The sequence below is a fragment of the Sphaerochaeta sp. PS genome, assembly GCF_032144095.1.
Classification (GTDB): Bacteria; Spirochaetota; Spirochaetia; order Sphaerochaetales; family Sphaerochaetaceae; genus Sphaerochaeta.
Genome location: NZ_JAVSNJ010000002.1, coordinates 288,358 through 346,028, shown reverse-complemented (window position 1 = coordinate 346,028; position 57,671 = coordinate 288,358). Strand labels below are relative to the sequence as shown.

Here is a 57,671-nt window from a genome sequence, read left to right as displayed (position 1 = left end):
CAAAAACAGAAAAGACCGCCTTGTACCTTTTAGCGAAAACAACCCGTCTGTATTTCCCGCTAGGTAATCCAAGATCCTCCTCCAGTTGGAATTGGAAGGGAGTATCCTTTAACAAACCAAGAACAGAAAGGTAGATGCTCATTTCAATTATTATTCCAAAAGCTCCTCACCCTTGATCACTCACCAATAATCTTGATCAAAGCTCGTTTCTCCCTCTTCCCATCCAGTTCATAGTAGAAGATCTGCTCCCAAGGGCCGAAGTCGAGCTTGCCATCCGTTATGGCACAGACAACCTCTCTGCCCATGATGGTTCTCTTGAGGTGTGCATCAGCATTGTCCTCGTACCCATTGTGCTTGTATTGGCCATAGGGCTTCTCTGGTGCGAGCTTCTCAAGCCATGTTTCATAATCCTGGTGAAGGCCCGCCTCATCATCGTTGATGAAGACGCTTGCAGTAATATGCATGGCATTGACCAGGACCAGACCCTCCTGCACCTTGCTCTCTGAAATTGCTTGGGCTACATCTTGGGTAATGTTTACCAAACCCCTCCGTTTGGGGATGTTGAAGAAGAGCTCTTTTCTGTAGGTTTTCATAGGTTCTCCTTTTCCAAGAAGATACGGAAAGCTGAGGGTTTTGTCAAATCCAAGGTCTTTTTGTGTTCCTGTCCAATTGCCTGATGCTAGTTAATATTCTTGTAGTCACAACAAAGAGAGCTTAAAACCTAAAGTCTTAACAAGAAAGAAAAAAATAATTGCATTGTTAGACATAACCCCGTACTATGTAGTAGACCAGCCTTACAAAAAGAAGAACAACCCTGTCCAAACAACAGCTAGAGATATCGGGTTTTAGTCTATTCGTTTTTTAAAGGAGGTCTCGTATGCATGATCTCTATGATTCAGTCATAGCGACCTACAAAGGCAAGCCAGGCGCACTTCTCTCGGTTCTTGAGGAAGTGCAACGCAAAACTGATCACACCTACCTCAATGAGCAAGCACTGCTCTACATAGCACAACAGATGGAGGTCCCTCTCTCCCAAGTCTACTCTGTGGTGTCATTCTTCTCCTTCTTCAACCTCAAGCCCCAAGGGGAGCACACCATAACCGTCTGCCGGGGGACTGCCTGCCATACTCGAGGATCGAAGCCTCTGCTTGATGATGTAATGGCGATGCTGGACCTGCATGAAGGGGGGGAGGAATCCTATTTTACCACCTCCGATATGCGCTTTACCGTTCGCACGGTTGCCTGCTTTGGCCAGTGTGCCCTTGCCCCTGTCATTGCTGTCGATGAGGTCATCTACAGCAGGATGACCAGCGACAAGCTTGCCTCGCTACTCAAACAGCTGATGGCAAAGAGGGAAAAAGCATGAAAAATCATATAGAAGAACTGAGGGCCAAAGGGGAGCTTCTGCTCAACCCAGGTTGTGTTGACATTGCAGTAGGTGTTGGTACCTGTGGCCTGGGCAATGGGGCAGGGGAGTTGTTGAAGGCCATCAAGGAAGAGGTCGCTTCCAAACAGCTGCCTATCCAGGTCCGCAGTGTCGGATGCTTCGGCTTCTGTGCCAATGAACCTTTGGTCAATATCCACATCCCGGGCAAACCCTTGCTCATTCTGGACAAGGTCCAGATCGAGGACCTCCCTTGGATTTTTGCCTCACTAGAGAACGGCTTGTTTCCCAAGGACCGTGTGCTCTGCAAAATATCGGAATGGGACTACCTAGGAGCATCTGCAACCTTCGGAAGCGGTTTTGAGGAGATCCCCGAGTGGAATGCCATCTCCTATTTCCGTCCCCAGAAGAAGATTGTCCTGCGCCACGCCGGCCTCATCGACCCAACCTCCATCGAGGAGTACCTTGCAGTCGGCGGCTACTCGGCCTTCTTCAAGGCCGTGTGGGAGATGGACAGGGATGAAGTCCTCCAGGAGGTGAAGAACTCCAAGCTCCGTGGCCGCGGTGGGGCAGGCTTTCCCACCGGCCTGAAATGGGAGCTGATGAACAAGAACGAAGCTGAGAGGAAGTTCATCATCTGCAACGCTGATGAAGGGGACCCCGGGGCCTACATGAACCGCAACGAGATGGAAAGCGACCCCCATATGCTCATAGAGGGGATGCTTATAGGAGCCTATGCCATGCATACCTCCGAAGGCATCGTCTACGTACGGGCCGAATATCCCCTGGCGGTAGAGCGGCTGAAGCTTGCCGTCAAGCAAGCAAGGGCCATCGGGTTGCTGGGTAAGCAGATACCCAATACCCTCTTTCAGTTTGACATTGAAATCGTGGAAGGGGCCGGAGCCTTTGTATGCGGGGAGGAGACAGCCCTCATCGCCTCGATGGAAGGCAAGGCAGGAAGACCCACCATGAAACCCCCATTCCCCGCCCAGAAGGGGTACCTTGGCTATCCTACAACCATCAACAACCTGGAGACCTGGTGCAATGTCCCTGCCATCATCGCCATGGGAAGCTCCTGGTTCCGCCAGAGTGGCACAGTAGGCAGCCCAGGGACGAAAGTGTTCTCCCTGGTCGGCAAGGTAAAGAATACCGGCCTTGTGGAACTGCCTCTGGGGGAGAGCCTCTCCACCCTCATCTACGAGGTGGGTGGAGGATCGTCATCGCCCAACAAGAAGATCAAGGCGGTTCAGTCGGGAGGCCCTTCCGGGGGATGCATCCCCGCCTCGAAATTCGATACCCCCATCGACTACGAATCCCTGCAAAGCCTGGGAGCCATCATGGGTTCGGGGGGCATGGTCGTCATGGACCAGGACAACTGTATGGTCGATGTCGCCCGTTACTTCATCGAGTTTACCCACAAGGAGTCCTGCGGCAAGTGTGTTCCCTGTAGGGAGGGCCTTGCCCAGGAACTGGCCCTGCTCAATGGCATCGTCCAAGGCAGGGGAAAGGAGAGCGACCTCACCAAGATGGAGGAACTGGGACTGAATATCTGCGACACCGCAGTTTGCGGCCTTGGTCAGTCAGCACCAAACCCGGTCCTGACTACCCTCAGGTACTTCAAGGACGAGTACGAGGACCACATCCAACGCAACCACTGCGCCAGTGGAACCTGTGAAGAGCTTATCACAGCCCTCTGTTCGAACTCCTGTCCGATGCATATGGACATACCTGCATACCTGCAGCTTTTGAAGGAGAACCGGCTGGAAGAGGCCTTTGCCTCTACCATCCAGGACAACCCACTGCCGGGTACCATCGGAAGGATCTGTCACTTCCACTGCCAGATGCGTTGCCGTCGTGACTCCATCGACGAGCCAGTCCACCAGGGGGAGATCCACCGCTACCTGGCCGATACCATGTATACGATCGGGCGGGAGAGCGCCATCTACCAGAAGCTCGTCGATACCATGCTTTTAGCAACCGGCAACTCGATCGCCATCGTTGGAGCCGGCCCGGCAGGATTGGCAGCTGCCTTTTACCTGGTAAGGCTGGGCCATCAGGTGACGGTGTATGACTCCAATGAGAAGGCTGGGGGAGTCCTTCGCTATGGCATCCCTTCCTACCGCCTGCCCAAGGAGGTCCTGGACAAGGAGCTGGAACTCTTCGATGAACTTGGGGTGAAGTTCGTGTTCAATAGGGAGTTGGGAAAAACCCTCAGCCTGAAAGAGTTGCAGAGGGAGAACTCTGCGGTAATCCTGGCCATTGGGGCATACCGACATATGGAGCTGGACATCCCTGGCATCGAGCTGGAAGGGGTGTTGCAGGGAACCGATCTGCTGGAAAGGCTGGAGAAGGAGCAACCCGTGGCCATTGGCAAGAGGGTTGTCATCGTTGGCGGCGGGAACGTAGCCATCGATGCTGCCCGTACCCTCTGGAGACGGGGTTGTGAAGTAACCGTAGCCTACCGTAGGGCCAAGGAAGACATGCCTGCGAACAAGAGCGAGATCGATGAGGCCATCAAGGAAGGGGTAGTGTTCTCCTTCATGAGCGCCCCCATCCAGGTGATAGGTGATGAAGGGCATGCAGTCCAGGCCTTTGAGGTCATGGAGATGCGAGCGGGTTCCTATGACCTTTCCGGCAGGCGTAGGCCCCAGGAAAGTGGCAATACCAGGCGCATCCCCTGTGATACGGTAATCGTGGCGATAGGGGAGCAGGTCGATACGGGTCTGCTTGTCCGTGAAGGCATTGCCACCGATTCGCATGAAAATGCCTGTATCGAGCGCTACTCCTACAAGACCAACCTTGAGAAGGTCTATGCAATAGGTGATCTGGTAACAGGACCGTCAACAGCAGCAGAGGCGATGGGGTATGCAAAGGATGCCTCCCAGGTCATTGACTTCGACCTGACAGGCAAGAGGAGGTTCTCCTCCCTGTTTGCCAGCTTCTCCTACAGCAATGAACCTCCGCTAGAGACACCGGCAGGCAGGAGCATCGCACCCAGACATCTGAAAATCACCGAGAGGAAAGGTAACTTTGCCGAGGTGAACCGTGGGTATTTGGGGGAACAGGCACGTCTGGAGGCTTCCCGGTGTCTGCGTTGTGATATCCGCTACACGGAGACCAAGGAGGTAGCACATGGCTAAGGAGATGATACAGCTCACTATTGATGGACAGAGTGTGAGCGTCGAAAGAGGGACAACCATCCTTGATGCTTGCCTCCAGGTGGGCATCAAGGTTCCCACCCTCTGCCATCTGGATGGAGTCTCTTCCCATGGTTCGTGTGGTATCTGTGCTGTGGAGGTGAAGAACTCCAAGCGCCTGGTACGCTCCTGTATGTCCCAGGCCCTTGCAGGGATGGAGGTACAGACCAACAGTGAGAGGATTAGGGCATCGAGAAAACTGAACCTCGAGCTGATCTTGGCAAACCACCCTTTGGAATGCCTTACCTGTGAAAGGAACCTCAACTGTGAGCTGCAGAGCCTCGCCCAACAGCTTGGGGTGAGGGAAAGCAGGTTCCAGCGTACAAGAGCGCGACTGATTCCCCTGGACTGGTCCTCTTCATCGCTAGTGAGGGACCCGAACAAGTGTATCCTCTGTAACCGTTGTGTGGAGGTCTGCTCACAAACGCAGAGTGTCCATGCCATTGATATTGTCGGCAGGGGGTTGGGCAGCAAGGTTGCAACCTTCCTGGACAGGGGGCTAGGCAGTTCGGTCTGTACGAACTGTGGCCAGTGTTCACTGGTATGCCCTACCGGAGCCATAACTGAACGGTCGAACATCGAGGAGGTCTTCAGGGCCCTCTCCGACCCGAATCTTACCACCATCGTCCAGACCGCCCCTGCCATAAGAGTAGGCATAGGGGAGGCGATGGGCATGCCTTGGGGTGCCTTGGTAACCGGGCAGATGGTAGCAGGGCTCAGACGGCTTGGATTTGACAAGGTGTTCGACACCCAGTTTGCTGCTGACCTTACCATCATGGAGGAGGGTCATGAACTTATCAGGCGGATCGTGGAGGGTGGGACGCTTCCCATGATAACCTCCTGTTCCCCGGGGTGGATCAAGTTCATCGAGCATTTCTATCCTGAACAGCTGGATAACCTCTCAACCTGCAAGTCGCCCCAACAGATGTTTGGTGCGATAGCCAAGACCTACTATGCAAAGCAGGCCGGCCTCGATCCCAGGAACATCCGGGTTGTCTCCATCATGCCTTGTACGGCAAAGAAGTATGAGGCAGGCAGGAGCGAGATGGACGGTGCCTTCGATTACTGGAAAGAAGAGATGCACCTTGAGGAAAGGGATCGGTTCGCCGATGTCGACTACGCCCTCACCACACGGGAGCTTGCTTCCATGTTCCGCCGTGTAGGCATCCAGTTTGCCTCACTTCCTGATGAGGCGTTCGACAACCCTCTGGGCATCTCCACTGGGGCTGCTGTCATCTTTGGGGCAACCGGAGGGGTGATGGAGGCTGCCTTGCGTACAGCCTATGAGGTGCTGACGAAAGAGACCCTTCCTTCGGTGGAGTTTGCACAGGTCAGGGGGATGGATGGCATCAAGGAGGCAACGGTCATGATCAACGACATGCCCCTGAAGGTTGCCGTAGCCCACACCCTAGGAAATGCACGTATCCTTATGGACCAGATCTCTCGCAAGGAGTCCCCCTACGCCTTCATTGAGGTAATGAGCTGCCCTGGAGGTTGCCTGGGTGGTGGAGGCCAACCCATCCCCACCAATGCCGAGATCCGCAAGAAGAGAGCTGAGTCCATCTACCTTGAGGACAGGAATCTTGAAGTGCGCAAATCCCATGAGAACAGTGAGGTACTTGCCCTCTACAAGAATTTCCTCATCGAGCCGTTGGGTGAGAAGAGCCACCATCTTCTACACACCACCTATACCAAGAGGGGGCAGTACAAGGTGTTTGAGCATTAAAAGGGAATGGGGTAGGGTGGGGAAAAGGATTCGACCAATGGTGTATGCGTCTGGTCAAATTTTTCCACCAGTAGTCAGGCAAGTTTCTTTCACGACATCGCCAATTGATTATGATATGATCCCTTCCTGGTTTACACCTTTAAGAGGAACAGTAGCCATTTATGAGACACTTTCTCAGTATCTCAGTCTCCTTATGGAGACACATCATGGCGGGATAAATGGCGGGATAAGTGGCGGGGTAAATGAACTTTCTGAGAGTGCAATACTTGTCTTGAAAGCAATTGAAGGCAATGAAAAACTGACTCAGCAATACATTTACAGTGATATGGTGAATCCCGTTAGAACTTTACAGGGTTCCTTCATAATATTTCCTGTATTGCCCTATAGCTCTCCCTACCTTATCTGCAATGAAATACGGTCCCTATACCTTATCAGGATCCTGTAGATCCTCTCTGGCCAAGCCAGGGATAGCCTTGCATCGGTAATGGGGATCTCTTCTATGGTGATGTCCAGGGGATTTGAGTTTGCCCCTATCTGTATGGTTCCCAGCTCTCCCAGGAAGATGGTGTTGTCTTCGACAGAAGGAAGCTCGACACTCATGAGGGTGAGGGTAGGCAACGAGGTGGACTCGACAGTGTCGGTGACCTCGATGCATACATGCTTCCTATGGATAACCTTGCGGGTATAGGTGTGAATCTTGGCTTCTCGTGGATATGCACCCTTCAGTTCCATCCTAATTGAAGGGTTCCTTTCCATCTGGACATCTGTCTCTGTTGCACAGAACTCTTCTCCTGCACCCTGCATGTAGGGAGGGAAATTGGTTACGTTATGATAGGCCGATTGCATGGTCCAGATCTCATACCGCTCAGGGGAGAAGGTCTTCCTTGCATAGCTTTCCACCCCCACATCGATGAGCAACGGTTTGCCATCCTTGTACACGGTGATGCTTCCGGTATCGTTGTGGTTGTGGCTTTCCCCGTTGCCCCCTGCCTTGACAGCCACTACGTAGGTGGTGTCCCGGCTGACCAACAGGCCTGTACTGGGAAAGTAGCAATCCCCCTCTTTGGGAGGTTCTGGTTGGGACTCTTCCATCTCTATTTCCAGGAACAATGAGAGCAGGCGGTAGGCCAGGTTTATTTCCTGTGGGAGGTCCCGCTTTTCAGCTTCCTCCAGATGGTACTGGCAGAGGGCAAAGTTCTGGAAAGACTTGTCGGCGATCCGTTTGGCAAAGAGGTATTCCCTTGCAGTGCAAAGCCCGGCCAATGGGGAGCAGTCGCCAAAATTGAGGGAGTAGGGACCCTGGGCATGGACCTTCATGATAAAGGTAGCCATATTGCGGATCTTGCTCTCCTGGTAGAGTTGCACAAAAGCATTGTCGGTAACCGTGTTCAGTATTTCCAGCGACCCAAACAGACAGAGGGCAGCATGGCGATAGTACTGGGCACCTTCATTGCAACTCCCATCCTCACCGTAATCCTTCAGAAAACAGTCAAGGCTGTAGGCCGCCTGTGCTATCCCCTGCTTCCTTATGGATTGGTCGGTGGGCAGGCAGAGTAGGGCGATCAGGACATTCTGGGTACACCAGGGTGTCCAGTTGCACATCGGCTCATCCCCATTCCCCATCCACCAGAAGTGTGAGGTAAGGTAGGGTGTGATGATCCTCTGCCCTATGCTCTCGTCGATCCTTTGGACTATCAAGGGGGAAATACCATCCAGCTCGGCTTTCAACAACGTTCTGAGCGTAGCAAGCAGGGCCCCAGTCTCGCAGGCGAACAGGTCGAGAACCGGCCTTGTGGGGTCAGGGAGCAACTCTTGGGGAGTGTCCCGGACATAGCTGTTGTGTGCAGGAAGCTGCCACCCACTCTCTTCACAGATCGAATAGATTCCATCGATGATCTCGCCTAGGCGACTGCCGTCGCCTGTAATGCACTCTGCCAATACCGCGGCATTGAGTTTCCTCCGCTTCTCAAAATACAGGGCCTCGAACTGGGTCCTGTTCCCACTTTTCGAGAACTCCATATATGCCGATGCCGAAAGGAAGGGGTAGCTCTGGTTGGCACTCCGCCCAGCGGTTGCCAGGATCCTCTGTCTTGCTCTTTCCGACAAGGCTTGCCACCGTTGCCTCTGCGATGCAGCAGGGAAGGGAGAGAAAGACCCGATGCGGTCGGGGAGGTTGGATAGTAGTTCCTCTATCATCGCTTCTCCCTTTTCTGAGGCTGTCGTTGCATGTACTCCCGGGGCGAACACCCTACGGCCTTCTTGAACACCTTGCTAAAGTAGAACGAGCTTTCAAAGCCGAGCTTTTCAGATATCTCATAGATCTTGTAGTCGCCTGAGGCGATCATCTCTTTTGCCATGTTGATCTTTGCATTGGTGGTGTATTTGACGAAACTACACCCACCATACCGGGAAAACAGGCTGCTCAAGTAGTTTTGGCTAAATCCAAACACCGATGATACCTCGCTGAGCTGGAGTTTCCTGTCGAGGTTTGCCAGGATGAACTGCTGTACCTTGGCAATTACCTTTGCACGGTAGTCCTGCTGTTGGGCCAACAGCAGTTCATGGAGCCCATTGCCAAGCTTCCTGACCCATACGGCACATTGGGTGGTTGTATTCATCTTGTAGATGCTTCGGTATCCCTGCACCTCATCGGAGAAGATCTGCTCAACCAGGAGTTGCCCGTCCGGGATCAGCGAGATTGCCATGTAGAGGATGTTGCTTGCCGCATCTATTGCCTGGATGCGGGTAGTAGTCTGTTGGTCGAGGGCCTGTGCGATTTCGTTGATCACCAGGCTCAGGGAAGGACCATCGAGTTCTTCAAAGGCCCGGGTAAGCTGTTCCTTGTACCTGTCCAAATTGAACGCCTGGTTTGCCTCCCGTTTGTCTTTCAGCCTGTCATAGAGGATGACCGGCTGTGCTTTGGTTGCAGTTGCCAACAACTGCCGGGCAGTGAAAAACGAGTTGCTCAGGTCGAAGGCATCGAGGACAAGCTTTCCCACACAGCAGAACAGGTGCACGGAAAAATAGTCGTAGATGACCTTTACCAGTCTCTCGAGGGCCAGGGAGATGATGGAAAGGTAGTGGGGTTCCTGTTCCTTGGAAAGGCAGAAGGTTATGGCAAGGTGGTGCATGTCCAGGCTGACCGTATGGCAGGTCAGATATCTTCCCACCGTCTCCCTGATCATCTGGGTGGTGCTGAAATAGAGGTTGACCTGCTGCTCCTGGGTCAGTTGCTCCTGAATGCCCTCGATCTGGCAATACCCGACAGCGTAGGCAGGGAAGGAAAGGTCGAGCGAAAGGTCCCTCTTTTGCATCTCGAAAGCTTCAGGGGTCTCTATCAGGCCATTGAAAAGCCTGACGAAGAACTTGTCCTGAAATGGCAGCATGCCGCTTCGTTCGCTGCTGAACAGGTTCTTGCTCTGGGCCTCCTGTATCTCGGCTATCATGACAAGGGCCTTGTTGACGGAGACGAGCAGGCTCTGTTGGGTCAGTTCCAGCTTGACCAGATAGTCGACAGCCTGAAACTTGATCGCTTGCTTTACAAAGGAGAATTCCTCGAAACTGGTGAGGATGATGAAGAGAGGCAACTTTCCATAGAGGGTCCTGCACTCCTCAAGGACCTCCAGGCCAGTCTTGATCGGCATCTTGATGTCAGAGATGACCAAGTCCGGCTTGAAGCGGGCTATGGCCTCCTCCAACTGTTGTCCGTTGCGGACCACAGAGCAGATCTCGATATCGAGGTCTGCCCACTTGAGCATAGACTGGAGCCCTATCAGAACAAGGGGCTCGTCATCCGCGATTATCAGTTTTGTCATGATGGCTTTCCTCCTTTTCCCTGTTGGGCAAGAGCAGGGTGGCCCGGGTATAGCTGCCTTCCTTGCTCTCGATGCTCAGCCCGTACTCCTTTCCAAACGTATACTGTATCCGTTTGTGTACATTCCTGATCCCGATCTCCTTGAACATCCCGCTGGAAGGCCCCTGGTCTGCAGAGAAGATCTGCTCTATCTGGGAAGCGTTCATGCCGACCCCATCATCGAGGATGGATATCTCAATGACATCCTCATCCCGCCTCCTTGCCGAAACCGTTACGGTGCCGCTGCCCCCCTTTGGCTCAATCCCATGAAAGATGGCATTTTCCACCAAAGGTTGCAACGAGAAACGGGGGATGCCGATAGCGTGGAACTCCTCGGGAATAGCCTGTTGGAGCACTAGGGTTCCTCCATACCGGTATTTCTGGATGACAAAGTAATCGTTCAGCAAGGCCAGCTCATCCCCCAGTGAGATGATCATCCCTGTTGCCTTGCTGATGTTTTTCATCAGGCGCGAAAGGGAGGTGGTCATCTCCGCTATCCCTGTTGCATTCTGGATGGTAGCCATCCATTTGATCGAATTGAGGGTATTAAACAGGAAATGGGGGTTGATCTGGCTTTGGAGCATCCGATATTCCAGCTCCTGCTTGTTCTTCTCGTCGGCTATCCGCTTCTCAAGCAGCGAGGAGATCTGTGCAGAAAGCTTGTTTATCCCCTTGCCAATGTCACCCATCTCATCATCCCATTCGATGCTCGGGTCGTTGGAGAAGTCGCTCTGGGAGATTGCCTCCACCCGTTTCTTGATTTTTGCAACCGGCTTGTTGATCATACGGTTCAACAGGAGGAGCAAGCCCAGGCCGAAACAGATGACCGCAATGCATATCGTCCCGATGAGGGAGAAGTAGAGGGAGTCCTTGAAGGGGATTTTTCCCGTAGGGAGGCTTTGGGAGAGCGTCAGGTCCTGGTATCCGAGGGGGCAGCTGACAAGCAACTGTGGCACATGCCCATCAAGTTTGGCCTTGAAGATTTGAGTCTCCTCCCCAATGGTCTCATAGTGTTCCTCTGTCATGGACGGCCGTTCGATGCGAAGGAACTTGTCATCCGCTATCTGGTAGAAATCGGTTCCTATACCCAGATAGAGGGCACTTCCTGGCAAGATCCTATAGTCAGAGAGAAGGTCGGTGAGTATCCTGGAGGAGATGGTCATGTACAACTGACCGGTCACCTCGGTGGAGGAGGACCTGGTCAAAACCCGCCTGATGGGAAGGGCCTGGGCTGAGGCTTTGCTCATGAACGGGTCGATCCCGATGTGGTTCCAGCCATTGTCCTTCATGAATGTTTCAGAGAGTACCTTGTCGACATTGGAGCTGGTCACCGGCTTGCTTTCGCTCATCGTTGAACCCATGTGCAGCAGCTTGGTGTGATGGATGTCCGTTATGATAAGACGGTCGACATAGGCATTTGCCCTGTTGTTGTTCATCTCCTCCTTGACCCGTTCATAGGTGGAAAGGGCGATCTGGTTGCCCCCCTGTTCCAGATAGAGGGAGACCTGGCCGTTGGTCGTGCACCACCTGATCAGCGAATCGATGGCTATGATGTTTTCCCTGGCCTTCGAACCGATGAACTGGAGGTTGAACTCAGTGGATTGTATCAGGCTTTGGAGGGAAAAGGTCCTGAATACGAAAAAGCTGAAGGTAGCAACCAGGACAGTTATGATGAGGGTGAACGTTACGGTTATGATGGTAATCCGCGCTTTAATGTTTCTGAACAACAACGTTTTTCCTCCCCCAAGCAAAGTATGTGTTTTACCCCATCCCTTTTGTCAACTATAATGTAGGTTCTCTTGATGGAACGATGAAGAAAGTACAGGTTTGCGGAAAATACTACAGGATTATTTGGGTATGCTGGTATCGGGGATAGAAAAAGCGATATTCTCGAAAGTAAAATGCATGTCGTTACCCACTATCCTGGCCTATCCTTACCATGATGATACACAGATTGTCTGGTATTCATCTTTTCGAATTCTTAAGGAGGAAACGAATGCGTACTACAAAGAAAGGTATTGTATTGATGCTCATTCTCGCTTTGGTTACAGGCTTTCTGTTTGCCAACGGCGTAAGTGAGACAGCCACACCTGCTGCTAGCAGCACGACCACCCTGAAATGGGCCCTGTGGGATATCTCTTCCACAACCTACTATGAACCCCTGATCAAAGCCTATGAACAGGCCCATCCAAATGTCAAGATCGAGATGCTTGACCTTGGTTCGGCAGATTTCATGACGATGCTACAGACCCAGCTTTCGGGAGGGGACTCCTCGATCGACATTGTGACCATTAAGGACATTCCTGGCTACAACAACCTGGTCAAGAAGAACCTGCTGATGAACCTCAACGCCAAGATCGCCAGCGAAAATGTCGATACCTCCCTCTACGGTGGTACCACCGACCAGATCTCCGTAGGCGGAAACCTCTATGGCATCCCGTTCCGCAGTGATTTCTGGATCCTCTACTACAACAAGGCCCTCTTCGACAAGGCTGGGGTTGCCTATCCTTCCAACGACATGACCCTTGCCCAGTACGATGCCCTTGCCCGTAGGATGACCAGCGGAGTAGGAGCCAACAAGGTATATGGCGCCCACTACCATACCTGGCGGTCCGATGTCCAGCTCTTCGGTATCCTCGATGGGAAACACACCATTGTCGATGGTGAGTACTCCTTCCTCAAGCCCTATTACGAAATGATCCTCAACGAACAGAAAGATGGCATCTGCCAGAACTATGCTACCCTGAAGACCTCTTCCACCCACTATAGCGGTGTATTCTACAACAACAGCGTCGCCACGATGAACATGGGCTCATGGTTCATCGCCACCCTGATCGACAAGATCGAAAAGGGCGAGGCCGATTGCAAGGATTGGGGCATCGTAAAGTACCCCCATCCAGAAGGGACAGCCAGTGGGACCACGTTGGGTACCATCACCAGTTTGGGAGTCAGCAATGCTTCCAAGAAGAAGGATGCAGCCTTTGATTTCGTCAAGTTTGTGACAGGACCCGCCGGTGCTGAGATCATCGCAAAGACCGGTACCATCCCAGCCATCAAGAATGACAAGGTCATCAGCATCATCTCCTCCAAGAAGGGATTCCCGACTGACAAGGCCAGTGCCGAAGCCTTGAAGGTTACCAAGACCTATCTTGAGATGCCCTTGCACGAGAAGGCTGCAGAGATCGAGGTTGTCCTCAACCAGGTACATGACGAGATCATGACCAACAACATCTCCATCGATGCAGGTCTTGAGAAGATGTCCACCCAGGTCCAGAAGATCCTGAACAAGTAGTATCTCCTGTTCACGTTACCAATGGGGGCGGGATTCTGCCCCCATTGCCATCTCTTTTGCAACAAACAGATATCCCAAGGATGGAAAGATGCCATCAAGAAAAGCACAGATACAAAAACAACTGGTAGCATACAGCTTCATAGCCCCGAATTTCCTCGGCTTCGCCATCTTTACCCTGGTACCGATCCTCTTCGCATTTGCCCTGGCCTTCCTCAACTGGGATGGTTCCAATCCCATTACCTGGGCAGGGCTCTCCAACTTCAAGGACCTGCTTGACGACGACCAGTTCAAGGCTGCCCTGCGCAATACCATCGTCTATGCAGCAGGAACTGTTCCCCTCACCCTGGTATGTTCCCTCTTCCTTGCCGTCATCCTGAACCAGGGTGTCAGGGGGAAGGGCTTTTTCCGTACGGTCAGCTTCTTTCCGTACATAGCCTCCCTGGTAGCCGTTGCCGCTGTCTGGAATATGATTTTCAACCCGGAAAAAGGCCCGGTGAACATGGGCCTCTTCAAGCTTGGCTTCGAGAAGGTCCCAGGCTGGGCAGCTGACAAGAACTGGGCGATGGTGACCATCATCCTCTTCAGTGTCTGGAAGTACATGGGCTACTATATGATCATCTACCTAGCCGGCTTGCAAGGCATCAACGCTGAGCTGTACGAGGCTGCGAACCTCGACGGTACCAATGCCTGGCAACGGTTCCGCTATGTGACGGTCCCCCAGCTCAGGCCCACCACCTTCTTTGTCCTGGTCATGCTGACCATCCAGTGTTTCAAGGTCTATGACATTGTCTACATGCTTACCCAGGCAGGACCGGGGACAGCGACGCTGGTCCTGGTCTATGACATCTACAACAAGGCATTCATCAGTTGGAACCTTGGTTCCGCCAGCGCCGTAGCTATGGTGCTGTTCATCCTCGTCCTTGCCGTGACACTCTTGCAGTTTCAGGGCGAGAAGAAGATGCAGTAGGGGAGAAGACGAATGCAAATCCAATCAAAAGGTACACGGGCTGCCACGACCCTCCTCTATGTCTTTCTGATACTCTGTTCACTATTGATGCTCATCCCCTTCTTGTGGATGCTCAGTGCCTCGCTGAAATATGACAAGGATGTCTTTGTCTTCCCGATCAGATGGATACCCTCTGACCCGAAATGGAAGAACTACAGGGAGATCTGGACGAAGATTCCCCTAGGGACCTTCATCAAGAACTCTGCCAAGCTGACGGTCATCGTCACCTTCCTTCAGCTGTTGACCTCCTCCTTTGCCGCCTACGCCTTTGCCAAGCTCCGGTTCAAAGGCAGGAATCTCTTGTTCCTCGGATACATAGCCACCATTGCCATGCCCTGGCAGGTCTACATGGTTCCCCAATTCATCATGATGAGAGCTTTCCATCTGAACAATACCCACCTCGCCATCATCTTCCTGCAGGCCTTCAGTGCCTTCGGGGTATTCTTGATGCGGCAGTTCTATGAAGGGGTGCCCGACGAGCTGTGTGAGGCTGCCCGTATAGACGGGATGAGTGAATATCGGATCTGGGCACAGATCATGCTGCCCCTCTCCGCCCCGGCCCTCTCCTCGTTGACCATCATCACCTTCGTCAACACCTGGAATGATTTTCTGGGACCTTTGCTCTACCTGACCCGAACCGAATTGAAGACGGTACAGATCGGGCTAAGGATGTTCATAGGACAGTACTCCTCCGACTATGGGCTCATCATGGCGGCCAGTGTGGTGGCTTTGGTTCCTGTCATCGTGGTATTTCTCTCCCTGCAGAAGTTCTTTGTCCAGGGAGTCGCCAACACAGGTTTGAAGGGTTGATATGCAAAGAGAAGAAATTTCCCCCAGTGAGGTTCTCCAGGCCCTTGAAATGGCTTGCAGGCAGGTTGTGAGAAACCTCCCCGATTTTACCTACCGGTGCCAGAACCACTCTTCTGTCAACAACTTCTACCCACCGTGTGACAACAACCAGTGGACCTGTGGCTTCTGGCCCGGGGAGATCTGTCTGGCCTATGAGCACACCCACAACGAGGTGCTCATCCATGCAGCACAGATCCATATGGAGAGCTTTCTCCATAGGATAGAGAACCACATAGAGGTGGACCACCACGACATGGGGTTCCTCTACAGCCTTTCCTCTGTCTCCGTCTACAAGCTGACCGGCAACCCTCGTGCCAGAGAGGCGGCCCTTCTTGCTGCAGACCAGCTTATTTCCCGGTTCCAGGGGGTAGGGTTCTTTATCCAGGCCTGGGGCAGGATGGGTGCGAGGGAAAACTACCGGTTCATCATCGATTGCCTGCTCAACCTCCCCTTGCTCTACTGGGCAAGTGAGGAGACCCAGGATGGAACCTATCGTGCTGTAGCGATGAAACACACCCAGACCTGCCTGGCACACTCCTTCAGATCTGATGGATCGACCTTCCACACCTTTTTCATGGATCCTGAAAGCGGGGAGCCTGTCAGGGGGGAGACCTGCCAGGGGTACCGTTTCGACTCCTCCTGGGCTCGTGGCCAGGCCTGGGGCATCTACGGCCTGGCACTCAGCTACCGCTACACCAAAGACGAGCGGTGCATCGACCTGTTTCGCAAGGCAGCGGACTACTACCTGTCCCGTCTTCCCCAGGACATGGTTCCCTACTGGGACCTGATCTTTACCAGTGGGGACGAAGAGCGGGACTCCTCCAGCGCCTCGATCGTTGCCTGTGGCTTCCTGGAGATGGCAAAGTTCCTCCAAAAGGAGGAAGCCGACAAGTATGGCTCCCTGGCCCGCCAGATGCTCAAGAGCATCTACGACTCCTATCGGGTAGTCGATCCTGGCCAGTCCAATGGCCTGGTACTGCACGGCACCTATTCGAAAAAATCCCCCTATAACAGCTGCACCCCCGAGGGTGTCGATGAGTGTGTCTCCTGGGGGGACTACTTCTTTATGGAAGCACTGACACGTCTGAGAGGTCCTTGGGATCTCTATTGGTAGGAGGAGCGGAAATGAAACCAGAACAGTTCTTCGATCAGGGCAAGGAATTTTTCTTGGATGACAGGCAAGCGATTGCAGACTATGTACGGGCCTACGAGAAAGAGGAGGCCGATCTTGTCATTGCCCTCGCCGACGAGGTGGTGGACCAGTCGTTCCGCTTTGTCCTCAGGTGGGATATGGAACGTACCACTGTCCCTGTCCATTTCGAGGGGGATATCGACTGGATCCACCAGCCTGGGGACGATAGTGAATGGATTTTCGCATTCAACCGGATGCACTTCTGGCTCACCTTGGGACAAGCCTATGCCCTTACCGGTGATGAAAGATATGCCAAGGCGTTTGCCTCCCAGCTCTGCCATTGGGTAAGGACCGTTAGGAGAGAGGACCCACGCTACGCCAAAGCCTGGCGTTCGATCGAGGCAGGGATGCGCATGGAGTATTGGACCAAGGCGATGCTCTATTTTGCACACAGTCCCTCCATTACCGAAGAGGTGGTCGATACCTTCATAGCCTCGGTGACCGAGCATGCAGAGTTCCTCATGGGCGTCTGGGGCAGCTACCACCTGATGAGCAACTGGGGGGTGTTGGAAAACCATGGCCTGTTCATTGCATCGATGATCCTCCCTTCTTCCGAAAGGACAGCCCAGTACCAGAAGGAGGCCATCAGGCGCCTTGCCCTCGAGATCGAGATACAGGTCTATGACGACGGCGTCCAGTGGGAACAGTCTCCGATGTACCACAACCATGTGGCCCACGATTTTCTGGATGTCCTCATCCTGGCCAGGCGAAATGCCATTGCTCTGCCACCTATCATAGCCACAAAGACCCGCTCGATGTGCCACGCTTCCTTTGTCTGGCAAAAACCCAACGGGAACAGTCCATGCATGGGTGACAGTGACGATATCGACCAGCGTGATATTGTGACCAAAGGTGCCTATCTCTTTGCAGACCCCCTTCTCAAGAGCAGGGCATCTCTCCGTTTTGACTTCGATACCGTTTGGGACCTGGGCCTTGGTGCCCTAAAGGAGTATGAACTTCTGCCAATACAGGAGAGTACCTCCCCCCTGGAGGTTCTCAAGGAGAGCGGCAATGCCTATGTACGGCGGGGCCAATCCTATCTACATTTCCACTGTGGCACGATGGGGGCAGGGCATGGGCACAGCGACCAGATGCACATCGGCCTGTTCTCCCATGGGGAGGACGTCCTGGTGGACTCCGGACGGTTTACCTATGTTGCAAAGGCTGAACGGTATGAGTTCAAGGATTGCACTGCCCACAACACCACCACAGTCGACGGCGAGAACTTTACCGTGTGCAAGGACAGCTGGGAGTGTTCGACCCTTACCTGTCCGATCAACTTTGATGCTTGCCAGAAGGGAGGCTATCAGTTTATGCAGGGTGGGCACCTGGGCTACCAGGGCAAGGGTGTCTTTGTGAACAGGAAACTTGTCCTCCTGCAGGACGACCTTATGCTGGTGTGTGATGAGTTCTATGCCAAGGGCGCTCACACCTACCAGCACTACCTGCATTTCAATAATGCTGGAGTTGTATCCCAGGAAGGCCATTCTTTCCGGTACCGATCGAGCCTCAATGATGTGGGGGTCAGTTTCCTTGGCCCTGAGAGGACAAGTGCCATCATCCCTACCAGGATCTCCCGGCACTACAATGAGGCAGAGGCCAACCAGACCCTCAGGACAGAGATTGCAGGTGAGGGCTTTACCTCCCTTTTTACGGTAATCTCGCTAGACAAGGCTGGTGAGTTTACCCCCCCAACGGCCGTGAAGGTCCCTGTGTTCTCAAATTTCAAGGGGATTGAATTTCCCTCTTCCCTGATCGAGGCTGTGACCCTTACCAAGGGGGAGGCCAGCTATACGGTGGTCATAGCCCACCAGGAATGGGCAAGCCCCACGGACACCTTCAACGCCGATGGCTGTACTGGGTTTGGGCGTCTGGTGGTGTTTGACAGGAAGGGAGGGGGCGGTGGGGCAGCTGTCCGTCTGCACTCCTAGAAGATGAGCTGTACATGCAAAAAGAGAGACCGTCCAAACACCTTGGGCGGTCTCTCTCTTGTTCTAGTTCTAGTTTCAGCTCCAGTTCTACGACTGGTTAGGCCTTGTAGGCACCGGGCTTGATCTCGTCGCCGAATTTTGCCTTCGCCTCTTCAATCTTCTTGATCTGCTTATCCCAACGGTCGAAGATGAATTGCGGGGTGTTGTGGTCCATCTTCTTGAAATAGAGCTTGGACCTCTCCAGTTTTTCGATCCATTTGGTAGAGCGGAAGGTAAACTGGTAGGTATACTCTGCTTCGGTGTAGTTGTAGTTGAGATGCTTCTTGAAAAGGGCCTTCAGGTCCTTGAAGAGGGGGATTTTTCCAGTCGGGGTATCGTAGGCCTCATACTCGTTGTGAATCCGTCCTTCAGCCCAGTGCAACCACACCTTCTTTGCAAGCTTGTCATTGCAGAACTTGCCTTTCTCATCCCTGAGGAAGTAGTTGGTGGAGAACACCTTGGGAACGCTCTTCATGCCCTTTACGAAATCGATGTTGTTCTTGGTATACTCGCCCAGTGGGTAGGAGACAAAGTCCATGTTTGCCATGGGACTGGGATTTCGTACTCCCTCCTTGCCCAAGGTTGCACTGGTGGTCTCGCTTTCCAGGGTACAGGCCTTGATGAGGATCCCTTCCTCCCACGATGCTGACTCTTCAACAGGCACGCAGGTGTCGCTGTCCCTTCCCCCGTAGAGAATACCTTCAACTACAACGCCTTGCTTGGCATCGAAGCCTTTCTTGTCGAAGTTCTCAAGGTAGTCAAGGCGCATGGTATACCGGGCATTGCCGTGTGCTACAGGGATCTCATTGCCCTTGGCATCCTTCTTGCCTGCAAACCAGTCCTTTCCACTGTGGTTTTCCCCTTCGTTGGGGGTATCGAGGCCCGAACCCAGCCAGTAGGGGTTGTTGTCAGGTCCCCTGAGGACGTCGGAGAAGATCAACTCCTGCTCGATCATCAGGTTCTCAAAGATAACCGGGTCATCCTCAGCATTTACATCCTTGATGATGCCGAATATTCCCTGCTCGACGTTGACACCACGGAACTGCCCGTTGATGTTCCTAAAGTATGCGATGTCGTCTCCGACAATCTCTTCGCCTGGGATCATGGCAGTGGATGTCTTGCCGCAGGCGGAGGGGTAGGCACCGGCGAAGTAGGTCCTTCGGTTCTTCTCCCTGTTCATGGCGGCCATGAGGAACATGTGCTCACACAGCCATCCCTCCTTGCCGCTCTTGTTGATGGCCAGGCGCATCGAGTGCTTTTTCAGCCCAATGGAGTTCCCTGCATACTGGTTGTTCATCGAGTAGACGATGTTGTTCTGGGTATCCATGTAGATGCGGCGTTTTTCGGTGTTCTTGGAGGTGTTCCTCTCGTCAAGCTCCCCTGCAGAGTGGATGAACCTGAAGAAGTCATCCTTGTCCTTCATCTCCTTGAAATGCTCGTAGGCCGGACGATAGAGGATTGCCTCGGAGTGTGCGACATACCAGGAATCGGTAAACTGGACACAGGGGATGGTAAATTCAGAGAAGGCAGGACCTTCACAGAAGAATTTCACCACGGTATCCTTTCCCTCCATGATGTTTTTGGCAATGTCCATGATCTCAGCTTTTCCAGCCTCATACTCTACCGAGTTGAGGCTCTTCATGCTCTCAAGATTCTCTTTGTAGACCATATACCTGGTGTTTGCCTTATCCCTGGCCTGGTCCCCATAGCCGTCCCAGTGGATGGTCTGGCCCTTTTTTGCCAGCTGGAACTCTTCGCCAATTTCCAGGGCCTTTGCCTTGATGTATGCTTCGTCCTCTTTGCTGTCATCACAAATGTAGATGCTTTTGGGATTGCAGTGTTTTGCAAAGGTCCCCAAAAAATCATTGACTTTGGTGTTCTCCAGTTTCATGAGTTTGGCAAAGCTTTCCTCGCTCATCTTCTCTTTCAGTAACGATAGGTAGTGAGAATCCATGTGGTTGCTCCTTTGGATTTGCTTATGGCAGGTCCTTTTTCATAGTACTGCCCAGATGGCGATAAATCAAGGCAAGGAAAATAACTAACTCTTTATAATACATTATAATACTGTGTCTTATTGCCTATAATTGTGACCCATCTACTTGGGGTACATGACTGAGGGTCATTTAAGTATTCTCTCGGTCCTCATATACTACTGATAAAAGTAAGTGTTTTACTTGGGATTGTTTTTTGAAAAATCTTACCTATTCCTACGGAATTGCATGGGGCAAGCAAGCCCTTGCTGAACGGTTGGGATTTCTGCCCCTTCAGGGAAGATTCTGTGAACCGAAGGCGAACAGGGGAAGGAAGAGGGAATGCCCTAGGTATATTGACAGATATCTATATGAATACTACTGTTTACCTAGGATATGAAGCAGAAGTGGCCCCTTTCCTATCCAAGGAGGAGTGTTATGAAGGACAAGAGTGATACATCCAAGGCGATGGGATTTTTTGAACGGTATCTGACCCTCTGGGTCCTTCTCTGCATGGCCCTCGGTGTCATGGTCGGGGTGTATCTGCCCCAGGTACCCCAATTCCTTGCACGATTCGAGTATGCGAACGTATCTATCCCTGTGGCGATCCTCATCTGGCTGATGATCTACCCGATGATGCTCAAAATTGACTTTGCAAGCATCAAGGCTATCGGGCAGAACCCCAAGGGCCTGGTGATCACCTGGGTGACCAACTGGCTTATCAAGCCCTTTAGCATGTATGCGATTGCCCTGTTCTTCTTTGCCGTAGTCTACAGGAACCTTATTCCGGAACCCCTGGGCAAGGAGTACCTTGCAGGAGCTGTCCTGCTTGGTGCAGCCCCCTGTACTGCCATGGTATTTGTCTGGAGCCACCTTACCAAAGGCAATCCTGCCTACACCCTGGTGCAGGTTGCGACCAATGACCTGATCATCCTCGTGGCCTTTGTCCCCATAGTAGGACTTCTGCTTGGCATCAGCGGCATAGCCATTCCCTGGGCAACCCTGTTTTTCTCGGTTGTTTTGTTTGTGGTCATCCCCCTTGGAGCCGGTTGGGCATCCAGGAAGCTCATCACCAAAAGACGAGGTTTGGACTATTTTGAGAAGCGCTTCATCCCCAAATTCAGCAATGTCACCATCATCGGGTTGCTGCTTACCCTGTTGATCCTCTTCTCGTTCCAAGGCAGGACCATCGTGGAGAATCCGCTTAACATCCTCCTGATAGCCATCCCACTCACCATCCAGACCTTCTTTATCTTCTTTGTGGCATACCTCTGGGCAAAGGCCTGGCATCTTCCCCATGAAATTGCGGCCCCAGCGGGGATGATCGGGGCCTCCAACTTCTTTGAGCTCGCTGTTGCCGTGGCGATCTCACTCTTTGGCCTGCGTTCAGGAGCAGCGGTGGCAACGGTAGTGGGAGTCCTCGTTGAGGTTCCTGTCATGCTTGCCCTGGTCAGGATAGCCAACAAGACCAGAACCTGGTTCCCTGCAGGAAAAACCCATTAATTAGAGCACCTAAAGCATATCATTCAGGCTTCTCCTGGTTCTGTTTGTCAGGGAACCTGGAGAGGACTGCCTTCATGAGAGTGCCCATGAGCACCAGTGCAAGAAGGGTGAGGACAAACCGCAGGGCCGCAAAGCCCCAGCCCAGGAACTTGACCTCAACCATCAGTTGGGGGATCTTCAAGGCGGCCCATGAGCCAAGGAAGAGTACCACATTAGCCACGCTTGCCCCCTTCTTCAGCAGGGAGGCCGCGATAGGGAAGGCCACATAGACAGGCCCTGTGGGCAAGGTCCCTAGTGCCACCGACAAAATGCTGCCCCTGAGGCCGGAGTCGTTGCCCAACCAGGATTGGATCTTGTCCTTGGGAAGCCATACTTCCATCAAACCCATAAGGAGAAAGACCGGAGGAAGGATAAAGGCCATCTCCTTGAAATAATCCAAGGTTACCTTGGACGAGCGGAGGGCTGCCTCTGGTAGCCAGATGAACAGACCCAGGTATACCAAGGCGATGAGGATGGGGGGAATGAACTTCTTCATAGGATTACCCCCATTGCCAGGGCAATGAGCAAGGCTGCCACAAAGCCCAGGCCATTGCGCAGGAGGGTAAACTTCTTGCCCAGGGTCTTTGCCTCCATGGGGGCGGTGACAAATCCAACCATCACCAGCGTGGTGATGAAGGCTGAGATGGTCATGACAGTCGCCCCTGAACGCAGGAGCGAGCCTGCCAAGGGAAAGGCCACCAAGGAGGGAATGAGGGTGATGGCACCGATGATGGCAGCCGTTATGGTGGCAAGGGGTCCTGCTTCGGATCCTATCAGGCTGCTGATCTTCTCTGCTGTCAACAACCCAAGGATAAGGCCCACGATACACAGCATTACCAACAGGCTTGGACCTGTCTTGAGAAGGGCTTTTCCTGCTACCTTGAAGGCCTTTTTGGTCTTCTCCCTGCTCTTTGCCAACGATGCGACCAAAGCTATGACCAGGATGCCATAGATGATACCGATAGTTGCCATTTCTCTCCTCCTCTCCCTATTTTTCCATGATTATCCTCTCGTAGCTGTCGATAAGCTGCCCAATCCTGGTTTTCCTCTCCCTGAGGGTGGGGATCCAGCTGTGCAACGACTCTTTTCCCCTCTCCGTGATCGCATACACCCGTCTCTTTGGGCCTTGGGTTGCCTCTTCCCAAACAGAGGATACCAATCCTTGGTCTTCCAGCTTCCTCAAGGTCCTGTAGAGGGAGCCGATGTTCATATCCTCCGGGGTGAACCCATAGATAGAGAGCTTTTCCATCAGGGCATAGCCATAGCCGACCTGCTTGTACAAAAGCATCAAAAGGCAGATCTCCAAAAACCGTTCCATCTTCTGGGGTTTGTTTGCAAAGGGTTGTTCATTGTGCACCGTATCGCCTCCGCTACTATATTCAGACAAGCTATATTCAATATGCATATAGTAGGGGTGGCCTCTCTTTTTGTCAACAGAGGAAGATCTCTGTCGATCCAAGTTTGCCACCAACAAGGATATTCTGTGGTATAGTAAGGATACTCACCACAACCAGCGATAGTTCTCTGGTTTGTGCCTTGGAGGGCGTATGAAAATTCTCTGTTGTGCCGATATCCACATGGGAAGGATTCCCTCGGTCCCGTATGTAGGCGGCCTCACAAGCCATGCAAGTTGGGATGCAATAGTGGAGAAGGCCCTCGAGATCAGGGCCGATGTCCTTGTTTTGGCCGGGGATGTTGTCGACCAGGAGGAAAACTGGTTTGAGGCCTATGGCCCTCTGGTTTCTGGTTTGGAAAAGCTTGGCAAGGCTGGTATCCAGGTTATTGGGGTAGGGGGAAACCATGACTACTCAGTATTTCCCAGTCTTGCCAAGGAGAGCCCCTATATCAGGATACTGGGCTTGGGAGAAACCTGGCAGCACTATGACTACATGGGCGTTCGGTTTGTAGGGTGGTCCTTTGCCGCCCGCAGTTCCCGCCAGAACCCCTTTGCCAGCTTTGATGCAAGCCTCACCGATAGTGACCTCCCCCTTCTTGGTTTGCTGCACTGTGATTTTGGAGGGGCGCAAGGCTCAGCCTATGCCCCTGTCTCTGCACATGACCTCACCCGGTCCTCCATCCCCTGGTGGGTGCTCGGCCACATCCACAAGGGCGGGATACAAAAAGGGGGCAATGGCTTCTACTGTGGCTCCCCCTACGCCCTCGACAGCAATGAGGATGGCCCACATGGAATCTGGCTGTTGGAAAGGGAGGAGATGGGCCCCTGGAAGGAGCCCATCCTGCTTCAGCTCTGTCCGTACCGCTTTGCCTCCCTCCCTGTCAGCCTTGAGGGTGCCAAGGATGGAGAGGATGTCAGAAGAATCCTCTCCCAAACCCTACGGGAGCATGCAAAACTGCTCTCCTTTGCCGGGACCTTGCTATGCTCCCTTACCCTGGAAGGGAGGGTCGATAGGACATTGGATGTTGGCAAGGCCCTCTCAGAAGAGGACCTGACGGTATTCTCCCTTACGGAAGGGGAGACGGTAGTCCACACCCTTGCCTCCTACACCGATGCTACCGAGCTGGACGTCGACCTTGAGGAGTTGGCCAAAGGCGGAGGGGCAAAGGCGCTATTGGCTCAGAAACTCCTTGACGAAGGCGAGCTTGAAAAAATGGTAGAAGCGTACAAGAAGCTGGAAAAGGAGAGCTATACGGCCTCTGCCTTCTCCCTGTTGCACAGCTCACACACCCCCAAGAGTGATGCAGAGTATCTATTTCTGGTACGACAGGCAGCAAAGAAGCTGCTCTTTTCCATGATCGCTACAGAACAAGGGGGACAGGGATGAGCAAGAAATTCTGGTTGAAGCAGATAGAAATACAGAAGAGCCCAGGATTCCCTTTGGGGTCCTTCCCTCCGGTCAAGGGCTTGGGACCCTCCCTCAATGTGGTATGGGGGCCCAACGGGGTAGGGAAATCAACCCTTGCAAGGGCGATGCGCTCTTTGCTCTGGAATGGCAGGGCCAAAGGCGAAGTGGTTGCAGAAGGTACCCTGGATGGACAGGACAGCTCTTGGGACCTCTCGGTTTCCCAAGGAAGGCTCAAGCAGGTGCGCCTCTCGGACAACCAGGACCTGACACTTCCGGGGCGCAACGATGAACTGAGCGAGAGTTACTGGTTCCCCTTGCATGAGCTGCTGCAGGAGGATGGGAGGCACACCGCCACCTTTTTGCAGCAGGTCCGAACCCGCATGCAAGGGGGTGTCGACCTTGATGCAAGCTGGAAACAGGCTGGGGGGATACTCTCCTTCTCCCGTTCGACCGCTGCCGAGGCTAAACAGGCCGCCAGGGCAAGTGAACAGCTCTCCACAGTCATCAGAAACCAGAGCGAGCATCAGCATATCCAGGACAAGATCGAGAGGCTGCAGCAGGAGGTCGATCGGGGCAAGGAGATCTCCCTCAGGAAGGCTTTGCTCGAGGATGCCCAGTTCTTATTGGAAAAGCAGGAGAGCATCCTGGCCAAGGAAGGGAGCCTCTCCCTCTATTCCCCTGCCATTGAACGAATAGACAAGAGCTCCTCTAAGCGCCTCAAGGATCTGCTCCTCTCTCAAAAGAAGGCTGAAGATGAGCTGAGTGCTCTTGAGCAAAATGAACTGAAACTGGAACAGGAGTTTGCCCGCTGTGCGATCGAGGAATCTCTGCTGAAGGACCTGGACAAGCCAGAAAGGGTCTCAGAGCTGTTCACAGCGTACAAAGATGCATTGGGTGAGCAATCTACAGCTGAACAAAAGAGTGCAGAAGCGAGGGGAAACCTCGAGGAATGGGAGGCTGAACACAGTTGGCTTACCAGTGGCCCTATCGAAGAGAAGACCCTGCAAGCCTACATCCAGAAGCTACGGTCCCTGGCAGAGGAGTGTGAACCCCTGCGGTGCAAGGTCGATGCAGCCAAGCGCCTCTTTGATGAATTGGGTAGCCCTGAAGAACTATCCACCCCCATCCAGGATCTGGCAAAGGCTCAGGTACGCCTTCTTGACTGGATCGAGGCTTTCTGGAAGGTGCAAGGAACAGCAAAGCATAAGGAGTTGGGCCCAAGGACAAAAATACTCCTGCTTGCGATCATAGCAGGTCTTGGCCTCCTCTCCTCGGTTCTGGGAGCCTCCATCCACCCCCTCTTCTTTGTCTCTGGGGTTGTCCTGATGCTGATAAGCGCCTTTGTCCTCATCCCCTCCTCACAGGAGGGCAGTGGATACAAACAGGCGGAAGAGAGTCTAGGGAAGGCGAAGGAAGAGGCCGAAAGGGTGCTTGCCCAGCTTGGGAAACCAGCTCCCTCACTTTGGACAGCAGCCTCGCTCCAGGCTCTGGCCCTTGAACTGGGATCGGAGATTGTCTCCGCCCAGGAGCGGGAAAAAATCAACCAGCGGAGGAAACTTGCAGCCCAACACCTCGAGGCTTCCCAGAAGAAGTTGCAAGAGTGGGTAAACTCCTGGCAGGATGCTGCAAGCGCCTTGTCCTTGCACGAGGGGGAGGCCCGGCTGGAAGGGTCTCAATTCTTCCATTTTGCCCAACGGTTGGATCAGTGGAGCCTCTTGCGCCGTGCTTTTGTGCAGACCCAAGAGGACCTGAAAAGAGCGAAGGCGAAGACAAGCCATGCCCTCAGCCTATTGCAAAAGGAGCTTGGAACTGATCAGAGCGAGCTTGTACTGCTCAAGGTCACAAGCGAAGGGTTGGTCAAACGGCTTGGCGATGCACGATCGCTCAAGAAGAGCCTGGACGAACTGGCAGAGAGATTGGTTGGTGCGCGAAAGCACCTGGATGAGTCTCAACTGGCCTTGCATGATTTCTGGCAGGCTACCGGCTTGCATGTTGGCGATGAGACTGGGCTTGAGGAACTCGTCGGCCAGTATGATGCATGGGCCTCCCTGAAGCTTGGCTTGCAGTACGAGCGGACAAGCTATGAAGAAAAAGCCCAGAGGAGTCCCCAGGCCCTGGAGCTGGCTGCTCTGTACACAAAAGCCGAGCTTGCCACAGAGCTGGAAAGGGTTGCCCAGGACCTGGGGGATCTGGAGGAGAAGCTGGTAAGCCTGGGTCGGCTCAAGAGTACCTTGGAGGCTTTGACAACTGGCTCCGAGCTTTCGGATGCACTGTTTGCCCAAGAGGAAGCCCTTGCTGCATTGGAGGCCTTCAGGGAGGAGCAGGTGATGGCCATGATGATAGCCAAGCTTGCAAACGACCTGAAGGAGGAGAGCGAGAAACGTTTCCAACCACAGGTGCTTACCCACGCAAGCGAGTGGTTGTCCAAGATCACCAACTATCGGTACGCCCTGTTTGCCAACAACCAGGGGTTCTTTGCCAACGATTCCATCCTTGCAAAGAACTTTACCCTGGACGAGTTGTCCAGTGGAACGAGGATACAGTTGCTCTTCTCCATTCGGATGGCCTTCATCACGATGCAGGAGCAGAGTAGTGACGTGCGCCTTCCCATCTTCCTCGATGAACTGTTGGCAAACAGCGATGATGAACGGGCCCTTGCAATTGCAGAGGCCATTGGGAAGATTGCCGAGGAGCGGCAGGTCTTCTATTTCACTGCGCAGCGGGACGAGGTGGAAAAACTCAAGACGATCGCAACCTCTGCGGTAACCGTGATCGCCCTTGAAGATGAAAAGCGTGGCTACCAGGTCTCATCCCTTCCCTTGTTGCCAACACGCTTTGCCCATCAGCAGATTCCTCTCCCCCTCAAGGGGTACCTGGAGTATGGCAGGGCGCTCGGGGTGGCAGGCCCTTCGTTGTGGGAACCTGTGGAAAGCCAGCACACCTGGCACCTGCTCCTCAGTAGTGAGCAACTCTACGGATATCTTCAGAAAGGCTTGAGGTACATGGGCCAGATTGCAATGGCAGTCAAGGACCCCTCACTCCTCCTTCGCCTTGACCTGTTGAAAAGATCTCAGGCCCTCGCCCAGGAGGGAAGGTGCAAGGTCCTGCATATCCAGGACCTGGACGATCCATCCTTGGCCCTAAAGCGCAACTCTGCCTACTGGAGCCAGATCGAGGATGTCGTCGGCTCTGAGGGGATTACCGGCAATGAGCTGTTGCAGGCGGTGGAGGAGAAAAAGATCCAGAGATTTTCAGAATCTAACCAGGAGTTCCTCTCCAATTGGCTGATAGAACACGGATTTGCTACAGAAAACACACCCATGGGTAGTGAAGAGATTCTTGACGAGCTATTTGTCGTGTTTGAAGATCTTACCGTTGGGTCGGAGGACCATGAGGTAGTCCAGAGGTGGCTGACCAATGCTATTGAGCAGTAAGGAAAGCCTATTGTTGCTGTTGTAGAACAATCCTTTACCAATAGTCCTTTCACCCGTATAATCGCCGTATGTACAAAAAAACCATACGGGCCTGTTATCTGGGAAACTTTGTCGGTGCCTTGATCTGCAACCTAGCGCCCTTGCTCTACATCACCTTTATGCACGAGTTTTCCCTCTCCTTTGAACAGGTGGGAAGGCTGACGTTGCTCAACTTCTTTACCCAGATCGTTGCCGACCTGGTCTTTAGCCGCCCTGTGGACAAGTGGGGTATACGCCCCTTCATCACGCTCGGGCATGGTTTGGCCTTCGTAGGGTTGTTGTTGCTCGCCTTTACCCCTAGGCTCTTCCCGACCAATCCCTATGTTGGGCTCATGGTTGCAACGGTTGTCTACAGCAGTGGGGGAGGGCTTTTTGAGCTGTTGCTCAGTGCGATCGTGCAAGGCATACCGAACGATTCCAAGGAGAGGGCAATGAGTTTGCTCCACTCCTTCTATGCCTGGGGCTTCATCGTGGTGGTCGTGGGGACCACCGTGATGCTCAAGGTCTTCGGCATGGAGCACTGGACTGCTGTGATCCTCGTCTGGAGTATCCTCCCCCTGGTGAATTTCTTCAACTTCCTCCGGGTTCCTATTGCGCCGGCCATTGCCGAGGAGCATAGGACAAAGATCAGGACCCTATTCGATTCCAAATATTTTCTGCTGGTGGTGTTTGGCATCGCTGTTGGCGGGGCAACGGAGGTATCCATGTCCCAGTGGACCAGTGCCTTTGTCGAGTCAGCCCTCCAGCTTCCCAAGGCGGTAGGGGACCTGGTTGGGCTGTGCATGTTTGCCCTGTTCCTGGGGATTGGCAGGGCTATCTACGGAAAGTATGGGGAGAGGCTTTCGGTGTGGAAGGCGATGTTCTTCGGCTCGATTCTCTGCATATTCTGCTATATTGTGGCAGCAACCTCACCTTGGCCCCTGGTTTCCCTGTTTGCCTGTACCCTTACAGGATTGGGAAGCAGCCTGCTCTGGCCAGGTTCTGTGGTCAATGGTGCAAAGCACTTTCCCCTGGCTGGAGCCTCGCTGTTTGCGATGCTGGCGGCCGCTGGAGACGGTGGGGCTTCCATAGGGCCGTGGCTTATCGGCCTGACAGCTGACATCAACCCGACCCTGGTCCAAGTCCTGCCCTGGATGCGAAGCCTTGGGGAGGGTGAGACAGCCTTGCGCAGTGGGATGCTGATAGGAACGATCTACCCAGCCCTTATGGTGCTGGCCTTGTTGGGGATGAGGAAGATGGAGAAGGGACAACCAACCTAACATAGGCCTCTTGCTTACTTGGGCATTCAGTACTCTCTTCACGGCTTCCCAATTTGCACTCTTGCTTGACAGGTATGTCTGTGCTAGTTTTAGGCATACAGAAATCTGAGGAGGGCCTTGGCATGTTTAAACGCTACTCGTATGATTTGACCTCTACAGGTCCCGTCTGGCCAGGGAATCCCCCTGCAGCTCTTGTTGAGGCGCATGAATCGATGGAAAAGGGTGATAACGCCAATACGTTCAAGGTACAATTGTTTACCCATTCAGGGACCCATATTGATGTCCCCATGCACTTCAACCGGTATGGGAAAAATGCAATTGACCTTGGGGTGGAACAGTTTATCTTTCACAAGCCGTTGGTTTTGGACATTCCCAAGCAGGATGAGGAAAGGATTCTTCCTGAAGACCTTATTCCCCACAAAAAGGCCATAGGCTCTTGCGACCTACTTTGCATCAATACCGGGTGGTCGGCTCTTCGGCAAGACCAGCCAGGGCGCTATGCAAAACAAGGACCGTATGTGAGCAATGATGCTGTACAGTACCTTCTTGCAGAGTTTCCCTCTGTTAGGGCAATTGGCCTTGATTTCATCTCCTTGGGGTCGCCCTTGCATATCCCTGAAACAATTCAGGCCCATACGACTGCAACGGGAAACAATCGTGCAGAGGGAAGGTTTATACTCATCATTGAGGATATGATTCTTGACGAACAGCTGAATAAGGCCAAACGGGTCTTTGCCTGGCCCTTGTTCATAGAGGGCTCTGATGCAGGGCCGGTCACTATAGTAGCTGAGTTTTAGGGTAGGAGCGTTTGCATATGCATCTCATCCCTCTTGGATGCACAGTTGGTTGTGGGAAACCCTCATTGACTTGGGTTTTCCCACGCAACGGTGATACATATTTCTTCTCTGGTACCAATACTTGCGTTTCACACGCTTCTTGGATAGGGTGAAATAGTCTAAAAAACCAGAAGAACAGATCTTTGCTGCAAAAACGGATGAGACTTAACCCCTACTCACTCTTCTTTGATATGAGGGCCAGCATCTCGTCGGTGGAGCGCAGCCTCCTGCTTATGTCCCTGGCAAGGTTGAGGATCAGCATCGTGTAGATCTTCAGGTTATGGGTTGCAAGATGATACAGGTCCTTGTTTGAGAGGGTTATGATCTTAGCATCAGTGAGACAGATCACACTCGCTGCACAGGGCTGGATGTCGATCAGTTCCATCTCGCCGAAGGAATCCCCTGCATGCAATGTGGTGATGATCCTCTCCCAATCCTCTGCATCGAGGGGGTGTTTGCGTATGGAGATGTCCCCTTCGGCAATGAAGTATACGGTGTTGTTGGGCTCTCCCTGCTTGAGGATGCAGGTCCCCTTTGTATAGATGTTCTCATCCAGATAGTCATGGACAACCAGCAGCTCTTCATCAGAAAGGCCACCGAACATGCTGTGCTTGCAAAGAAACTCATTTCCTAATGAACATACACTCATATGCGATCGTATCGCGCCAGGTAGAGGAAATCAAGGTTTTTGCCCCTCGTGCAGGAAAACTATTCACGTTGGCACAATGTTTTATACACGTGTCGGGCAAAAATATCAATTGTACATTTTCCCTGTCCGATTAGCTCTTCTCTGTGGTAGGGAAGGGAGGAAAGCTCTCAGCCTTGGGTATGGTGTTACCAACCAAACCGATTCCAATCCTTGGGTAGGCTTTCCCCAACGTCTCGACCTGCAGTAGGGAAGGTCCCGAACAGAGCAGAAAATCCATGGAATCGAGAAGAATCCCACATAAATTGCTTTGGTCCTGTTGTATGAAAGACTATACTGTTGTTGAACAGCTTCTATTGGGGAGAAGATATGCCCTTACTCTACTATATCCAGAATTCCACTATCTCGATTGCTCTTATTGCAATCATGCTCTTCTATGTACTGGGGCAGGGGGGTAAACGCCAGGCCCAGGATGCCCTGTTTATCGCACTGCTGTGTTGCGCCTTCTCCATACTGGTCTTTGAGTTTTCCATCGATTTGCTTACAGGCAGACTCTTCCCTGGTTCCAGGATTCTGCTCTATTTCGTCGTGTTGTGTCTGTATATGGGCAACCCCGTCCTAGGAGCCCTCTATCTGCTCTATCTGGACCAACTTCGTAACCGCTGGGTAAGAATTCCCCATAAGCTACTCTTGTTTGCCTTTGGACCGACGCTCATATGTCTGGTCCTTTGTCTCCTTAGCCTCTCCAATGGCCAGATTTTTTCTGTGGATGCGGTGGGTGTGTATCATAGGGGTCCATACTTTTACCTGATTACCCTCATTGCGTACGCCTCCATGTCCATGGGTTTTGGCTACTCCCTTTTTTTCAGGAAGAGTTTCAGCGATCACGACTTCTCCCTGTTTCTGTTCTTCCCTTTTCCCATCATCATTGGTTCTCTCATGCAGCTCTTCTTTGAAGGCCTTGAGGTGGCTGGGATAAGCATGGTCCTTACCCTGTTGGTCGTCTTCTTGCACATGCAGAATTCCCATGCAAACAAGGACTACCTTACCTTGCTGTACAATCGCAACCTTTGCGAACAGTATCTGCACTACCTCATCCATCACAGAAAGGGGGACAAGCGCATCTGTGGAATCTTGATGGATATCAATCACTTCAAGATGGTCAACGACACCTATGGCCACGAGTATGGCGACAAGGCCCTACGGCTCTTATCTCAGCTGTTGGTAGCGTGTTTCAAGGATCATTGGTTCATAGGTCGATATGGAGGGGATGAGTTCCTCCTTATCGGTGATGGGCTCACCTTCTTGCAAATGGAGAGCTCCCTGGCCAACTTTGAAGAGAAGCTCGCTCAATTCAATGCCAAAAAGCTCTTGCCCTTTGCCGTAAGTCTCTGTATGGGAACTGGTTTCTATGATACATTGGATACGGCGGATGCCCCTTCGTTCATCAAGATGCTCGACAGCCGGATGTACGAGGCAAAACGAGTGCACCATGCAAAACTAGGGCAGGGGGATCACTTTCCTGGCTAATCAGTGCATGCCAAAAATCGTGATAGCTACATTTTTCTGAAGGAACCCACAATTTTCCCAAAGTTTTCATATACATGTTGATATTTCGTTACCAACAGTACAACAAGTATCGATTCTCTCATATTTTTCCCTTGTTTTTGGGAAATACCTTTTGCAAACCCCAACTTACCTCATATACTGAAGCAGCATTCTCTCCTTGGAGGAAACCTTGCCTATAATGTATTACATCCAAAACTCGATCATAGGCATTATCCTGGTCTCCACCATGCTTTTTTATATACTGGGGCAGGGTGGGCGACGCCAGGCCCAGGACTCCCTGTTTGTTGCACTGTTGGTTTCAACCCTCTTGATCATCGTGCTGGAATTCTCTGTTGACCTGTTTACTGGAAGGACCTTCATCGGTTCACGAGCCATCCTTACCGTTGCAACCTTTCTGTTCTACACCGTCAACCCCATCCCTGGGGCCCTCTATCTGCTCTATCTTGACCAGCTTCATAGGCGGTGGGTAAAGATTCCCCGAGGTATTGGTTTGCTGGCCTTTACCCCATCATTCCTGGCCCTGGTCCTGAGTTTTCTGAGCCTCTTTTCCGGTCTTGCCTTTTCGATAGACGCCAACAACCTCTATCATAGAGGCCCGCTTTTTTTCCTTGTCATCATATTTGACCTTGTCTGCATGTTTATGGGCTTTGCCTATCTGCTCATCTTCCGCAGTAGTTTCAAGGGGAAGAATTTTTCCCTGTTCGTATTTTTTCCCATCCCTATCCTGGTGGGAGCGCTCTTGCAGATGAATTTTTATGGAGTGGAGGTGGCTGGCATAAGCCTCGCCCTCACCTTACTGGTTGCGTTTCTGCAGATGCAAAACCTGCAGGCCAACAAGGATTACCTTACCTTGCTCTACAATCGCAGCCTCAGTGAGCAATACCTGTCCCATCTTATCCTCCACAGGAAGCCTGCAAAGCAACTGGGAGGCCTGTTGATGGACATCAACAGCTTCAAACAGGTCAACGATCTCCACGGGCACGACCTTGGGGACAGGACCTTACGCCATTTTTCCAAATTGCTTGTCGAAAGCTTCAAAGGGGACTGGTTTATCGCCCGCTATGGTGGGGATGAGTTCATTCTCTTCAACCCCAACACCTCAGAACAGGAGATGGCAAAGGACCTTGACCATTTTCGGCAGCAGCTGTCCAATTTCAACCAAAAAGAGCTACTTCCCTTTGCTGTCACCGCCAGTGTAGGTGCCGCCATCTATGCCACGGGTGATGGTCCCTCGTTCATACAGACCCTTGACAATCGTATGTATAGGGACAAGAAGATCTTCCATACCAAGACAAATCTCGATGGGCTGCTACATAGCTGAAGCTGGGGGAAGATGGTCAATCGAGGTTGCTACACTTCATATCTGCTTCTTTGTTCATTATTTGTACCCTTGCTAGTACAAAGAGCAAAAAAATACTATATTGCAGGGTAGAAACGCACAGTAATCATTGGTTTCTTCGGCCTCATGTAGCTCTCTGTTCCCTAGTTGCTGCTACCTTCTGCCTGTCTATCTAGTGAACACAGCTGTTGGGATTCCTAAGAGCAACTAGTATTACTCTGCTTCCTTGTATCCTTGGAGTATACCTATCATGCATAAACACAATCTGTCATTATCGCTTATTTTTCTTCTCTGTCTGTTTGGGTTCCCGCCTCTTGGCGCTGAGGCCATAACGCTCGACACAGCCCTCGATCTTGCCTACTCGAACAACCTCTCCCTACGGATGAACATGATTGACCTCAAGGGTGCCCAACGTGCAGTGGACACCTCCTGGAATCTCTTTTTGCCCAAGGTGAGTGCATCCCTGTCCAACTCTGGAAATACCGGAGTATTTATTACCGACCCCTCCTTCAAAAGTACCACGAGCCTCGGCCTCTCCGTCTCCTTGATGCTCAACCCTGCGGTCAAGGAACAGCTTTCGTCTTCCAAATTGGATTTCACCACCCAAAGCGTTACCCTTGCCCAGGCAAAGGCAACGCTGAAGAGAGATGTCACCAAGTCCTTCTACTATCTGCTTATGGAAAAGGAAAATCTCTTGCTCCAGCAGGCGAATCTTGACCTGGCACAAAAACAGTATGCACAGGTGAAGGAGAAGTACGAGAGTGCTTTCGCCTCGGAGTTGGAACTGCTCTCTGCCCAACTCTCCTATGAATCGCTCAAACCGGCCTTTACCCAAACCAAGAATGCCTATGCCTCGGCCTTGCTCTCCTTCAAGGTGCTCCTGGGCTTGGACCTTGCACAGGATATCCAACTCGACGGGACCGTCCCCTCGATAGGTGATGGCCTGACCCTGGAGAACCTGGAGAACTACCTCCAGCAGAACTTCTCGCTGAAACTGCTCGACCTGAACCTCTCCTCCTTGCAGAACGCCAAGGACCTGCAGAGCAAGGTCTCCTTGCTGCCAACCCTTAGCCTGAGCAGCTCGTATGGGATCAACTATAGCGAACCTATACCCTTTGGTGCTACAAAACATTGGAGTGATGCCACCCAGTACAATATAACCGTCAGCATCCCCCTCGATGCCCACATAGCGGGGTCGGGAGCACAAGTATCCCTGCAGAAGATGCAGGATTCCATCGACAAGCTCTTCATAACAAGGGAACTGACAAGAAAGCAGCTTTCCCAGGCCCTTGCCTCCCGTGTTGACAACCTCAATGCCATGACCGAACAGCTTGAAGTGGCAAATTTCAATCTGCAGCTTACCGAGAAAGTCTATGGGATGACGATGGCCCAGTACCAGAGTGGGTACACAGGCTACCTTGAGGTAGAGAAGATCCAAGGGGACCTGCTCAAGGCAAAACAGAATATCCTTGGCTTGCAATACCAGTACATTACCGGTTTTGTCGACCTGATGTATGACCTGAACATCGATACGAATACACTAGAGAAGGAGCTGTAACCACCATGGGTGAACACACCACTACCAATAAGAAGAAAAAAGCTGGGCTCGTTGTCCTGCTTGTCCTGATCGTAGCCGCTGTTGCGGTCATAATCCTCAACCCCTTTGCCAACCTCAAGAAGCTGAACCCCTTGGCCAAGGATGGCACCGAAACAGCCGAGAAGGTTGCCATCGCAGTGAAGGTCCAGCCTGTACTACGTGCCGACCTGCAGAACTACATCCTGGGCAATGGCAATGTCATCGACCCCAAGGCCCTGGATGTCTACCCTGAGGTCGTGGGCAAGCTCACCTATCTCAACGCAAAGGTGGGGGACAAGGTCGAGAAGGGTGTTCTCCTTGCCAAGATCGACCCCTCAAGGGCTGGGGTTGTCTACAAGGAGAGCGAGGTGCTCGCTCCTGCAGACGGAACGGTCCTGGCAGTCAACTATGCAAACGGAGCCTCTGTCTCCTCCCAAGGTCCGCTAGTGCGCATTGGCATGCTCCAGGCCCTTGAGGTGGAGATGGACATAGCCGAGAGGTATGTCGGCAGTGTCGTGCTCGGAACCGAGGCGATGGCTACCTTCAAGGCATTTCCCGACAGAGCTTTCCTTGGAAAGGTGGTACGTCTGAGCCCGGTGCTCAATCCGACCAGCAGGACCCTGGAGATAGGGATCCAGCTCGAGGACCCCGACCATCTGGTGAAGAGCGGGATGTTCCCGACCATTACCATCCTTACCGAAAAGCTTGAAGGGGTGCTTGTCGTATCCCGCAACAGCGTGCTCTACGAAGGAAACCAACCCTATGTCTATATAGTAGGGAAGAGTGGCCTCTCTGAGCGAAAGAACATCAAGGTAGGCCTGGTTGTGGACGACAAGGCCGAGGTGTTGGATGGTTTGAAAGAAAAAGACCAGGTCATTGTGCAAGGACAGACTCTCCTCACTGAAGGTACTTCTGTCCGGATAGTAAAATAGGTATACCATATGAGCATAACTGATACCGTAGTACGAAGACCAACCACCATCATAGTAATCTATACACTGCTTACCGTGCTGGCCTTGGTTGTATTTCCCAATCTCGCAGTAGAGCTGTTTCCTGAGATGGACCTACCCATGGTGGTCATCTATTCGTCCTACACAGGGGCGAGTCCTGAGACCATGGAGGCACGGGTTACCAAGAACCTTGAATCTGCTGTCTCCAATGTCGGTGGCATCAAGGCCATCAACTCAACCTCATCCGAAGGCTTCAGCATGGTGATGCTGCAGTTCAACTATGGCACCGACCTGGACAAGGCAAGCCAGTCGATAAACGACAACCTGAACCTCTACGCCGATGCCTTTCCCGATGAGGCCTCAACGCCAACCATCTTCAAGATCAACACCAACATGATGCCCATCATGAATATTGCAGTCATCGGGGCGGAGGGACAGGACGCCAATGAGTTGCGCTCCATTGCAAAGGAGAAGATCCAGGCCAAACTGGAACGGGTTGGGGGAGTCTCCTCCACCACGATCAATGGCGGCCAGGACAACTACATCCAGGTGGCGGTTGAACAGAACAGGCTTGAAGCCTATTCGATCACCCTCTCCCAGGTGGCAAGGGCCCTCAATCCCCAGAACTACCAGATAGGCTCGGGTTCCATCACCGAAGGGGGGGTCTCATACCTATTGCGTACCGATGCCCAGCTCACCACCCTTGAGGACATCGGGGATGTGCTCGTAGCATCCTTTCCCAAGTACAACGCCTCAGGCGTGGTGGCATCCACCCTTACCGTACGGCTCAAGGACATTGCAGACATCTCCTATGCCTACAAGGATGCCTCCTCCAAGGTATTCATCAATGGGGAGAGTGGGGTATACCTCTCTGTCTCCAAGGAGTCCGATGCCAACAGCGTGCAGGTTGCCAAGGATATCTACAAGGTCATCAATGAACTGAACAAGGAACTCCCCAAGGGTGTGAGCCTCTATGTGACCATCGACACCACCACCATGATCGACTCGACCATTGCAACGGTCTACCAGTCGCTCTTGTATGGTGTCATCCTGGTCATGATCGTCCTGTTCATCTTCCTCAGAAGCCTCAAGTCGACATTCATCATCGGCCTCTCCATCCCGGTCTCCATGCTCGTCACCATCCTGGTGATGTTCTTCATGGGATATTCACTCAACCTCATGACCCTCTCCGGCCTGATACTAGGCCTTGGCATGACAGTTGACTGCTCGATCGTCGTACTTGAGAACATCTTCCGGTACCGTGAAAGGGGATCGAAACTCCAGACTGCAGCCCTGTTGGGCACCAAGGAGATGATTGTAGCCATAACGGCATCAACTCTGACGACAGTCTGTGTATTTGTCCCTATCGTGCTGCTGAGGAGCAACCTGGAGATGCTTGGTGAGATGCTCACCCCAATGGCAGCCACCATCATCATATCCCTCATCTCCTCCCTGGTGGTCTCCATCACCCTCATCCCGGTGCTTACCAGCTCCTACGTCAAGGTCTATACCCGAAAGCAGAAGCCTTTGAAGGTAGGCATCCTGCGCAAGATGGATGATGGCATGGAAGGGGCTTTTCAGGCTCTCGATAGGGGCTACAAGCGTATTTTGGCCTCTCTTCTCGACCACAAATGGCTCAGTACCCTTCTGGTTGTCCTCATCATGGTCATCACCGTCCAGGCATTCTCTGCCATGCATACGACCCTCTATCCCCAGATGACCGAGAGTTCGGTCTCCCTGACCGTAACCCTTCCTGTGGGGTCGACCCTGGAGTCCACGGAATCCATCCTCAGGGACCTTGAACTGAAGGCAAAGGAGGAGATCAAGGGGTACAAGGACATCATCGTGACCGTTGGAGGTGGAGGCATCTTCGGCAATGGCAGCTCCAACAGTGGTACGCTGCAGATCTCCCTACCTGAGAGTGACAAGCAGATCGACACCATGTTTGATGTCCAGGAGAAGCTCAGGTCCTATTTCAACGACTATCCTGCAGCATCATTCTCGTTCTCGACAGTCTCCATGGGATTGGGCAATGCCAACCCGGTTGATGTCATCATCAAGAGCGACAACCTGGAACTGGCGTTTGCAACGGCTGATCAGGTACAGGCCCTGATAGCTGCCAACCTCCCCGGTGTCACCGAACCAAGGACCGACTTTTCCAAGGGCCTGCCCCAGCTTGAGGTGCAGATCGACCGGGAAAGGGCCTACTCCTATGGCCTTACCATGCAGGGCATAGCCACTGAGATCAGCAACAGTGTCAGCGGCATCACGGCAACCCAGCTGAAGACCAACGGGACCGACACCAACGTGATGGTCATGCTGGCATCCAAGGATCGTGCAAGCGAGATGGACCTGGAGAGAATCTTTGTCCAGAACTCCTTTGGGCAGAAGATTTCCCTGGCAAACCTTGCAACGATTACCCGTTCCACCGGCCCTGTCTCCATCACCCGTGAGGATGAGATCCGCACCGTGCATGTCATCGGTGGCTTGGCAGATGGATACGCCTCCTCGGCTGTCGAGAAGGAGATCAAGGCCCTCATAGCCGAGAACATGGTCCTCAGCGACGAGGTGTACATCGAGTACGGTGGAGACTTTGCAGATATGGCAGCCATGGCAAAGCAGGTGGTCATCATCCTCCTGCTGGCAGTGGTGCTGGTATTTGGGGTCATGGCAAGCCTGTTCGAGTCCTTCAAGAACCCGTTCATCATCCTGCTCTCCATCCCCCTGATGGCTGTAGGTGTCGTCGGGATCTACCTGATAACAGGAGAGACCTTCAGCCTTATTTCGGCGATCGGGGTCGTCATCCTTGCAGGCATTGTAGTCAACAACGGCATCGTCCTTGTCGACTACACCAACCTGCTGAGAAAGCGTGGCATGGACCTGCGCAGCGCCTGCCTTGAGGCTGGGGGAAACCGGCTTAAGCCGATTCTGATGACCAGCCTCACCACGATCTTCGGCATGATCCCCCTGGCGTTCTTCGGAGGCCAGGGAGCGGAACAGATCCAGCCTTTGGGGCAGACGATCGTAGGAGGGATGGCCATCAGCACCCTGATGACCATATTCTTCACCCCAGTGCTCTACGCCCTGTTCAACAAGGATAAGAGCAAGCTTGACATTGAGAGCATCGAAACATTCGTAGAAGGAGATCTTTCATGAAAAGGGTAGAGATCATCGCAGCCCAAGCCATCCAGGACGACCTTCTGGATGCCTTGGCCCACTATAAGGTTCCCATGCACTACACCATCATCCCCACAGTCCATGGCAGGGGCTCGACAACTCCCAAGCTTGGCAACGATGTATGGCCTGAGGAGAATTTCATCCTGCTCATCTACTGTGAGCAAGAGGTACTCGAAAGCATTGAACAGGCCATCGTCCTGGTAAAGAAGAAATACGACCATGAAGGCATCGGATACTTTGTGATGTAGAGTGTTCTCCTTTGCTTGCATGAAACATTTCATGCCAAGATAAAGTGCCGAGGACAAGATACTGACAAAGAACAAGATAGCGACCAAGAAAAAAACACCATGCAGAGAGCTCCTTGAGGGAAACCTTGGGGAGCTCTCTGCATGCTTCTGCCCAAAGGGGTGTGTCTGACCCTGATCCCTTACTGAGGCGAAGCTCAGGTTGCCAGGGTTGCTCTGCACTTCTGGACAAAATCAACGGAAAGCTTGCCATGCAAGGTTTTTTCAAGCCATCGCCTCTGGCATTTCCCTCCCTTTCCAGCTATGGTTGCTTCAGAAAGAGGGCAGAGTTACATGAATACATTTTTCCTTAGGTTGCTGAGGTTGTTCTTTGGATTGTTTCTCTATGCAGTGGGAATCATCCTGACCATGAAGGGCAATATCGGCTATGCCCCATGGGAGGTCTTCCATGCAGGCCTTGCCAAGGTCCTGGGCATGCAGATAGGCACCGTATCCATCCTTGTGGGGTTGGCCATCTGTGGGATCGTCCTGCTCTCTGGTGAGAAGCTTGGCCTGGGAACCCTTTGCAACATGGTCTTTGTCGGACTGTTCATGAATTTGCTGCTCGGCCTGGACTTCATCCCCAAACAGGACACGTTCTTGCTCGGGGCTCTGCAGATGATAGCAGGGCTGTTTGTCATCTCCTTTGCCACCTACCACTACATCTCCTCGGGGTTTGGTGCTGGTCCCAGGGACAGCCTCATGGTAGTCCTTACCCGCAAGACCAAGCTGTCGGTAGGGGTCTGCCGTAGCGGCATGGAGATCCTTGTCGTCACCATTGGAGCCTTCCTGGGAGGCCTTGTAGGGCTTGGGACCCTGCTTGCGGCCGTTGCCATCGGATTTTGCATACAGCTTACCTTTAAGGTTCTCCATTTTGACCCAACCAAGGTGGTGCACGAGACCTTTTTCGATACCTTCAGGAATCTTTCCAAGGTAAAGGTAATACAACAGCCCCCCTTGTCCTAAGGGAGGCTGTCAGAAAGGACGCTAGTCTTTTGTGGTTCTCTAGCCCATAATCTCTTTGCCCAACTCCTCGATGAGAAGCAACAGCTCATCAAGCTTGTCATGGGTCAAGAGCGGGTTGAGCAGGGTGAACTTGAGGAAGGTCTTGTTTTCATAGACCGTCTGGCCTATGACCACACCCTTGCTGTGGAGCAGGAGACGCCGGACCTTCTTGTTGACCTCACAGGTAGCCTGCAGCCTGAATACCACCGAGCTTATCTCAGGTTCGATGGCAACCTCAAAGGCGCTGTTCTTCTTCAGCTGGCCATAGAGGTAGGCAGCATTCTCGATGCAGGTGTCGATGATCGAGGCATACCCATCCTGGCCACGGACGAGAAACGATACCCACACCTTCAGGGCATCGAAACGCCTGGTTGTCTGCATCGATTTTCCGACGAGGTTGGTGTAGCCATCCTCTTCGTCCTCTTCCCGGTTCAGATAGTCTGCATGGAGGGAGAAGGCCTCAAGGTTTTTTCCATCCCTGACCAAAAAGGCACCACAGCTGATGGGAAGCAAAAACATCTTGTGGAAGTCCACGGTTATCGAATCACACTCTGCGATGGGCCCGAGGCGATGGGCATACTGGGTGGAAAGCTGTACACCACTGCCATAGGCCGCATCGGCATGCAGCCAGAGCTTGTGCCTCTTGCAGATGGCACTCAGTGCATGCACAGGGTCAATGCTGCCATAGTCGGTGGTACCAAGCGTTGCGACGACACAGAAGGGCAACAGGCCCGCTTCCTTGTCCAGCAGGATGAGAGCTTCCAGGGCCTCGCTATCCATCCTGCACTCCTTGTCTACCGGGACCTTCCTTACCGCATCGTAGCCAAGGCCAAGAAGGTGGGCGCTCTTCTCCATGGAGAAGTGTGACACCTCCGAGGTGTAGATACGCAGCTTGCTATAGGAGGGTGGCAGACCCAACTTCTTTACATCATGCTTGAGGGCCTTGCTGCAGTACCAATCGCGGGCCAGGGTAAGGCCGCTGAGATTGGACTGGCTTCCCCCGGAGGTGAAGATGCCATCGCTCTCCATCGGGTAGCCGTAGAGCGAGCAGAGAAACCTCGTTACCTGCAACTCCACCTCGGTAGCTATGGGAGACTGGTCCCATGAGTCCATCGATTGGTTGAAGGTGGAGATGATCAGCTCGCTGCAGATGCTTTCCAGAAGGGCAGGGCTATGCAGGTGTGCAAGGTAGTCGGTGCTGGTGGTTCTCAGAAAGTTGGGCAGGATCACACTCTCAAGTTCTTGCAGGACCTGGTCGAAACCAAGACCTGCAGGGGGGAGGAGGGTAGGCCTCTCTATCAGGGCCTGCAGTTCCTGCGGGCTCTTTCCACCATAGGCCCTATCGTCGGCAATGGCATCGAGGATGGCCTTGACGGTCGCCTCAACCATTGCCCGGTAGGACTCTTTGGTTGTCTCTTCATGAGTAAGGAAATAGGGCATGGCCAGTTCATCGTTCATCGGCTTCTACCTGGCGGATGGCTCTCTCTAAAGTATCAAGCATGATGGCTATCTCCTCCCGAGAGACGTTCAGGGCACAGAGGCAGCGCATGACCGACCCATATCTACCGCCCTTTTCCATGATGAGCCTATTCTCAAAACAGTGCTTCTGGATCTTGGCGGCAATGGTCCCGCTAGGAGGATAGGAACCGAGGGAGTCAGCCTGGGCGTTGGTATCGACAAACTCGATGCCGATCATCAGGCCCTTGCCCCTGATGTCGCCGATGATGGGCAGCTCTGCCTTGAGTCGGTAGAGCCTCTCTTCGATCAGCTTCCCTTTTGCCTTCACCTCATCAAGGAAATTCTGGGTGCTTACCCGCTTCATCACCACCGTGCCAGCTGCCATGGCAAGCTGGTTGCCACGGAAGGTCCCTGCATGGGCGCCTGATTCCCACAGGTCGAGCTTCTTGTTGTAGATGACGACGCTCATGGGCTGGCTGCCCCCGATGGCTTTGGAGGCGAGGATGACATCAGGGGTGATGTCGGCATACTCGAAGGCAAAGAACCTGCCGCTTCGGCCGATACCACACTGGATCTCATCGACGATCATGGGGATGTCGAGCTCCTGGGTCACCCGCCTGATAGTCTGCAGGAACTTTATAGGTGCAGGAATGACACCGCCCTCTCCCTGTATGGGTTCCAGGATCACCGCTGCAGGTTTGGTTATCCCACTTTCAGGATCCTTGAGGGTCTTCTCGAAAAATGCACAGGCAGCATCGATGCCTGCATCCCCACCTAGACCGAATGGACAGCGGTAGGAGTAGGGGTAGGGGAAGAAATGGACATCGGGCATAAGGCCATTGACTCGGTTCTTTGCGTTGAGGTTGCCGGTGAGGGCAAGGGCTCCGTGGCCCATGCCATGGTAGCCGCCACCAAAGGCGATGATCGATGACCTTCCTGTTGCTGTCTTGCAAAGCTTGATGGCTGCATCGACGGCATCGGTTCCGGAGGGACTGCAAAATTGGATTCTTCCGTTGGTTTGCAGTTCTTCAGGAAGGAGGGAGAGTATGGTCTGGACAAATGTGTCTTTCGTTGGGGTTGTCAGGTCTAGGGTATGTAAGGGGGCTTCTGAGGTGATGAGATCGACCATGGCCTGGTTGACTTCTGCATCGTTGTGCCCAAGGGCCAGTGTTCCGGCTCCGCAGAGGAAATCCAGATAGGAGTTTCCTTCCACATCCTCAATCCAGGAACCTTTTGCTTTTTTGATCGCGATAGGGAATTTTCTAGGATAGCTTCTTGCGTTTGATTCAGTTTCGTTTTGACGGTCGAGGTAGGTTTTGTTGCTAAGTAAGTTCAAGGTTTCGTTCATCACCCTCTGTCCTTTCTAGTCCATGTTGAATTTTTGTACCAAAATAAGGTTTTGGCCCTTTTTTTATTAAGTGTTTCCCAGAAGGGTGAGCCTCTGGTTTTTGCTTTTGCGCATAAACGAACCGTCCATGCGCGAGAAAAGATGTTATCAACTTATGGGGGGTTTTACCAGCCATAGGCTACTGATTTGCTTGAAATACTGGTGGTATGGAATTGTTTCAAAACATTTCAGGAAAATTATATGGGAAGTGGTAGACATCCTTAAGTAATTAGTGTATTAGTTAGCTAGTTCACTAATGTATTCAAGGAGGCATCAATGGCCAATGAACTAGAATCGACAAATTCGGCTATCCAAGTGGCCGTATCCGTCAAGGATGAAGTCATACACATGCAGGATATTGGCTTCTCATATGGGAGGAAACCCCTGTTCAACCACCTCAATCTCAGCGTCATGCGTGGAAACATCTACGGCCTGCTGGGAAAGAACGGTTCGGGCAAGACAACCCTGCTCAAGCTGCTCTCTGGGCAGCTGTTCCCCTCAGAAGGGTATACCTCGGCATTGGGATTTGACCCAGTCGAGCGCAAGCCCCCCATGCTCAGTGAGATTTTCTACCTTCCTGAGGAGTTCCCCCTGCCGAAGATGAAGGCAAAGGAGTATCTGGCGATGCGTTCGGTCTTCTATCCCAGGTTCGACCATACGATGTTTGCCCAGTTCTGCAAGGATTTTTCCTTGGACATGCAGCAGAACCTCAGCGAGATGTCCCTTGGCCAGAAGAAAAAGCTGTTGCTTGCCTTTGGCCTTGCATCCAATACGGCACTGCTTATCCTCGATGAACCTACCAATGGCCTGGACATCCCCTCCAAACGGCAGTTTCGCCAGACGGTCGCTTCTGCAATGACTGAGGATAGGACCTTCATCATCTCCACCCACCAGGTGCGGGACATGGAGAACCTGATCGACCCCCTGATCATCCTCAATGATGGTGCCATCATATTCAATGACACGGTTGACTCGGTCAATGACAGGTTTGTCATGGCGCTGGTCTCCAGTGACCCAGGCCCTGAGAAAGGGATCGTCTACAAGGAGAAGGTCCTGGGTGGATGGATGGTTTTGAAGGAACGGGAAGAGGGTGAAGAGGTACAGGGCCAACCTCTGGACCTTGAGACCCTGTTCAATGTGGTGGTAGAGAATCCTACCCTGATGGCAGGAGGTGCACGATGATGAAGCGATTTGGTTTGTTGGTAAACCGTGAGGTACAGACAGGGAAACGGGACCTGAGCATCTATGCCCTCACGATATTCCTGGTCTTGTTTGCAAGTGAAACGATCAATTCCTTTGTTGCACAGTACTCCCGGATGGGGTTTGCTCCAGCGGTCTATGACGGTCTGTTCTCTAACTTCCTGTTCATCGGAGGCTTCATCATTACCAGCCTCTCGTTTGCCAGTGACATGTTCAGCAAGAATGGCCAGCACGAGTGGCTGATGCTTCCTGCAACCTCGTTTGAGAAATTTATGGCAAAAGGGGTGCTCTCAGCCTTTGTCTACCCGATCGCCATTATTCTCTTGTTCTTTTTGACTTCGGTGGTTACTGAGCCTATCCAACTGCTCTTCTTTGGCAATCCTGTGACCTTGTTCAACCCCTTTACGGGTGGGTTGGGATCGCAGCTGGCTTCGTACTGGGTATGGCAGTCTGTATTCCTCCTGGGAGCCACCTATTTCCACAAGGGCCACTTCTTCAAGACGGTCCTCTCCATTGGAGGTATCGGCATTGCCCTTGCCACCCTTGGACTCCTGTTTGTGAAGATCATCTTTTCCCTCAAGTATGGCTCCTCGCTGAGGACCTTTGATGTGGTCTTCTCCTTTGACCGGTTCCTGCTTGACCCGGCTTCTGGAGCCATAGGGGCCTTCAGGGCATTGGGCAAGATTCTCTACTATGTCGCACTTCCCATCTTCTGCTGGGTCACGGCGTACTTTAGGGTTGAGGAGGTCCAGGCAACAGATGCAGTTTAACAACAGTTCACCAATCTATGTACAGATAACACAGTACATTCATGACCTTATCATCAACACAGCTTGGGTTGAGGAGGAGAGGATCCCATCGGTTCGCGATATGGCGATGCAGTTGGAGGTCAATCCCAATACGGTCATCAGGGCGTACTCGATCCTCCAGGATGAAGGTATCCTGGAAAACCAACGAGGCATCGGGTACTTTACCGCAAAGGATGCCCGGACCCTGGTCCTCAAGAAGAAACGGGAGCAGTTCATACGACGGGAGCTCCCAAACCTCTTTGCATCGATGAGGACACTGGGCATCACGCTAGAGGATATAGAGACCTATTTCCTGTTATTCAAAAAGGAGCAGAACGATCATGAAATCGAATCATAAGAAGAGCAATAGGATGCTTGTCGTCGGGGCCATCTTCCTGGTGGTCTACCTGCTGGCAAGTGTGGTTTTTGGTTCCTTCATGCTTGACCAGCGTGTGACGAACAACTCGCTGAACAGGTCTGTGACCTACTCCTCCTTCTCTGTGAGGCATGGGTTCTAGGTAGATACACTTGCATGTAGTCAGTTTTTTCTTCTCCATACGTATCTCTTCGCATCGTACTTTTCGGCGTATCTCTTTCGGGAGATACGCCGATTTTCTCTAGGGCAGGGAGTGAGGGGTTCGCCCAGGACACCAGGTACTGGATACCGATAGGGTAGGCTCGGTATTATGGTATTTCAGGGTATGGTACATTGCTAACAGAATTCCTTTCTGCTACTGTTTGGCAAGTGGGCAGAAGAATCATGGCTACCAATTCCCAGGAGAGGTCCACCACCATACAGACCTATTGGAAACGAGCGAAGCCCCTGCTTATCGTGGCGATCCTTACAGGGGCTCTCCTCCTTTTGTACAGGCAGCTGAGAACCTACCACTACCATGACCTGGTCCCTCAGGTGAAGGCCTACCCACGTTGGACGATCGCCTTGGCCTTGGCCATAACTGCCTGCAACTATTTCATCCTGACCTTCTATGATGTGTTGGCGATGAGGTACATCAAAAAGTCCCTTCCTCACCGCAATGTTGCCCTCGCTTCCTTTATGAGCTATGTATTCAGCTACAACATCGGCCTCTCCCTTTTCGGGTCGAGTACCATCCGCTACCGTTTCTACGCCTCCTGGAAGCTCGATGGCAACGACATAGCAAGGATTATTGCCTTTTGTGTCACGACCTTCTGGATAGGGCTGGCAACCATGGGAGGTATCTCCCTGGCCCTTACCCCGACATAGCTATCCATGTTCCCCAAATTCGGCATCTGGACGAATCTCCTTGGTGTTGCCATGGTCCTGATGGTGGTCCTCTACTGTGTTGCCTGCTTCAGGAACAGGCAAACCTTGCATTTCAAGGCTTTTTCCATCGGCTTTCCACCACCGAGGATTGCCCTACAGCAAATCCTGGTATCCTCCCTTGATTGGGTCCTGGCCGCTTGTGTCCTGTATGTCCTGCTGCCTTTGGGTAGGCCCTCATTCCTCTCTTTTTTGGGAATCTTTGTCATCGCTCAGCTGGCAGGGGCTACCAGCCATATCCCGGGGGCCCTGGGTGTCTTCGACTCGCTCATCATGGTGCCATCCCGTTCACTGTTCACCAGGCACTCTGCACTTATCGCCCCGACTTCAATCATCCAATGGTCGGTTTCTGTTGCCACCGTCCTGGTAGCCGTCCTTTGGCTCGGCTTCTTTTCCTATAAGCATGTACAGTATTCAAACGAGTTCTGGTGGACCTTTGCCCTGTAAAAGGATGCTCCGCGTTTTTTGCGGGCAAGCTTGGGTATAGGGATCATGTCCCTGGTGATCTCCCTACGGGTCCTGCTCTCCTCAGTGCCACACATGGACCATGTGACCCTGGAAGAGTGCAAAGAGAGTATCCTATCCATCCTGGCGGCCTCGCCACGGTCGGAGGCAAACCTTGCTTTGCTTGGGGATAAGTACTTCTTCTTCGATGAAGCCAGAACGGCCTTCCTCATGTACGGGGAAAGCGGGAGATCCCTTGTGGTAATGGGCGACCCGGTCGGGAGGGAGGCGTCCTTCCAGAACCTGGTCTGGTCCTTTTATGAGAAAACCCGAAAGCAGGGGGCCAGGATCGTCTGGTATGAGATCTCCTCAGCCTACCTGCCGGTCTTCATAGAACTTGGCATGCATATTTTCAAGATAGGGGAGAAGGCCCTGGTAGATCTCGCTTCCTTTTCCCTGGAAGGGGGTAAGGCAAAGAACCTCAGGCCTCCCCGCAACAAACTGATAAAGGAAGGGTACACCTTCTCCGTCCTGGAACCAGAAAAGATCGAGCCCTATCTGGATGAGATTGAAGCGGTATCGAACCGGTGGCTACAGGAGAAGAACTCCAAGGAGAAGGGGTTCTCCCTTGGGTATTTCAGCAGGGAGTACCTCAGGCATTTCCCTTGCGCTGTGGTGATGCATGAGGGCAAGATCACAGCCTTTTCCAACCTCTGGACAAGTGGGGACAAGGGTGAGCTCTCTGTAGACCTCATGCGCTACCGCAAGGAAGCTCCAAGTGGGACCATGGAGTATCTCTTTATTGAAATCATGCTCTGGGGGAAAGGCCAGGGCTACCGCTTCTTCAACCTGGGTATGGCACCCATGTCCGGCATCGAGGCTGGGGAAGGGACCCCTCTGTGGAACAAGAGTGTGAACTTCATCTTCCAGAACGGTGAAGGGATCTACAATTTCCAGGGGCTGAAGGCCTTCAAGAACAAGTTCAACCCAGAGTGGGAACCCCAGTACATTGCACTGCCTGCCTCGTTGGGCAACTCCATGCTTCCTGTCATCGGGGCCGATATAGCTCTGTTGGTCAGGCGGGGTAGGCCCCTGCCTGCCGGTAAGGAAAGAGTGGAGACAAAGGCATAGCGGATGGATGTCCAGCATGGTGCGGCGTATCTCCCTCTATCGGGAAATACGCCGTTTCTGTCTGATAGTGACTGCAGGTAATAAATAATAACTTATTGTTTTAATAGGAGTTAAAGGAGATATAAAGTTTTTTTCTTTTTTCTTGACTTGTATACAACTTTGTATAAAATGACTTGTGGGTAGTTCTTTTCCAGGGTGTGGTGAAGGAGTGCTCCGATGAAACGTGTTACCGTAAAGAGGGACATGTACGTTGACTCTGTTGTCTTGATGCTTACCAGTAGGGACCTAGAAAACCATCCACAAGTTGGAGCTGCCACCGTTGCCATGGGTACGGCCATGAACGTGCAACTGCTCCTGGACCAGGGCTTTCCCGCCTCTGACCTCAAGGATGTGGCTCCCTCTGACCTTGTGATGGCCATCTCCTGCAAAGAGGGTGAATTCGATACCATTGTTGCCTTTGCAAACCAGTTGCTAGCTGGGAAGAGAGGCTCAAGTTCGTCCACCGGGCAAGAGCAATCGTTCAGAACCATTGAAGATGCATTCTCTTCCAATCCAGACTCCAACCTTGTCATCATATCAGCGCCAGGCATCTATGCAGCCCAACAAGCCCGTAAGGCTTTGAACAAGGGCCTGCATGTCATGCTATTTAGCGACAACGTCTCCCTTGAGGATGAGATCGCCCTCAAGCAACAGGGCCTTAGGGATGGCCTGTTGGTCATGGGACCCGATTGCGGTACAGCCATCATCGCTGGAAAACCACTCTGCTTTGCAAATGTGGTATCCCCAGGATCCATAGGAGTGGTTGCTGCCTCCGGTACCGGTCTGCAGGAGGTAACCTCCCTGATCGACCGCTTTGGCGGTGGCATCAGCCAGGCCATAGGGACCGGTGGCAGGGACCTGAAGAACAGGAAGGTCGGCGGGGCAATGATGAGCCTCGGCATAGCTGCCCTTGCACAGGACCCTGCAACCAAGGTCATCGTCGTTGTATCGAAACCCCCTGCCGTCGAGGTTGTCAAACCCATCCTCTCCTCCCTGGCTTCCAGCGGAAAACCCTCTGTCGTGCATTTCATTGGCTCTGACCCTTCGGCCTTCCCCCACTACCCATCCATACACTGGGCAAGCAACCTTGAGGAGGCGGCGAGGCTTGCACTCTCCCTCTCTGGCAGTGCACTGCCACCGCATGAACACCATGACAGTTGGCCCTTTGACCTTGACCATGAGACGATCGATGCCATGGTGGGACGGGAGTCCTCTTCGTTCCTTCCAGATCAGAAATACCTTCGCGGCTACTATACTGGCGGTACCCTTGCAGACGAAACCTGGCTGGCCCTGGATGATATCCCCGGGGGAGTGTGGTCAAACAACCATACCAACCCTGCCCGTGTTCCCAATGACCCCCATGTTTCTGTCGGCAACTCTGTCATTGACCTCGGCGACGACGTCTTTACGGTTGGCAGGCCCCATCCCATGATCGACCCCAGCACGAGGGTGGACCGGATCATGGCCGAGGCCGACGATCCTGGCATAGCGATCATGCTGGTCGACTGTGTCCTCGGCTACGGCTCTTGTGACGACCCTGCAGGCTCTCTTCTCCCTGTCCTTGCCAAGGCAAAGGAGAACGCTGTGAACAGAGGTGGCTACCTCTCTGTCATAGCCTCCGTTACGGGCACCAAGGGCGATCCCCAGGGCTTTGATGCACAGGTCAGAAAACTGGAGGAGGCCGGGGTAGTGGTCATGGGTTCAAACTACCAGGCGGTCCAACTGGCTAAGAGGATACTCCTCAGGGAATCTGGTCCGGGAAAAGCGAAGGTGCCTGCAGAAAAGACATCTGCAAGAGAAGAAGGCCCATCAGGTGTTGCCCCTCTTCCTCAGGTGGATTCAATCCTTTCCCTCTTCAAGGAGGTGCATGCCATAAACTTGGGCCTGCAAAGCTTTGCCACCAACCTAGAGGCCTGCTCCAGCCACGCCATCCAGCTCGACTGGCGCCCGCCAGCTGGGGGAAACCCCGCGTTGGTCAAGGCCCTTTCCTGCCTTGATGCACTTCCGTTGGTGGCGAAGGCCAATGCAACGGCTGTGGAGAGGGTCCTCCAGGGCAAGCCTATCCTGCTGGGGATCGGCAAGGCACTCGATTTCATCCCCGGGATGCGGGAGAACCTTGTCCTGCATGCAGGGCCTCCCATCACCTGGGAGAGGATGTGCGGCCCCATGAGAGGGGCGGTCATTGGGGCCCTGATCTACGAGAACAAGGCAAAGAATCCTGAGGAGGCAGCAACCCTTGCCGCATCGGGGGCGATTGACTTTGAGCCTTGCCACCATCATAGCTGTGTAGGCCCGATGGCAGGCATCATAACGGCAAGCATGCCGGTCTGGATCCTTGAGAATGCAACCTTTGGGAACAAGGCCTATGCAACCCTCAATGAGGGGCTTGGCAAGGTACTGCGCTATGGCGCCTTCTCGCTCGAAGTGTTGGACAGGCTCCGATGGATTGAGAGGACACTTGCCCCCACCCTTCAGGAGGCGATCGTGCTCCACGGCCCGATAGACATGCGCAGCATCATAGTCCAGGCCCTGCAGATGGGGGATGAGTGCCATAACCGCAACAGGGCAGGAACCTCGCTGGTGATCCGCGAACTGGCTCCATCGCTAGTGATGCTCTCCGAGAAGAAGGAGGACCTGGCAAAAGTATTCTCCTTCATGCACGCAAACGACCACTTCTTCCTCAACCTCTCCATGCCAGCGGCAAAGTGCACGATGGATGCAGCGTGCGACATCAAAGGCAGTACCCTCATCACGGCCATGGCCAGAAATGGCACCGACTTCGGCATCAGGCTCTCCGGCATGGGCTCGCGTTGGTTTACCGCCCCTGCCTCCATGGTCGAAGGGCTCTACCTGCCCGGCTTCAAGGCAGAGGATGCAGCACCTGACATCGGCGACTCGGTCATCACCGAGACCGCAGGCTATGGTGGCTTTGCGATGGCAGCCTCCCCTGCGATCGTGAAGTTCGTCGGTGGCTCGCCAGAGGATGCCATCCTCTACACCAAGCGGATGTACTCGATAACCCTGGCGGAGAACCGTGAATACCGCATCCCGATCCTCGACTTCAGGGGAACCCCTACAGGCATCGATGTGCAGAAGGTTGTGGAGACAGGGATCCTTCCTGTCATCAACACCGGCATTGCACATAAGGTGCCCGGGATCGGGATGGTGGGAGCCGGCTTGGTGAAGCCCCCTTCCTCCTGCTTCAATGATGCGCTTTTGGCTTTTGCCGACGAGTATTGCGCCGGTTGATCATGCAGATACAAGGAGATTGCGATGAAAGTAATTGATCTGACCATTCCTTTGGGTATTGGGACTCCACCTTGGCCAACCTACATCCCTTTGCAGGTCCAATATTTCAAACGGCTTGCACCCAACGGTGCCAACGGGCAGGTAGTGACACACTCCAACCATGTAGGGACCCACCTCGATGGGGAGATCCATTTCTATACCCCAGGCAAGGACATTGCCCAGCTGGACATGGATTTCCTGGTGCATGAGGGGGCCATCGTGGACCTCTCCGATGTATGCAGCGACTATGATGTCTACACATCCAAGATGGTTGAGGATCGCGTTGAGGTCAAGGAAGGGGACATCCTCCTGATCCATACCGGTTTTCACCACTATGGCTGGGACCAGCCCTCGGGTGATGAGATCAGGTACATGATCAAGCACCCCGGACCGGACCGTGAGTTTGCCGAGTGGGCGAAGAGGAAGAAACTCCGCTGGATCGGCGTGGACTGCGGAAGCGCAGACCACCCGATGAACACGAAGATCCGTGAATGGATGCCCCGCGAAGCGAAGGAGTGTGACGCCCATTTCAGGAAGAAGTACGGCATGGGTCTTGATGAGTTTTTCACCGATGACAAGTATCAGTTGATGCATATCGAGATGTTCAGCCATGGCATCATCCACGCCGAGTGTGTTGGCGGGGACATAGACCTGTTGCTCAACCAGCGGGCGGTCATCGGCTGCTACCCCTGGAGATTTGTCGATGGGGAGTCCTCCATAGCCAGGATTGTTGCCCATGTAGATGATGATCGCTATGAGGCTCTGATGGCCAAGAAGGCCAAGGCAGAACTTACCCGTTTTGGTGATGTGGCAGGAATCAAGAACGCTTGGTTACATGAAGAGGCGAGAAAGCACTAGTTCTCAAAAAGGAGAGTTATATGGCATTGGATGCAATGGAGAAGACCTTACGTCCTCCAGAGATTCTGCTCAAACCCTATCCACCCAAGGTGATCACCTTGGCATCGGGGGAGAAGATGGTTGTTCGGGAGGCCAGGCGGGAAGAGGTGGGAGCCCTGTTGGGAACCCTCTATCCCCTGTTTGGCGTGGCAAAGGATTTCTATGATATCGTTGCCGTGCGCATGTATGCGGAAATCCTGGGGTGGTATCGCTACCGGGTAGCCAACGAGTTCGTCCTGGTGGGGACCATCAATGGGGTCATCGCTGGCATCGTCACCAGCCGGCACGTTACGCCAAAGCTGGGGATGAGCCTGCATACCATCACCATCAAGCGAGGCCTGCGTGTAGGGGCCCAGCTCTTTGCGGCGAAGATGGAACACCATCTCGATATCCTTGGCGAAGAGGAAGTGTACATCGTTGCAGAGAGCCCGAACGGGTTCAAGCGGTGGATGATCGAGTACCAGCTTGAGGACCGTTCGTCCCAGTTCCCTGAAGTCAGACATGAGTTGGGAGGGGTGCCGACCTTTGTGCTTACCCAGCCCCTGTGGAAAGCAGTGCGTGAGGTGAAGTGTACAGGGTCCAGACCGGTTTCTGAAGAAGACCTCAGGTCCTCTGCAAAGCTGATCATGCCCAGTGATTATCCCCAGATCCCGGGGTTCAAGAGGTAGGCCATGGCTAATGTAGGAATTGTGGGAATCGGACACACGAAATTTGGTAATTCATCAGAGTATGACCTTTCGGATGTGCTCTCCTATGCAGCAACCGACGCACTGATAGATGCTGGATTTCTCGCAAGGAGAAAGGAAGTCGACCAGGTAATCGTAGGCAATATGGCCAGCGGCCTGTTCTGCCACCAGAGTGCTGTCGCCTCCGCGGTGGTTAGCCGCATGGATATGGAGCCTGTTCCTGCCGAACTGGTGGAGAATGGCCCAGCTTCCGGGGCAAGTGCGATCAAGATCGGGTACATGGCCGTAGCATCGGGCATGGCCGACATCGTGCTGGTCGTTGCAGGGGAAATCATGAGAAAGGTCTCCGGTTGGGTGGGTACTGACTATGTCGCTACCATGCTCCATACCGATGCCGAGTACAACATGGGCCTTACCCTCCCGGCATTCGGGGGGATGTTCACCCGCATGTACATGGAACGGTATGGCCTTACCGAGCGGGACCTTGCCTTGTTGGCGGTGAAGAACCATGCCAACGGGGCCAAGAACAAGTATGCCCATATCCAGGCGCCCTGTACCATCGAGGCCATTGCCGATGGTCCTGATGCCTCGGTGGTCAACACCTATGTGGCCGAGCCGCTTCGGATGTACTCGACCTGTCCTGTCAGCGATGGGGCTGCGGCCCTCCTTCTGGTGAACATGGATTCACCCAAGGTAAAGGATTTTCCGAAGAAACCGATCAGGATCGCAGGCATTGCCAGTGCTACCGACACCCATTGTGTCCACAACCGGAAGGACCCGCTCATGCTCAATGCTGTGCGCATCGCAGCTGAGAAGGCCTTTGCGATGGCAAAGCTCAAGCCATCTGACATCTCCTTTGCCGAATTGCACGATGCCTTCTCCATACTGGAGCTGGCGATCAGCGAAGAGGTAGGGTTCTTTGAGCGCGGCAAGAGCTATCTTGCAGTGCGCAAGGGTGAGACCAACCTCGATGGAAGGCTGCCCATCAACACCTCCGGGGGGCTGAAATCCAAGGGCCATCCTGTTGGCGGCACTGGGGTATCCCAGGCTGTCGAGCTGGTAAGGCAGTTGCGTGGGGAGGCGGAGAAAGGCAGACAGGTTGCCAATCCCAAGTATGGGATGTCGGTCAACTTCGGTGGATTTGGCAACAACGTTGTCGCGCTGATCTGCGCTAAGGACTAGGGGGTATTCTATGATTGATTTCAGCATGTACGACCAGAAGGAACCGAAGATTACTGCATACAAATGCGAGAAATGTGGTACCTTATACTATCCTGCACCGATGGTGTGCAGCACGTGTAACTGTAGGCGTGACCCTGTGACAGGAAGGGGATGGCAGACCTTCGACCTTGAAGGAGCTTGCACCCTGCTTTCCTGGACACGGCTATGGAACCTGCCTGAAGGCTACACGAAAAAGAACCTGCTGTTTGGCATCGTGGAATTCGAGAACGGCTTGCGTGCCTCGGGGCAGTTGGAAGTCGACGACCCCAGGACGGGGATGAAGCTTCATTCTACCGTCATTGAGAGCGACGAGCGTCCGGGCAAGGCGGTACATGTGTTCGTGTTCAAAGAGTAGGTAACATTGGAGGCTTGCCATGGGCGGACGTTCACGTAGTGCCAGTATCTACAATACGCTTTCCGAGCGCATCAAGACATGGGAATATTCGCCTGGGCTTAGGCTCACTGAGGAAGAGATCTGTTCTGAATTCTCAGTCAGCAGGTCTCCTGTCCGTGAAGCCCTCAACAGTTTGGTCTCTTCGCGCCTCGTGGTAAAAGAGGAGCACAAGGGGTATATGGTTCGGCTCATTGATCTCAGGGAGGTCAATGAGCTCTATGACACCCGCTTGGTGCTGGAACTGGAAGTGGTCAGGCTGCTCTGTGAAAAGGGTGTCGATACAACCACCCTTGAGGAGTTGAGGCAGCGCTGGCAGGCGATCGGGAGCAAGCTGCCTGAGGTGATGGACCTCTCAGCCTCCGAGGACGAGCTGTTCCATAACCGCCTGGCAGTGGCAGCCGACAATCTGGTGCTTACCCAGATGTTGGCAGATATCTCCCAACGTATCCATTTCGTGCGACTTTCCGACATCACCGATCCCGATAGGCTTGAAAGGACCTGTAAGGACCATCTGCTGTTGCTCACAGCGTTGGAAAAGCAGGACCTCAAGGCATCGCAAGAGATCATGAGGCAGAATATTCTCTGGGGTAAGGAGAAGGTTGATTCCGCCATCAAGGAAGCACTGTTCTATGCCCACCACATGGCCTGAACAAATACTGGGTAGTGTCCCTATCATGGGCTCCCGATTTCCTCTTTCCTCAGGGACAGTGGTGGTACACTCGGTCTTTCATTCGGCCCTGAATTTTACTGACAAGCGGGGCAGGCTCTATACCTTGGTCTCCAAAGGGGAGCAGATGCACCCTTCCTCCGCCCTGGTAAGCTTTTCTGACCCTCTTTCCGGATTCGATGGCCTCAGCAAGAGCGACCAGGCAATGCTCAAGGAGAGCGGTATCTATTTCAGCTGTGGGTTGTGGGTATCCTTCCTCGGGGCCAAACGGGTCCATCCGTCCCAGGAGTCTTCCCCGCCTGCCAGGGCCCCTACCAATGCGCACCTGAGAGCTCGGTTGCATACCCTTTCTCGTCTGCAGGACGAAAAACATACCTCTTTGGTGGCCCGGGCCCTGTTCATGCCCTCATCCGACTCTTCCGGCCTCAACGCTCACATAGCTATACAAGCTTCCTTACTTGCCTCAAGCATCCGTACACATGACATTCATTTGGCTACCAAGGCTATCGAAGGCCTCTTGGGCCTGGGCCCTGGAGCCACCCCAACTGGCGATGATTTCCTCTGTGGTTTCCTCCTTGCCCTGTACATGGGAGATGAGGACCATCTCAAGGAGTACCGTGGGGCCTTCACCACCGCCCTTATGAAACTTCTGCACTCTCCAAACCCTAGAACTACAGATATTTCCCTGCAACTGCTGGCACTCGCCTGTGAGGGATTGTTTCCTCAATCCTTTTTGGCCTTGGCCAGGACCTTCAGTGGGGATGCTGTTGATGATACCCAATATATCTCTGCCTTGGGTGTGCTTTCCTCAATGGGGCACAGCTCTGGCTACGATGCTGCCACCGGCTTGCTGTTTGGCCTCTCGGCCCTCTTGCCGGATTTCGACTATGAGGGGGAAGTATGATCGTTCAGTTTTCCTACAAGGCTCCCACGAGTATGGAGCAGTTGCTCTCTTTGCTTGGAAAGGATGGGGCAACTTACAAGTTGCTGGCAGGGGGAACCGACCTGCTGGTTGGTATCCGCAATGGGGTGTATGCACCCACGCAAGTTATTGACCTCAAGAAAATCCCAGGCTTTGACTTGATCAGTTGGGATGAAAAGGGTGATTTGGTGATGGGTCCGGCGGTTACCATCAACGCCATGCTCTTCGACAAGCGGGTGCAAGAGCACTTTCCGCTGCTCTGTGCATGTGGCAAGGACTTGGCATCGTATCAGATCCGTAACCGTGCAACGGTGGTTGGCAATATTGTCAATGCCTCTCCTTGCTCCGATATGGCCCCTGCCTTGCTCTGCCTTGATGCAAGGGTTCGGATCGAATCCCTACAAGGTTCCAGGGAGGTGGCGATAGGAGCCTTCTTTACCGGTGTCAAGAGAACCGTCCTAGGGAAGGGGGAGCTGGTCAGCGCCATCACCATCCCGTCAAGCATGGCTGACAAGGCTGGGGTGTACAGGAAGCTGAAGAGGATCCAGGGCCATGACCTGGGTATCGTCGGAGTGGCAGTGGTCAACCTTGGCAAGAGTGCCAGGGTTGCCGTCAGCTCTTCGGCCCCGACCCCGGTCATTACCCCGGAATTGCCTCTTACCCTTGGCTTGGACAAGATGCTCAAGGAGGTTGAGGCGATCATTCGCCCCATCAGCGATGTGCGTTGTTCCAAGGAGTATAGGCAGTTCATGGTGGGTGAGTATGCAAAACGGCTTTGGATGGAGGTAATCGCATGAAAATCAAGGTAACAGTGAATGCTATCCCCTATGAACGGGAGATAGAGGAACATATGACTCTCCTCAGGTTTTTGCGGGAAGGCCTGGGCCTGACCGGTACGAAGGAGGGCTGTGGAGCTGGGGAGTGTGGTGCGTGTACGGTCTTCTTCAACG

Annotated in this window: 49 protein-coding genes (2 of these 49 only partly in view); 36 read left to right on the top strand and 13 right to left on the bottom strand. The window is 53.1% G+C overall.

The annotated features are described in order from the left end of the window. Together ROJ03_RS04095 and ROJ03_RS04090 are read right to left on the bottom strand one after the other, a co-directional pair. A protein-coding gene (locus ROJ03_RS04095; protein WP_313725718.1) for a hypothetical protein crosses the window boundary here: on the bottom strand, positions 1-142 show its 5' portion. 56 nt of this gene lie to the left of the window's left edge; the window shows 142 of its 198 coding nt (coding positions 1-142); it begins with the start codon at positions 140-142; its stop codon lies beyond the left edge, outside the window. 34 nt (positions 143-176) lie between these two features. Next, positions 177-593 (bottom strand): secondary thiamine-phosphate synthase enzyme YjbQ, encoded by a 417-nt coding sequence (locus ROJ03_RS04090; protein ID WP_313725717.1) that lies wholly within the window; start codon positions 591-593, stop codon positions 177-179. Between the two features lie 284 nt (positions 594-877). On the opposite strand from ROJ03_RS04090, the gene ROJ03_RS04085 reads away from it, so the two are divergent. The 3 genes from ROJ03_RS04085 to ROJ03_RS04075 are packed head-to-tail and all read left to right on the top strand — an operon-like array spanning position 878 to position 6,307. Next, positions 878-1,366: an NAD(P)H-dependent oxidoreductase subunit E gene (locus tag ROJ03_RS04085; protein ID WP_313725716.1), complete on the top strand. Its 489-nt coding sequence runs from the start codon at positions 878-880 to the stop codon at positions 1,364-1,366. Continuing rightward, positions 1,363-4,524, top strand: a complete 3,162-nt coding sequence (locus ROJ03_RS04080; RefSeq protein ID WP_313725715.1) for an FAD-dependent oxidoreductase — start codon at positions 1,363-1,365, stop codon at positions 4,522-4,524. Before ROJ03_RS04085 ends, ROJ03_RS04080 begins: the two co-directional genes overlap by 4 nt. Next, on the top strand, positions 4,517-6,307 hold the full coding sequence (locus ROJ03_RS04075; RefSeq protein ID WP_313725714.1) for an NADH-dependent [FeFe] hydrogenase, group A6: 1,791 nt from the start codon (positions 4,517-4,519) through the stop codon (positions 6,305-6,307). The genes ROJ03_RS04080 and ROJ03_RS04075 overlap by 8 nt, the downstream gene beginning before the upstream one ends. Before the next feature lie 393 nt (positions 6,308-6,700). On the opposite strand, the gene ROJ03_RS04070 is transcribed toward ROJ03_RS04075, so the two are convergent. From ROJ03_RS04070 to ROJ03_RS04060, 3 genes are read right to left on the bottom strand one after another with little or no spacing between them, the layout of a single operon-like run. Then, the gene (locus ROJ03_RS04070; RefSeq protein WP_313725713.1) at positions 6,701-8,503 is read right to left on the bottom strand and encodes a heparinase II/III family protein; all 1,803 of its coding nucleotides are present in this window, start codon (positions 8,501-8,503) and stop codon (positions 6,701-6,703) included. After that, positions 8,500-10,122, bottom strand: coding sequence for a helix-turn-helix domain-containing protein (locus tag ROJ03_RS04065; RefSeq protein ID WP_313725712.1), 1,623 nt, complete (start codon positions 10,120-10,122; stop codon positions 8,500-8,502). The genes ROJ03_RS04070 and ROJ03_RS04065 overlap by 4 nt, the downstream gene beginning before the upstream one ends. Further along, positions 10,097-11,887: a histidine kinase gene (locus ROJ03_RS04060; RefSeq protein WP_313725711.1), complete on the bottom strand. Its 1,791-nt coding sequence runs from the start codon at positions 11,885-11,887 to the stop codon at positions 10,097-10,099. Before ROJ03_RS04060 ends, ROJ03_RS04065 begins: the two co-directional genes overlap by 26 nt. Positions 11,888-12,156: 269 nt before the next feature. On the opposite strand from ROJ03_RS04060, the gene ROJ03_RS04055 reads away from it, so the two are divergent. The 5 genes from ROJ03_RS04055 (at position 12,157) to ROJ03_RS04035 (ending at position 18,430) form a co-directional block, all read left to right on the top strand. Further along, positions 12,157-13,452 carry a sugar ABC transporter substrate-binding protein gene (locus tag ROJ03_RS04055; protein WP_313725710.1) on the top strand — a complete coding sequence of 432 codons (1,296 nt, stop codon included), beginning with the start codon at positions 12,157-12,159 and terminating at the stop codon, positions 13,450-13,452. Between the two features lie 88 nt (positions 13,453-13,540). After that, positions 13,541-14,419 carry a sugar ABC transporter permease gene (locus ROJ03_RS04050; RefSeq protein ID WP_313725709.1) on the top strand — a complete coding sequence of 293 codons (879 nt, stop codon included), beginning with the start codon at positions 13,541-13,543 and terminating at the stop codon, positions 14,417-14,419. A 12-nt stretch (positions 14,420-14,431) separates the two neighbouring features. Next, a complete protein-coding gene (locus ROJ03_RS04045) occupies positions 14,432-15,268 on the top strand; it encodes a carbohydrate ABC transporter permease (RefSeq protein WP_313725708.1) in 837 nt (278 codons plus the stop codon). A gap of 1 nt (position 15,269) precedes the next feature. After that, positions 15,270-16,421 carry a glycoside hydrolase family 88 protein gene (locus ROJ03_RS04040; RefSeq protein WP_313725707.1) on the top strand — a complete coding sequence of 384 codons (1,152 nt, stop codon included), beginning with the start codon at positions 15,270-15,272 and terminating at the stop codon, positions 16,419-16,421. An 11-nt stretch (positions 16,422-16,432) separates the two neighbouring features. Then, complete coding sequence (locus ROJ03_RS04035) at positions 16,433-18,430, top strand: heparinase II/III family protein (RefSeq protein ID WP_313725706.1); 1,998 nt, start codon at positions 16,433-16,435, stop codon at positions 18,428-18,430. Positions 18,431-18,527: 97 nt separating this feature from the next. On the opposite strand, the gene ROJ03_RS04030 is transcribed toward ROJ03_RS04035, so the two are convergent. Beyond that, positions 18,528-20,423, bottom strand: a complete 1,896-nt coding sequence (locus ROJ03_RS04030) for a phosphoenolpyruvate carboxykinase (GTP) (protein ID WP_313725705.1) — start codon at positions 20,421-20,423, stop codon at positions 18,528-18,530. Positions 20,424-20,877: 454 nt separating this feature from the next. Between ROJ03_RS04030 and arsB the strand changes: the two genes are divergently transcribed. Continuing rightward, complete coding sequence (gene arsB, locus ROJ03_RS04025; RefSeq protein WP_313725704.1) at positions 20,878-21,942, top strand: ACR3 family arsenite efflux transporter; 1,065 nt, start codon at positions 20,878-20,880, stop codon at positions 21,940-21,942. Positions 21,943-21,961: 19 nt separating this feature from the next. Here the strand turns inward: arsB and ROJ03_RS04020 are convergent, their stop codons facing one another. The 3 genes from ROJ03_RS04020 to ROJ03_RS04010 are packed head-to-tail and all read right to left on the bottom strand — an operon-like array spanning position 21,962 to position 23,338. After that, on the bottom strand, positions 21,962-22,477 hold the full coding sequence (locus tag ROJ03_RS04020) for a permease (RefSeq protein WP_313725703.1): 516 nt from the start codon (positions 22,475-22,477) through the stop codon (positions 21,962-21,964). Further along, complete coding sequence (locus ROJ03_RS04015; protein WP_313725702.1) at positions 22,474-22,953, bottom strand: permease; 480 nt, start codon at positions 22,951-22,953, stop codon at positions 22,474-22,476. The genes ROJ03_RS04020 and ROJ03_RS04015 overlap by 4 nt, the downstream gene beginning before the upstream one ends. A gap of 16 nt (positions 22,954-22,969) precedes the next feature. Further along, positions 22,970-23,338: a PadR family transcriptional regulator gene (locus ROJ03_RS04010; RefSeq protein WP_313725701.1), complete on the bottom strand. Its 369-nt coding sequence runs from the start codon at positions 23,336-23,338 to the stop codon at positions 22,970-22,972. A 190-nt stretch (positions 23,339-23,528) separates the two neighbouring features. Between ROJ03_RS04010 and ROJ03_RS04005 the strand changes: the two genes are divergently transcribed. The 4 genes from ROJ03_RS04005 (at position 23,529) to ROJ03_RS03990 (ending at position 30,314) form a co-directional block, all read left to right on the top strand. Further along, on the top strand, positions 23,529-24,764 hold the full coding sequence (locus tag ROJ03_RS04005) for a DNA repair exonuclease (protein ID WP_313725700.1): 1,236 nt from the start codon (positions 23,529-23,531) through the stop codon (positions 24,762-24,764). Next, positions 24,761-28,219 (top strand): hypothetical protein, encoded by a 3,459-nt coding sequence (locus tag ROJ03_RS04000; protein WP_313725699.1) that lies wholly within the window; start codon positions 24,761-24,763, stop codon positions 28,217-28,219. The genes ROJ03_RS04005 and ROJ03_RS04000 overlap by 4 nt, the downstream gene beginning before the upstream one ends. A gap of 68 nt (positions 28,220-28,287) precedes the next feature. Beyond that, entirely contained in the window at positions 28,288-29,517 is a 1,230-nt protein-coding gene (locus ROJ03_RS03995) for an MFS transporter (protein ID WP_313725698.1), read from the top strand. Between the two features lie 122 nt (positions 29,518-29,639). Continuing rightward, positions 29,640-30,314, top strand: coding sequence for a cyclase family protein (locus ROJ03_RS03990; protein WP_313725697.1), 675 nt, complete (start codon positions 29,640-29,642; stop codon positions 30,312-30,314). A gap of 211 nt (positions 30,315-30,525) precedes the next feature. Here the strand turns inward: ROJ03_RS03990 and ROJ03_RS03985 are convergent, their stop codons facing one another. Beyond that, positions 30,526-31,002 carry a cyclic nucleotide-binding domain-containing protein gene (locus tag ROJ03_RS03985; RefSeq protein WP_313725696.1) on the bottom strand — a complete coding sequence of 159 codons (477 nt, stop codon included), beginning with the start codon at positions 31,000-31,002 and terminating at the stop codon, positions 30,526-30,528. Between the two features lie 130 nt (positions 31,003-31,132). Continuing rightward, the gene (locus ROJ03_RS03980) at positions 31,133-31,279 is read right to left on the bottom strand and encodes a hypothetical protein (RefSeq protein ID WP_313725695.1); all 147 of its coding nucleotides are present in this window, start codon (positions 31,277-31,279) and stop codon (positions 31,133-31,135) included. Positions 31,280-31,368: 89 nt separating this feature from the next. Between ROJ03_RS03980 and ROJ03_RS03975 the strand changes: the two genes are divergently transcribed. The 7 genes from ROJ03_RS03975 (at position 31,369) to ROJ03_RS03945 (ending at position 40,860) form a co-directional block, all read left to right on the top strand. After that, on the top strand, positions 31,369-32,529 hold the full coding sequence (locus ROJ03_RS03975; protein ID WP_313725694.1) for a GGDEF domain-containing protein: 1,161 nt from the start codon (positions 31,369-31,371) through the stop codon (positions 32,527-32,529). A gap of 217 nt (positions 32,530-32,746) precedes the next feature. Beyond that, a complete protein-coding gene (locus ROJ03_RS03970; RefSeq protein ID WP_313725693.1) occupies positions 32,747-33,889 on the top strand; it encodes a GGDEF domain-containing protein in 1,143 nt (380 codons plus the stop codon). Between the two features lie 268 nt (positions 33,890-34,157). Then, positions 34,158-35,465, top strand: a complete 1,308-nt coding sequence (locus ROJ03_RS03965; RefSeq protein WP_313725692.1) for a TolC family protein — start codon at positions 34,158-34,160, stop codon at positions 35,463-35,465. Between the two features lie 5 nt (positions 35,466-35,470). Further along, entirely contained in the window at positions 35,471-36,415 is a 945-nt protein-coding gene (locus ROJ03_RS03960) for an efflux RND transporter periplasmic adaptor subunit (RefSeq protein WP_313725691.1), read from the top strand. A 9-nt stretch (positions 36,416-36,424) separates the two neighbouring features. Beyond that, positions 36,425-39,589 (top strand): efflux RND transporter permease subunit, encoded by a 3,165-nt coding sequence (locus ROJ03_RS03955; protein WP_313725690.1) that lies wholly within the window; start codon positions 36,425-36,427, stop codon positions 39,587-39,589. After that, positions 39,586-39,858 (top strand): PG0541 family transporter-associated protein, encoded by a 273-nt coding sequence (locus tag ROJ03_RS03950; protein WP_313725689.1) that lies wholly within the window; start codon positions 39,586-39,588, stop codon positions 39,856-39,858. Before ROJ03_RS03955 ends, ROJ03_RS03950 begins: the two co-directional genes overlap by 4 nt. Before the next feature lie 330 nt (positions 39,859-40,188). Beyond that, entirely contained in the window at positions 40,189-40,860 is a 672-nt protein-coding gene (locus ROJ03_RS03945) for a hypothetical protein (protein WP_313725688.1), read from the top strand. 39 nt (positions 40,861-40,899) lie between these two features. Here the strand turns inward: ROJ03_RS03945 and ROJ03_RS03940 are convergent, their stop codons facing one another. Both ROJ03_RS03940 and ROJ03_RS03935 read right to left on the bottom strand, forming a co-directional pair. Continuing rightward, positions 40,900-42,357: an aspartate aminotransferase family protein gene (locus ROJ03_RS03940; RefSeq protein ID WP_313725687.1), complete on the bottom strand. Its 1,458-nt coding sequence runs from the start codon at positions 42,355-42,357 to the stop codon at positions 40,900-40,902. After that, positions 42,347-43,705: a diaminobutyrate--2-oxoglutarate transaminase family protein gene (locus ROJ03_RS03935; RefSeq protein ID WP_313725686.1), complete on the bottom strand. Its 1,359-nt coding sequence runs from the start codon at positions 43,703-43,705 to the stop codon at positions 42,347-42,349. The genes ROJ03_RS03940 and ROJ03_RS03935 overlap by 11 nt, the downstream gene beginning before the upstream one ends. Before the next feature lie 315 nt (positions 43,706-44,020). On the opposite strand from ROJ03_RS03935, the gene ROJ03_RS03930 reads away from it, so the two are divergent. The 16 genes from ROJ03_RS03930 to ROJ03_RS03855 all read left to right on the top strand — a co-directional run. Then, the gene (locus ROJ03_RS03930) at positions 44,021-44,926 is read left to right on the top strand and encodes an ABC transporter ATP-binding protein (protein ID WP_313725685.1); all 906 of its coding nucleotides are present in this window, start codon (positions 44,021-44,023) and stop codon (positions 44,924-44,926) included. Next, positions 44,923-45,714 (top strand): hypothetical protein, encoded by a 792-nt coding sequence (locus ROJ03_RS03925; protein WP_313725684.1) that lies wholly within the window; start codon positions 44,923-44,925, stop codon positions 45,712-45,714. The genes ROJ03_RS03930 and ROJ03_RS03925 overlap by 4 nt, the downstream gene beginning before the upstream one ends. Further along, on the top strand, positions 45,704-46,090 hold the full coding sequence (locus ROJ03_RS03920; protein WP_313725683.1) for a GntR family transcriptional regulator: 387 nt from the start codon (positions 45,704-45,706) through the stop codon (positions 46,088-46,090). The genes ROJ03_RS03925 and ROJ03_RS03920 overlap by 11 nt, the downstream gene beginning before the upstream one ends. Further along, positions 46,074-46,250, top strand: a complete 177-nt coding sequence (locus ROJ03_RS03915; protein ID WP_313725682.1) for a hypothetical protein — start codon at positions 46,074-46,076, stop codon at positions 46,248-46,250. The genes ROJ03_RS03920 and ROJ03_RS03915 overlap by 17 nt, the downstream gene beginning before the upstream one ends. 242 nt (positions 46,251-46,492) lie before the next feature. After that, complete coding sequence (locus tag ROJ03_RS03910; RefSeq protein WP_313725681.1) at positions 46,493-46,975, top strand: YbhN family protein; 483 nt, start codon at positions 46,493-46,495, stop codon at positions 46,973-46,975. Positions 46,976-46,981: 6 nt separating this feature from the next. Next, entirely contained in the window at positions 46,982-47,479 is a 498-nt protein-coding gene (locus ROJ03_RS03905) for a hypothetical protein (RefSeq protein WP_313725680.1), read from the top strand. A 45-nt stretch (positions 47,480-47,524) separates the two neighbouring features. After that, on the top strand, positions 47,525-48,607 hold the full coding sequence (locus ROJ03_RS03900; RefSeq protein ID WP_313725679.1) for a phosphatidylglycerol lysyltransferase domain-containing protein: 1,083 nt from the start codon (positions 47,525-47,527) through the stop codon (positions 48,605-48,607). 216 nt (positions 48,608-48,823) lie between these two features. Further along, on the top strand, positions 48,824-51,895 hold the full coding sequence (fdrA, locus tag ROJ03_RS03895; RefSeq protein WP_313725678.1) for an acyl-CoA synthetase FdrA: 3,072 nt from the start codon (positions 48,824-48,826) through the stop codon (positions 51,893-51,895). Between the two features lie 24 nt (positions 51,896-51,919). Beyond that, on the top strand, positions 51,920-52,792 hold the full coding sequence (locus ROJ03_RS03890) for a cyclase family protein (RefSeq protein WP_313725677.1): 873 nt from the start codon (positions 51,920-51,922) through the stop codon (positions 52,790-52,792). A gap of 20 nt (positions 52,793-52,812) precedes the next feature. Next, complete coding sequence (locus ROJ03_RS03885) at positions 52,813-53,499, top strand: hypothetical protein (RefSeq protein WP_313725676.1); 687 nt, start codon at positions 52,813-52,815, stop codon at positions 53,497-53,499. 3 nt (positions 53,500-53,502) lie between these two features. Then, on the top strand, positions 53,503-54,699 hold the full coding sequence (locus ROJ03_RS03880) for a thiolase C-terminal domain-containing protein (RefSeq protein WP_313725675.1): 1,197 nt from the start codon (positions 53,503-53,505) through the stop codon (positions 54,697-54,699). A gap of 10 nt (positions 54,700-54,709) precedes the next feature. Continuing rightward, positions 54,710-55,093 (top strand): zinc ribbon domain-containing protein, encoded by a 384-nt coding sequence (locus ROJ03_RS03875; RefSeq protein ID WP_313725674.1) that lies wholly within the window; start codon positions 54,710-54,712, stop codon positions 55,091-55,093. A 19-nt stretch (positions 55,094-55,112) separates the two neighbouring features. Further along, a complete protein-coding gene (locus tag ROJ03_RS03870; protein WP_313725673.1) occupies positions 55,113-55,781 on the top strand; it encodes a GntR family transcriptional regulator in 669 nt (222 codons plus the stop codon). Beyond that, entirely contained in the window at positions 55,762-56,703 is a 942-nt protein-coding gene (locus ROJ03_RS03865) for a DUF2877 domain-containing protein (RefSeq protein ID WP_313725672.1), read from the top strand. The genes ROJ03_RS03870 and ROJ03_RS03865 overlap by 20 nt, the downstream gene beginning before the upstream one ends. Continuing rightward, a complete protein-coding gene (locus ROJ03_RS03860; protein WP_313725671.1) occupies positions 56,700-57,518 on the top strand; it encodes an FAD binding domain-containing protein in 819 nt (272 codons plus the stop codon). Before ROJ03_RS03865 ends, ROJ03_RS03860 begins: the two co-directional genes overlap by 4 nt. After that, a protein-coding gene (locus ROJ03_RS03855; protein ID WP_313725670.1) for a 2Fe-2S iron-sulfur cluster-binding protein crosses the window boundary here: on the top strand, positions 57,515-57,671 show its start. 329 nt of this gene lie beyond the right edge of the window; the window shows 157 of its 486 coding nt (coding positions 1-157); it begins with the start codon at positions 57,515-57,517; its stop codon lies off the right edge, out of view. The genes ROJ03_RS03860 and ROJ03_RS03855 overlap by 4 nt, the downstream gene beginning before the upstream one ends.

What these genes read in the sequence shown, in the direction of transcription:
- ROJ03_RS03925 (WP_313725684.1), top strand. Translation starts at nt 44,923, where the DNA reads ATGATGAAGCGATTTGGTTTGTTGGTAAACCGTGAGGTACAGACAGGG.
- ROJ03_RS03955 (WP_313725690.1), top strand. Translation starts at nt 36,425, where the DNA reads ATGAGCATAACTGATACCGTAGTACGAAGACCAACCACCATCATAGTA.
- ROJ03_RS03905 (WP_313725680.1), top strand. Translation starts at nt 46,982, where the DNA reads ATGTTCCCCAAATTCGGCATCTGGACGAATCTCCTTGGTGTTGCCATG.
- ROJ03_RS04000 (WP_313725699.1), top strand. Translation starts at nt 24,761, where the DNA reads ATGAGCAAGAAATTCTGGTTGAAGCAGATAGAAATACAGAAGAGCCCA.
- ROJ03_RS03970 (WP_313725693.1), top strand. Translation starts at nt 32,747, where the DNA reads ATGTATTACATCCAAAACTCGATCATAGGCATTATCCTGGTCTCCACC.
- ROJ03_RS03995 (WP_313725698.1), top strand. Translation starts at nt 28,288, where the DNA reads ATGTACAAAAAAACCATACGGGCCTGTTATCTGGGAAACTTTGTCGGT.
- ROJ03_RS04040 (WP_313725707.1), top strand. Translation starts at nt 15,270, where the DNA reads ATGCAAAGAGAAGAAATTTCCCCCAGTGAGGTTCTCCAGGCCCTTGAA.
- ROJ03_RS03890 (WP_313725677.1), top strand. Translation starts at nt 51,920, where the DNA reads ATGAAAGTAATTGATCTGACCATTCCTTTGGGTATTGGGACTCCACCT.
- ROJ03_RS03870 (WP_313725673.1), top strand. Translation starts at nt 55,113, where the DNA reads ATGGGCGGACGTTCACGTAGTGCCAGTATCTACAATACGCTTTCCGAG.
- ROJ03_RS04005 (WP_313725700.1), top strand. Translation starts at nt 23,529, where the DNA reads ATGAAAATTCTCTGTTGTGCCGATATCCACATGGGAAGGATTCCCTCG.
- ROJ03_RS03940 (WP_313725687.1), bottom strand. Translation starts at nt 42,357, where the DNA reads ATGAACGATGAACTGGCCATGCCCTATTTCCTTACTCATGAAGAGACA.
- ROJ03_RS03880 (WP_313725675.1), top strand. Translation starts at nt 53,503, where the DNA reads ATGGCTAATGTAGGAATTGTGGGAATCGGACACACGAAATTTGGTAAT.
- ROJ03_RS04030 (WP_313725705.1), bottom strand. Translation starts at nt 20,423, where the DNA reads ATGGATTCTCACTACCTATCGTTACTGAAAGAGAAGATGAGCGAGGAA.
- ROJ03_RS04085 (WP_313725716.1), top strand. Translation starts at nt 878, where the DNA reads ATGCATGATCTCTATGATTCAGTCATAGCGACCTACAAAGGCAAGCCA.
- ROJ03_RS03965 (WP_313725692.1), top strand. Translation starts at nt 34,158, where the DNA reads ATGCATAAACACAATCTGTCATTATCGCTTATTTTTCTTCTCTGTCTG.
- fdrA (WP_313725678.1), top strand. Translation starts at nt 48,824, where the DNA reads ATGAAACGTGTTACCGTAAAGAGGGACATGTACGTTGACTCTGTTGTC.
- ROJ03_RS03985 (WP_313725696.1), bottom strand. Translation starts at nt 31,002, where the DNA reads ATGAGTGTATGTTCATTAGGAAATGAGTTTCTTTGCAAGCACAGCATG.
- ROJ03_RS04070 (WP_313725713.1), bottom strand. Translation starts at nt 8,503, where the DNA reads ATGATAGAGGAACTACTATCCAACCTCCCCGACCGCATCGGGTCTTTC.
- ROJ03_RS04055 (WP_313725710.1), top strand. Translation starts at nt 12,157, where the DNA reads ATGCGTACTACAAAGAAAGGTATTGTATTGATGCTCATTCTCGCTTTG.
- ROJ03_RS04050 (WP_313725709.1), top strand. Translation starts at nt 13,541, where the DNA reads ATGCCATCAAGAAAAGCACAGATACAAAAACAACTGGTAGCATACAGC.
- ROJ03_RS03920 (WP_313725683.1), top strand. Translation starts at nt 45,704, where the DNA reads ATGCAGTTTAACAACAGTTCACCAATCTATGTACAGATAACACAGTAC.
- ROJ03_RS04080 (WP_313725715.1), top strand. Translation starts at nt 1,363, where the DNA reads ATGAAAAATCATATAGAAGAACTGAGGGCCAAAGGGGAGCTTCTGCTC.
- arsB (WP_313725704.1), top strand. Translation starts at nt 20,878, where the DNA reads ATGAAGGACAAGAGTGATACATCCAAGGCGATGGGATTTTTTGAACGG.
- ROJ03_RS03975 (WP_313725694.1), top strand. Translation starts at nt 31,369, where the DNA reads ATGCCCTTACTCTACTATATCCAGAATTCCACTATCTCGATTGCTCTT.
- ROJ03_RS03910 (WP_313725681.1), top strand. Translation starts at nt 46,493, where the DNA reads ATGGCTACCAATTCCCAGGAGAGGTCCACCACCATACAGACCTATTGG.
- ROJ03_RS04075 (WP_313725714.1), top strand. Translation starts at nt 4,517, where the DNA reads ATGGCTAAGGAGATGATACAGCTCACTATTGATGGACAGAGTGTGAGC.
- ROJ03_RS03960 (WP_313725691.1), top strand. Translation starts at nt 35,471, where the DNA reads ATGGGTGAACACACCACTACCAATAAGAAGAAAAAAGCTGGGCTCGTT.
- ROJ03_RS03990 (WP_313725697.1), top strand. Translation starts at nt 29,640, where the DNA reads ATGTTTAAACGCTACTCGTATGATTTGACCTCTACAGGTCCCGTCTGG.
- ROJ03_RS03950 (WP_313725689.1), top strand. Translation starts at nt 39,586, where the DNA reads ATGAAAAGGGTAGAGATCATCGCAGCCCAAGCCATCCAGGACGACCTT.
- ROJ03_RS03930 (WP_313725685.1), top strand. Translation starts at nt 44,021, where the DNA reads ATGGCCAATGAACTAGAATCGACAAATTCGGCTATCCAAGTGGCCGTA.
- ROJ03_RS04035 (WP_313725706.1), top strand. Translation starts at nt 16,433, where the DNA reads ATGAAACCAGAACAGTTCTTCGATCAGGGCAAGGAATTTTTCTTGGAT.
- ROJ03_RS03900 (WP_313725679.1), top strand. Translation starts at nt 47,525, where the DNA reads ATGTCCCTGGTGATCTCCCTACGGGTCCTGCTCTCCTCAGTGCCACAC.
- ROJ03_RS03875 (WP_313725674.1), top strand. Translation starts at nt 54,710, where the DNA reads ATGATTGATTTCAGCATGTACGACCAGAAGGAACCGAAGATTACTGCA.
- ROJ03_RS04045 (WP_313725708.1), top strand. Translation starts at nt 14,432, where the DNA reads ATGCAAATCCAATCAAAAGGTACACGGGCTGCCACGACCCTCCTCTAT.
- ROJ03_RS03860 (WP_313725671.1), top strand. Translation starts at nt 56,700, where the DNA reads ATGATCGTTCAGTTTTCCTACAAGGCTCCCACGAGTATGGAGCAGTTG.
- ROJ03_RS03945 (WP_313725688.1), top strand. Translation starts at nt 40,189, where the DNA reads ATGAATACATTTTTCCTTAGGTTGCTGAGGTTGTTCTTTGGATTGTTT.
- ROJ03_RS04090 (WP_313725717.1), bottom strand. Translation starts at nt 593, where the DNA reads ATGAAAACCTACAGAAAAGAGCTCTTCTTCAACATCCCCAAACGGAGG.
- ROJ03_RS04020 (WP_313725703.1), bottom strand. Translation starts at nt 22,477, where the DNA reads ATGAAGAAGTTCATTCCCCCCATCCTCATCGCCTTGGTATACCTGGGT.
- ROJ03_RS03980 (WP_313725695.1), bottom strand. Translation starts at nt 31,279, where the DNA reads ATGGATTTTCTGCTCTGTTCGGGACCTTCCCTACTGCAGGTCGAGACG.
- ROJ03_RS03915 (WP_313725682.1), top strand. Translation starts at nt 46,074, where the DNA reads ATGAAATCGAATCATAAGAAGAGCAATAGGATGCTTGTCGTCGGGGCC.
- ROJ03_RS03865 (WP_313725672.1), top strand. Translation starts at nt 55,762, where the DNA reads ATGCCCACCACATGGCCTGAACAAATACTGGGTAGTGTCCCTATCATG.
- ROJ03_RS04065 (WP_313725712.1), bottom strand. Translation starts at nt 10,122, where the DNA reads ATGACAAAACTGATAATCGCGGATGACGAGCCCCTTGTTCTGATAGGG.
- ROJ03_RS03935 (WP_313725686.1), bottom strand. Translation starts at nt 43,705, where the DNA reads ATGAACGAAACCTTGAACTTACTTAGCAACAAAACCTACCTCGACCGT.
- ROJ03_RS03885 (WP_313725676.1), top strand. Translation starts at nt 52,813, where the DNA reads ATGGCATTGGATGCAATGGAGAAGACCTTACGTCCTCCAGAGATTCTG.
- ROJ03_RS04015 (WP_313725702.1), bottom strand. Translation starts at nt 22,953, where the DNA reads ATGGCAACTATCGGTATCATCTATGGCATCCTGGTCATAGCTTTGGTC.